57 protein-coding genes (2 of these 57 running past the window's edge) are annotated in these 55,143 nt (G+C 64.4%); 25 read left to right on the top strand and 32 right to left on the bottom strand.

The features are described 5' to 3' along the window. The 9 genes from IAE36_RS02150 to cbiE form a co-directional block, all read right to left on the bottom strand. Positions 1-855, bottom strand: the 5' end (the start) of a protein-coding gene (locus IAE36_RS02150) for a TonB-dependent copper receptor (protein ID WP_201210007.1). It extends 1,212 nt beyond the left edge of the window; only the first 855 of its 2,067 coding nucleotides appear in the window; the start codon lies at positions 853-855; the stop codon falls past the left edge of the window. 63 nt (positions 856-918) lie between these two features. Further along, positions 919-1,359, bottom strand: coding sequence for a DUF2946 domain-containing protein (locus IAE36_RS02145; RefSeq protein WP_201209999.1), 441 nt, complete (start codon positions 1,357-1,359; stop codon positions 919-921). A 22-nt stretch (positions 1,360-1,381) separates the two neighbouring features. Further along, positions 1,382-1,861: a copper chaperone PCu(A)C gene (locus IAE36_RS02140; protein ID WP_028632786.1), complete on the bottom strand. Its 480-nt coding sequence runs from the start codon at positions 1,859-1,861 to the stop codon at positions 1,382-1,384. 46 nt (positions 1,862-1,907) lie between these two features. After that, on the bottom strand, positions 1,908-2,297 hold the full coding sequence (locus IAE36_RS02135; protein ID WP_201209997.1) for a DUF2946 domain-containing protein: 390 nt from the start codon (positions 2,295-2,297) through the stop codon (positions 1,908-1,910). A 104-nt stretch (positions 2,298-2,401) separates the two neighbouring features. Beyond that, a complete protein-coding gene (locus IAE36_RS02130) occupies positions 2,402-3,256 on the bottom strand; it encodes an SPFH domain-containing protein (protein ID WP_201162019.1) in 855 nt (284 codons plus the stop codon). Between the two features lie 26 nt (positions 3,257-3,282). Further along, positions 3,283-3,720, bottom strand: coding sequence for an NfeD family protein (locus IAE36_RS02125; protein ID WP_028632783.1), 438 nt, complete (start codon positions 3,718-3,720; stop codon positions 3,283-3,285). Positions 3,721-3,896: 176 nt separating this feature from the next. Then, on the bottom strand, positions 3,897-4,619 hold the full coding sequence (locus tag IAE36_RS02120; RefSeq protein ID WP_201209995.1) for a cobalt-precorrin-6A reductase: 723 nt from the start codon (positions 4,617-4,619) through the stop codon (positions 3,897-3,899). Beyond that, positions 4,616-5,710 (bottom strand): cobalt-precorrin-5B (C(1))-methyltransferase, encoded by a 1,095-nt coding sequence (locus IAE36_RS02115; protein WP_201209993.1) that lies wholly within the window; start codon positions 5,708-5,710, stop codon positions 4,616-4,618. The genes IAE36_RS02120 and IAE36_RS02115 overlap by 4 nt, the downstream gene beginning before the upstream one ends. Next, positions 5,703-6,914 carry a precorrin-6y C5,15-methyltransferase (decarboxylating) subunit CbiE gene (gene cbiE, locus IAE36_RS02110; protein WP_201209991.1) on the bottom strand — a complete coding sequence of 404 codons (1,212 nt, stop codon included), beginning with the start codon at positions 6,912-6,914 and terminating at the stop codon, positions 5,703-5,705. Before cbiE ends, IAE36_RS02115 begins: the two co-directional genes overlap by 8 nt. Positions 6,915-7,090: 176 nt before the next feature. Here cbiE and cobG point away from each other — a divergent pair, with 176 nt between their 5' ends. The 7 genes from cobG to IAE36_RS02075 all read left to right on the top strand — a co-directional run bounded on the left by cobG (position 7,091) and on the right by IAE36_RS02075 (position 13,598). Further along, positions 7,091-8,422: a precorrin-3B synthase gene (gene cobG / locus IAE36_RS02105; protein WP_328822847.1), complete on the top strand. Its 1,332-nt coding sequence runs from the start codon at positions 7,091-7,093 to the stop codon at positions 8,420-8,422. After that, entirely contained in the window at positions 8,415-9,041 is a 627-nt protein-coding gene (locus tag IAE36_RS02100; protein ID WP_201209987.1) for a precorrin-8X methylmutase, read from the top strand. The genes cobG and IAE36_RS02100 overlap by 8 nt, the downstream gene beginning before the upstream one ends. After that, entirely contained in the window at positions 9,041-9,772 is a 732-nt protein-coding gene (locus IAE36_RS02095; RefSeq protein ID WP_028632777.1) for a precorrin-2 C(20)-methyltransferase, read from the top strand. The genes IAE36_RS02100 and IAE36_RS02095 overlap by 1 nt, the downstream gene beginning before the upstream one ends. A 2-nt stretch (positions 9,773-9,774) precedes the next feature. After that, positions 9,775-11,457: a precorrin-3B C(17)-methyltransferase gene (gene cobJ / locus IAE36_RS02090; protein ID WP_201209985.1), complete on the top strand. Its 1,683-nt coding sequence runs from the start codon at positions 9,775-9,777 to the stop codon at positions 11,455-11,457. A 93-nt stretch (positions 11,458-11,550) separates the two neighbouring features. Further along, on the top strand, positions 11,551-12,231 hold the full coding sequence (locus IAE36_RS02085; RefSeq protein WP_201162006.1) for a hypothetical protein: 681 nt from the start codon (positions 11,551-11,553) through the stop codon (positions 12,229-12,231). Between the two features lie 58 nt (positions 12,232-12,289). After that, positions 12,290-12,982: a hypothetical protein gene (locus IAE36_RS02080; RefSeq protein WP_201209984.1), complete on the top strand. Its 693-nt coding sequence runs from the start codon at positions 12,290-12,292 to the stop codon at positions 12,980-12,982. Continuing rightward, complete coding sequence (locus IAE36_RS02075) at positions 12,975-13,598, top strand: hypothetical protein (RefSeq protein WP_201209983.1); 624 nt, start codon at positions 12,975-12,977, stop codon at positions 13,596-13,598. The genes IAE36_RS02080 and IAE36_RS02075 overlap by 8 nt, the downstream gene beginning before the upstream one ends. Before the next feature lie 39 nt (positions 13,599-13,637). Here the strand turns inward: IAE36_RS02075 and IAE36_RS02070 are convergent, their stop codons facing one another. The 8 genes from IAE36_RS02070 to IAE36_RS02035 all read right to left on the bottom strand — a co-directional run bounded on the left by IAE36_RS02070 (position 13,638) and on the right by IAE36_RS02035 (position 24,127). Next, positions 13,638-16,409 carry a hybrid sensor histidine kinase/response regulator gene (locus IAE36_RS02070; RefSeq protein ID WP_201209982.1) on the bottom strand — a complete coding sequence of 924 codons (2,772 nt, stop codon included), beginning with the start codon at positions 16,407-16,409 and terminating at the stop codon, positions 13,638-13,640. Positions 16,410-16,558: 149 nt separating this feature from the next. Then, a complete protein-coding gene (gene purD / locus IAE36_RS02065; protein ID WP_201209981.1) occupies positions 16,559-17,851 on the bottom strand; it encodes a phosphoribosylamine--glycine ligase in 1,293 nt (430 codons plus the stop codon). Between the two features lie 171 nt (positions 17,852-18,022). Continuing rightward, a complete protein-coding gene (gene purH, locus IAE36_RS02060) occupies positions 18,023-19,630 on the bottom strand; it encodes a bifunctional phosphoribosylaminoimidazolecarboxamide formyltransferase/IMP cyclohydrolase (RefSeq protein ID WP_028632770.1) in 1,608 nt (535 codons plus the stop codon). 80 nt (positions 19,631-19,710) lie between these two features. After that, the gene (fis, locus tag IAE36_RS02055) at positions 19,711-20,031 is read right to left on the bottom strand and encodes a DNA-binding transcriptional regulator Fis (RefSeq protein WP_023534526.1); all 321 of its coding nucleotides are present in this window, start codon (positions 20,029-20,031) and stop codon (positions 19,711-19,713) included. Further along, the gene (gene dusB / locus IAE36_RS02050) at positions 20,028-21,041 is read right to left on the bottom strand and encodes a tRNA dihydrouridine synthase DusB (RefSeq protein ID WP_028632769.1); all 1,014 of its coding nucleotides are present in this window, start codon (positions 21,039-21,041) and stop codon (positions 20,028-20,030) included. Before dusB ends, fis begins: the two co-directional genes overlap by 4 nt. Before the next feature lie 226 nt (positions 21,042-21,267). After that, the gene (locus IAE36_RS02045; RefSeq protein ID WP_201209980.1) at positions 21,268-22,629 is read right to left on the bottom strand and encodes a DUF3426 domain-containing protein; all 1,362 of its coding nucleotides are present in this window, start codon (positions 22,627-22,629) and stop codon (positions 21,268-21,270) included. Positions 22,630-22,659: 30 nt separating this feature from the next. Then, entirely contained in the window at positions 22,660-23,550 is an 891-nt protein-coding gene (gene prmA / locus IAE36_RS02040) for a 50S ribosomal protein L11 methyltransferase (RefSeq protein WP_028632767.1), read from the bottom strand. Positions 23,551-23,671: 121 nt separating this feature from the next. Beyond that, entirely contained in the window at positions 23,672-24,127 is a 456-nt protein-coding gene (locus IAE36_RS02035) for a MaoC family dehydratase (RefSeq protein ID WP_201209979.1), read from the bottom strand. A gap of 136 nt (positions 24,128-24,263) precedes the next feature. On the opposite strand from IAE36_RS02035, the gene IAE36_RS02030 reads away from it, so the two are divergent. The 3 genes from IAE36_RS02030 to IAE36_RS02020 are packed head-to-tail and all read left to right on the top strand — an operon-like array spanning position 24,264 to position 25,939. Further along, positions 24,264-24,626 carry a CidA/LrgA family protein gene (locus tag IAE36_RS02030; protein WP_028632765.1) on the top strand — a complete coding sequence of 121 codons (363 nt, stop codon included), beginning with the start codon at positions 24,264-24,266 and terminating at the stop codon, positions 24,624-24,626. After that, complete coding sequence (locus IAE36_RS02025) at positions 24,623-25,339, top strand: LrgB family protein (RefSeq protein ID WP_028632764.1); 717 nt, start codon at positions 24,623-24,625, stop codon at positions 25,337-25,339. The genes IAE36_RS02030 and IAE36_RS02025 overlap by 4 nt, the downstream gene beginning before the upstream one ends. Positions 25,340-25,348: 9 nt before the next feature. Then, a complete protein-coding gene (locus IAE36_RS02020) occupies positions 25,349-25,939 on the top strand; it encodes an LON peptidase substrate-binding domain-containing protein (protein ID WP_201209971.1) in 591 nt (196 codons plus the stop codon). A gap of 9 nt (positions 25,940-25,948) precedes the next feature. On the opposite strand, the gene IAE36_RS02015 is transcribed toward IAE36_RS02020, so the two are convergent. Together IAE36_RS02015 and IAE36_RS02010 are read right to left on the bottom strand one after the other, a co-directional pair. Then, the gene (locus tag IAE36_RS02015) at positions 25,949-27,268 is read right to left on the bottom strand and encodes a bifunctional DedA family/phosphatase PAP2 family protein (RefSeq protein WP_201209969.1); all 1,320 of its coding nucleotides are present in this window, start codon (positions 27,266-27,268) and stop codon (positions 25,949-25,951) included. A gap of 3 nt (positions 27,269-27,271) precedes the next feature. After that, positions 27,272-27,940 (bottom strand): DNA-3-methyladenine glycosylase, encoded by a 669-nt coding sequence (locus IAE36_RS02010; RefSeq protein ID WP_201209967.1) that lies wholly within the window; start codon positions 27,938-27,940, stop codon positions 27,272-27,274. Positions 27,941-28,112: 172 nt separating this feature from the next. Between IAE36_RS02010 and IAE36_RS02005 the strand changes: the two genes are divergently transcribed. The 13 genes from IAE36_RS02005 (at position 28,113) to IAE36_RS01945 (ending at position 40,545) form a co-directional block, all read left to right on the top strand. Beyond that, positions 28,113-29,384, top strand: coding sequence for a glutamate-5-semialdehyde dehydrogenase (locus IAE36_RS02005; protein WP_201209965.1), 1,272 nt, complete (start codon positions 28,113-28,115; stop codon positions 29,382-29,384). Then, positions 29,353-30,045 carry a nicotinate-nucleotide adenylyltransferase gene (gene nadD / locus IAE36_RS02000; RefSeq protein WP_201209959.1) on the top strand — a complete coding sequence of 231 codons (693 nt, stop codon included), beginning with the start codon at positions 29,353-29,355 and terminating at the stop codon, positions 30,043-30,045. Before IAE36_RS02005 ends, nadD begins: the two co-directional genes overlap by 32 nt. Before the next feature lie 42 nt (positions 30,046-30,087). Then, positions 30,088-30,519 (top strand): ribosome silencing factor, encoded by a 432-nt coding sequence (gene rsfS / locus IAE36_RS01995; protein ID WP_201161978.1) that lies wholly within the window; start codon positions 30,088-30,090, stop codon positions 30,517-30,519. A 6-nt stretch (positions 30,520-30,525) separates the two neighbouring features. Further along, complete coding sequence (rlmH, locus tag IAE36_RS01990) at positions 30,526-30,993, top strand: 23S rRNA (pseudouridine(1915)-N(3))-methyltransferase RlmH (RefSeq protein ID WP_028632757.1); 468 nt, start codon at positions 30,526-30,528, stop codon at positions 30,991-30,993. 16 nt (positions 30,994-31,009) lie between these two features. Further along, complete coding sequence (gene mrdA, locus IAE36_RS01985; protein WP_028632756.1) at positions 31,010-32,899, top strand: penicillin-binding protein 2; 1,890 nt, start codon at positions 31,010-31,012, stop codon at positions 32,897-32,899. Positions 32,900-32,937: 38 nt separating this feature from the next. Next, complete coding sequence (gene rodA / locus IAE36_RS01980; protein ID WP_042139378.1) at positions 32,938-34,041, top strand: rod shape-determining protein RodA; 1,104 nt, start codon at positions 32,938-32,940, stop codon at positions 34,039-34,041. 17 nt (positions 34,042-34,058) lie between these two features. Next, on the top strand, positions 34,059-35,069 hold the full coding sequence (gene mltB, locus IAE36_RS01975; RefSeq protein WP_201209958.1) for a lytic murein transglycosylase B: 1,011 nt from the start codon (positions 34,059-34,061) through the stop codon (positions 35,067-35,069). Beyond that, positions 35,070-36,071, top strand: coding sequence for a septal ring lytic transglycosylase RlpA family protein (locus IAE36_RS01970; RefSeq protein ID WP_201209957.1), 1,002 nt, complete (start codon positions 35,070-35,072; stop codon positions 36,069-36,071). It begins immediately after the preceding gene. 254 nt (positions 36,072-36,325) lie between these two features. Beyond that, positions 36,326-37,486: a D-alanyl-D-alanine carboxypeptidase family protein gene (locus IAE36_RS01965; RefSeq protein ID WP_028632753.1), complete on the top strand. Its 1,161-nt coding sequence runs from the start codon at positions 36,326-36,328 to the stop codon at positions 37,484-37,486. Between the two features lie 72 nt (positions 37,487-37,558). Continuing rightward, positions 37,559-37,834 (top strand): DUF493 domain-containing protein, encoded by a 276-nt coding sequence (locus tag IAE36_RS01960; RefSeq protein WP_028632752.1) that lies wholly within the window; start codon positions 37,559-37,561, stop codon positions 37,832-37,834. After that, entirely contained in the window at positions 37,834-38,481 is a 648-nt protein-coding gene (gene lipB, locus IAE36_RS01955; RefSeq protein ID WP_028632751.1) for a lipoyl(octanoyl) transferase LipB, read from the top strand. Before IAE36_RS01960 ends, lipB begins: the two co-directional genes overlap by 1 nt. Positions 38,482-38,483: 2 nt before the next feature. Next, on the top strand, positions 38,484-39,500 hold the full coding sequence (gene lipA / locus IAE36_RS01950; RefSeq protein ID WP_028632750.1) for a lipoyl synthase: 1,017 nt from the start codon (positions 38,484-38,486) through the stop codon (positions 39,498-39,500). A gap of 106 nt (positions 39,501-39,606) precedes the next feature. Next, positions 39,607-40,545, top strand: coding sequence for a S66 peptidase family protein (locus IAE36_RS01945; protein ID WP_201210027.1), 939 nt, complete (start codon positions 39,607-39,609; stop codon positions 40,543-40,545). A 40-nt stretch (positions 40,546-40,585) separates the two neighbouring features. Here IAE36_RS01945 and IAE36_RS01940 read toward each other — a convergent pair whose 3' ends face one another. The 5 genes from IAE36_RS01940 to leuS all read right to left on the bottom strand — a co-directional run bounded on the left by IAE36_RS01940 (position 40,586) and on the right by leuS (position 46,602). Then, complete coding sequence (locus tag IAE36_RS01940) at positions 40,586-41,902, bottom strand: lytic murein transglycosylase (protein ID WP_060481686.1); 1,317 nt, start codon at positions 41,900-41,902, stop codon at positions 40,586-40,588. A gap of 60 nt (positions 41,903-41,962) precedes the next feature. Next, complete coding sequence (arfA, locus tag IAE36_RS01935; RefSeq protein ID WP_028632747.1) at positions 41,963-42,127, bottom strand: alternative ribosome rescue factor ArfA; 165 nt, start codon at positions 42,125-42,127, stop codon at positions 41,963-41,965. A 124-nt stretch (positions 42,128-42,251) separates the two neighbouring features. Continuing rightward, the gene (holA, locus tag IAE36_RS01930) at positions 42,252-43,289 is read right to left on the bottom strand and encodes a DNA polymerase III subunit delta (RefSeq protein WP_201209956.1); all 1,038 of its coding nucleotides are present in this window, start codon (positions 43,287-43,289) and stop codon (positions 42,252-42,254) included. A 39-nt stretch (positions 43,290-43,328) separates the two neighbouring features. Next, positions 43,329-43,934 carry an LPS-assembly lipoprotein LptE gene (locus IAE36_RS01925; RefSeq protein WP_028632745.1) on the bottom strand — a complete coding sequence of 202 codons (606 nt, stop codon included), beginning with the start codon at positions 43,932-43,934 and terminating at the stop codon, positions 43,329-43,331. A gap of 61 nt (positions 43,935-43,995) precedes the next feature. Then, positions 43,996-46,602 carry a leucine--tRNA ligase gene (leuS, locus tag IAE36_RS01920; protein ID WP_201209955.1) on the bottom strand — a complete coding sequence of 869 codons (2,607 nt, stop codon included), beginning with the start codon at positions 46,600-46,602 and terminating at the stop codon, positions 43,996-43,998. Between the two features lie 229 nt (positions 46,603-46,831). Between leuS and IAE36_RS01915 the strand changes: the two genes are divergently transcribed. Both IAE36_RS01915 and IAE36_RS01910 read left to right on the top strand, forming a co-directional pair. After that, positions 46,832-47,146 (top strand): hypothetical protein, encoded by a 315-nt coding sequence (locus tag IAE36_RS01915; protein ID WP_028632743.1) that lies wholly within the window; start codon positions 46,832-46,834, stop codon positions 47,144-47,146. 116 nt (positions 47,147-47,262) lie between these two features. Further along, positions 47,263-48,024, top strand: coding sequence for a YdcF family protein (locus IAE36_RS01910; RefSeq protein WP_201209947.1), 762 nt, complete (start codon positions 47,263-47,265; stop codon positions 48,022-48,024). Positions 48,025-48,123: 99 nt separating this feature from the next. On the opposite strand, the gene lnt is transcribed toward IAE36_RS01910, so the two are convergent. The 8 genes from lnt to IAE36_RS01870 form a co-directional block, all read right to left on the bottom strand. Next, the gene (gene lnt / locus IAE36_RS01905; protein ID WP_201209945.1) at positions 48,124-49,641 is read right to left on the bottom strand and encodes an apolipoprotein N-acyltransferase; all 1,518 of its coding nucleotides are present in this window, start codon (positions 49,639-49,641) and stop codon (positions 48,124-48,126) included. Positions 49,642-49,649: 8 nt separating this feature from the next. Then, the gene (locus IAE36_RS01900) at positions 49,650-50,489 is read right to left on the bottom strand and encodes an HlyC/CorC family transporter (RefSeq protein WP_028632740.1); all 840 of its coding nucleotides are present in this window, start codon (positions 50,487-50,489) and stop codon (positions 49,650-49,652) included. 25 nt (positions 50,490-50,514) lie between these two features. Beyond that, positions 50,515-50,988 (bottom strand): rRNA maturation RNase YbeY, encoded by a 474-nt coding sequence (gene ybeY / locus IAE36_RS01895; RefSeq protein WP_201209943.1) that lies wholly within the window; start codon positions 50,986-50,988, stop codon positions 50,515-50,517. Then, positions 50,981-51,979: a PhoH family protein gene (locus IAE36_RS01890; RefSeq protein WP_028632738.1), complete on the bottom strand. Its 999-nt coding sequence runs from the start codon at positions 51,977-51,979 to the stop codon at positions 50,981-50,983. The genes ybeY and IAE36_RS01890 overlap by 8 nt, the downstream gene beginning before the upstream one ends. A gap of 101 nt (positions 51,980-52,080) precedes the next feature. Then, complete coding sequence (locus IAE36_RS01885) at positions 52,081-52,626, bottom strand: tetratricopeptide repeat protein (protein ID WP_028632737.1); 546 nt, start codon at positions 52,624-52,626, stop codon at positions 52,081-52,083. Between the two features lie 189 nt (positions 52,627-52,815). Continuing rightward, positions 52,816-54,099 carry a glutamate-1-semialdehyde 2,1-aminomutase gene (gene hemL, locus IAE36_RS01880; RefSeq protein ID WP_201209941.1) on the bottom strand — a complete coding sequence of 428 codons (1,284 nt, stop codon included), beginning with the start codon at positions 54,097-54,099 and terminating at the stop codon, positions 52,816-52,818. Positions 54,100-54,115: 16 nt separating this feature from the next. After that, positions 54,116-54,739 carry a thiamine phosphate synthase gene (gene thiE, locus IAE36_RS01875; protein WP_201209940.1) on the bottom strand — a complete coding sequence of 208 codons (624 nt, stop codon included), beginning with the start codon at positions 54,737-54,739 and terminating at the stop codon, positions 54,116-54,118. Between the two features lie 13 nt (positions 54,740-54,752). Next, positions 54,753-55,143: the 3' portion of a hydroxymethylpyrimidine/phosphomethylpyrimidine kinase gene (locus IAE36_RS01870; RefSeq protein WP_201209938.1), read on the bottom strand. 407 nt of this gene lie beyond the right edge of the window; only the last 391 of its 798 coding nucleotides appear in the window; its start codon lies off the right edge, out of view; it ends in the stop codon at positions 54,753-54,755.

Genomic DNA, 55,143 nt, shown 5'->3' with positions numbered 1-55,143 from the left:
ACCCAGGTTGGACTTTTCGAAACGCAGGCCCAGGCTTTCGCGCTTGAACTGCGAGCCGTCCATGCCACGGCCGGCATAGCGGGCCTCGCCATCACCTTTGCCAGCGGTGAGTTCCAGCAGGGTGTCGGCGTCGGGCGTCCAGCCCAGGGCGACGTCGCCGTTCCATTTATCCCAGCGCGACGGCACGTGGTGGCCGTTGCCGTCCTTGTAGTCACCGGAGCGCGACTGGTTGCCCACAAAGCGGGCATAGGCCTGGCTGTTGCCGGCAGCGGCGTCCACCACCTTGTCGAAACGGCCATTGGAGCCGGTCAGCAAGCTGGCATTGACGCGGCTGCCCAGGGTGCCGAACTTTTCCGGCTCGCGTTCGAACAAAATGGTGCCTGCCGAGCCGCCCGGGCCCCAGATCACGCTTTGTGGGCCTTTAATCACGGTCAGGCGGTCATAGGTTTCCGGCGAGATATACGACGTAGGGGCGTCCATGCGGCTGGGGCAGGCGCCCAGCATCAGGCCGCCATTGGTGAGGATGTTCAGGCGTGAGCCGAACATGCCGCGCAATACCGGGTCGCCATTGGTGCCGCCGGCGCGTATGGCCGAGAAGCCCGGGATGGTCTTGAGGTAGTCGGCGCCGTCACTGGCGGGCACGGGCTGGCGCGGGTCCTTGGGGTTGGTGACCACGGTCAGGGGCGAACTGGGGGCCACGGCGGTGATCACCGTGGGGCTGAGCTCGGGGGCATCGATGGGGTGGCCTGCATGTGCGGGGTCGGCGGCCAGGGCCACGGGGGCCAGCAGCGAGCCGCAGAGCACGGCGATGGTGCCACGCAGGGACAGGGCAAAAACAGGGGTGCAGCCGTACATAATGATTCCAGTCGATCAGTCATAAGGGGGCGCGAAGCCTCGTGGCCTCGTACGCGAAGGGGGTCAGACGCTGATCGGGAATGGCGGGGCGCGGCTGCGCGCACCGGGGAATACAGCCTGCCGGGCATGGCCCTGGTGCGTGGTCGTCGGGGGGGGGGAGGTGGGCGTAATGCCCGCAACACTGAGCGGGCTGAGGGTTTGTGGCAGTGCAGGGCAATTGAAGAGCAGGCTGCAATAGCCGCACTTCTCCCACATCACATGCAGCTGGCCGTCACTGCCCTGGCCGTGGTGGCCGTCACCATGATCGTGGGCAGCCGGCATCGGCATGTCCATGGGCATGTTCATGCTCATGGGCATGCCCGCCGAGTGGTCCATCGGCATCGACTGCGATATCAGCGGGCCGATGAAGATCATCCACATGGCGAACAGGCTCAGCCATCCGCCACCGACGCGCCTGCTATCAGGGCGGGTGGTACGGCGTGGGCTGTTGCGCGGCAGGCTCATGGCCAGTGCCTGTCAGCAGGTATCAGTGCTTGTGGGCTTCAGGCTGGCCCGCAGGGGCTTGCTGCTGCACGGCCACATCCACGGTGACGTCACCGGCCTTTTCGAAGTGCAGGGTCAGCGGGAAGCGTTTTCCGTCGGTAAGCAGGCTGCGGTCCTTGGGGTTCATCAGCATCACGTGGTAGGCACTGGGCGCGAACACCAGGTCTTGCCCTGCAGGCACCACCACGCTGGGCACCTGTTGCATCTTCATGGCACCGCTGGCGCCCATGGCGTGCTCGTGCAGTTGCGTGTCATCGCTGATGGGGCTGTCGGCGCTTAGCAGGCGGTCGTCAGCCTTGCCATTGTTGTGCACCACGAAATACGCGGCGACATTGGGCGCATTGGGGGGAAGCTGCAGCGACCAGGGGTGGGCGATGTGCAGGTCGCCTACGCTGTATTCGTGAGCATTGGCGAAGGCGGCGGGCAGCAGCAGGGCGGCCGCGACAAGGGCGTGCTTGAGCATGGTGAATCTCCGAGATGATGATGTTCAGGCGCAACGCGTGAAGCAATCAGGCCAGCGGAGAGGCACGTGGGTTTAGCGCAGGCCAGAGCTGGCGTGGCGTGGGTGTGTATTGGGCAGGGGGTGACAGCGTTCCGGCCAAGCGTACTGGCGGGCTGTGCAGTTGCAAGGGCGGGGTGGGCAGGGCAAGCAAGGGGGCTGCACCCGAGCAGCACCAGCAGTTCATCAGGCTGGCACTGTCGTCGCTTTGCGGGCCAAGGTCGATCTTGGCCAGGGCCTGGACATCGACGTTGGCCTTGTTGGCCATGCTGGAACAGAATGCCCCCCACAGCAGCTGCTCTGCCGGGCCCTTGGGCGCAGCAGAAGACAGCGGCATGGCCAGCAGGTTGAACAGCACTGCAAGGCAGGCTATCCAGGCAATGTGCCGACGTGGGGGCATGGAGAGATCCGGTCAGGAATCGTGGTGGCTATTGTAAGCGCGAGTATAGGCAAAAATGCCGGGGTGCGGTGACGTGACGCAGGGGCTTGGCGCCCCCTGTCGCCTCACACCTTGTTGCGGCCCATCAGCCCGCGCACGGTTTCCTGCAGGTCTGCTGGCAGCACCACCACCTTGGCATTGTTGCTGCTGGCCAGATTTTCCATGGCACCGATGTAGCGCTCGCCCAGCAGGTACATGGCCGGTACGGTCTCGTTGCCCACCGCGTCCTTCACCATCGAGATGGACCGGGCAGAAGCGTCGGCCAGGCTGATTTGCGCCTCGGCGTCCAGCCTGGCGGCCTGCAGGCGTGCTTCTGCTTCCAGAATCGCCGCCTGCTTGGCGCCTTCGGCGCGGGTGACGTCGGCCTTGCGCTCACGCTCGGCAGCCGCCTGGCGCTCCATGGCCAGCTGCATGTTCTCGGAAGGTTTGATGTCCTGGATTTCTACCGAACGAACGGTCACGCCCCAGTCTTCGGTTTGCTCCGACATGGCTTCGCGTAGGCGCGCCTTGATCTGCTCACGGCTGGACAGCGCTTCGTCCAGGTCCATGGCGCCGACGATGGCCCGCAGCGAAGTCATGGTCAGGCTGGTGACGGCAAACGCGTAGTTCTGCACCCCATAGGACGCCTTTTGCGGGTCGACGACCTTGGCGAAGCACAGTGCGTTGGCGACGATCACGGCGTTGTCGCGGGTGATGATTTCCTGCTCTTGCACATCGAGGATGATGTCCTTGGTGGGCAGGCGGTAGGCAACCACGTCCATGTACGGGATAACCACATTCAGGCCGGGCTTGAGGGTGGTGTGGTAGCGGCCCAGCCGCTCGACCACCCATTCTTCGCCCTGAGGCACGATACGCACCCCCTTGAACACGGTGATGAGTACGAACAGGGCGATGGCGCCGACGACGATGAGACTGGTCATGGTGACAAATTCCTTTTTTTACGGATTCAGGCCCGGATGACCCGGGCGATGTTGCCCTCGATGGCGGTAAGGCGTACCCGTTCGCCGGCGGGGATGTCGCTGTCGGCGATGCAGACCCATTCCTCGTTGCCCAGGATGGGCTTCTGGAAGCGCACCCGGCCCTTGTGGAACTCGGACACGGCGGCTGTGAGCAGCCCGACCTCACCGATAACGCTGGCGGCTGTCCAGCGCACGTCCGGTTGCTTGCGCCGGAACACCTTGAACCACAGTGCAGTAGTGGCAGAGGACAGCACGACCCACAGCAGCCCCTGCATGTCCAGTTGAAGGTCGGGGAATGCCAGTGCGATCAGCGATACCAGCACGGCGCCGATGCCGAACCAGAGGATGAAGAACGTTGGCAGGACCAGCTCGAGCAATATCAGCGCGATGCCGAACACCAGCCAGATCCACCATTGCATTTCCATATGGGTAGCGCCTTCCAGAGGGGGTGCCCGAGTTTACGGCAGCACTGCCAATCCGGCCACGTCCAAACCGTCAGAAACATCGCCCACCCTTGTAGGAGCGAGCGCAGCTCGCGATGGGCTGCCCCGCAGCCCCAGCAATCCCCACGTCATCTAGAGAAGCGCCAAGTGGCCCCCAGTCACTCCACCCCCAACGCCGCCGCCAGCTCCGCCCCGCTATAAAACACCCGCTCCACCTCGGCCAGCACTGGCCGCTTCAGGATCAACACCGGCACACCCAGCGCCCGCGCTACCTCCAGCTTGGGCTCCGTGGCCAGGCTGCCGCTGTTCTTGCTGACCAGCACGTCGATACCCCGGCTGGTGAACAACGCCCGCTCATCCTCCAGCTGAAACGGCCCACGCGCACCTATCACTTCGCAGCGTGCGTTGCCAGGGCAGGCCTGCAGGGCGCGCAAGGTCCAGAACTGCGTCGGTGGAATCTCGTGCAGGTGTTGCAGGGGCTCACGGCCCAGGGTGAACAGGGGGCGGCTGAACGGCGTCAGCTGGGTGATCAACGCCGCCCAGCCGTCCACTTCGCGCCAGTCGTCCCCCGCCTGCGCCTGCCAGGCCGGGCGGCGCAGGGCCCAGCAGGGGACACCGGCCATGCGTGCCGCGCTGGCAGCATTGGCGCTGATCTGCGCCGCGTACGGGTGGGTGGCATCGACCAGCAGTGTAATACCGACTTCACGTAGGTAGCTGGCCAGCCCCGACGCACCGCCAAACCCACCCACCCGCACTTGGCAGTGCAGGTCGTCGGGCACACGGCCGATGCCGGCCAGGCTGTAGACGTGCTGCGGCCCCAGCAGCCGGGCGATGGCCAGGGCCTCGGTGATGCCGCCGAGCAACAGGATGCGCTGGCTCATTGCGCACCTGCCCGGCCGACGATGCCGCCCTGGCGATCAATGGCAACCACCTCTACCTGGACCTGGGCCGGTACCACGCTGCGGGCAAAAGCCAGCGCGTGGGCGCATACCGCATCGCCCAGTGGCACGCCTGCCGCATGGGCCATTGCCAGCGCCTGCTGGCTGGTGTTGGCGGCGATGATGGCGGCCTGCAGCTCAGGGGCGGCGCCCACTGCCGCTGCCCAGCCGGCCAACTGCGGCAGGTCGATGCTGGAATGGCGGCTGTGCAAGTCCATGTGCCCGGCGGCCAGCTTGCTGATCTTGCCGAACCCCCCGCACAGGGTCAGGCGTGGCACCGGTACCTTGCGCAGGTGCTTGAGCACCGCGCCAACGAAGTCGCCCATCTCGATCAGGGCGATTTCCGGCAGCCCGTACACCCGGCGCATGGTGTCCTCGCTGGCGTTGCCGGTGCACGCAGCAATATGGGTATAGCCGTTGGTGTGGGCCACATCGATACCTTGGTGAATGGAGGCGATGTACGCTGCGCACGAGAAGGGGCGCACGATGCCGCTGGTGCCCAGGATGGACAGGCCACCCAGAATGCCCAGGCGCGGGTTCATGGTTTTCAGGGCCAACTGCTCGCCCCCCTGCACGTTCACCGTCACCTCGAAACCGCCCGCATAGCCGCATTCGGCAGCCAGAGCGTGCAGGTGCTCGGTGATCATGCGCCGGGGCACCGGGTTGATGGCCGGCTCGCCCACCGCCAACACCAGGCCCGGGCGGGTGACGGTGCCTACACCGGTACCGGCGACGAAGCGTGTGCCCGGCTCGGTCAGCAACCGTACCTGGCTGTAGAGCAGGGCGCCGTGGGTCACGTCTGGGTCGTCGCCTGCGTCTTTGAGTGTGCCGGCCTCCGCGCTGCCGTCGGCCAGGCGGCAGAACTCCAGGCGCATCTGCACCACCTTGCCCTTGGGCAGGGTGATGCTGACCGCATCGCTGGCCACCCCGGTCAGCAGCAGACGCGCGGCCGCCAGGCTGGTGGCGGTGGCGCAGCTGCCGGTGGTGAGGCCGCTGCGCAGGGGCGCGGGCTGCTCGCGGGTCTCTTCACGCATCAACGGGTTTTACCGCTTCGAGCAGGGTGATGGGCAGCGCCTGGCGCCACGTGTCGAATGCCCCCAGCGGCTGCGCGTGGGCCACATGGATGCGGGTCAGCTCGCCACCGTGCTGTTCGCGAAAATGCGCAAGGGCCAGCTCGCTTTGCAACGTCACCGCATTGGCCACCAGCCGCCCCCCAGGGCGCAGGCTTGCCCAGCACTGGGCCAGCACCCCTTCACGGGTGACGCCGCCGCCAATGAAGATGGCATCAGGTTGCTCCAGCCCTTGCAACGCTGCTGGCGCCTTGCCGCGCACCAGTTGCAGGCCTGGCACACCCAACGCATCGCGGTTGTGCTCGATCAGGCCCTGGCGGCCTTCGTCAGCCTCGATGGCCAGGGCCCGGCAGGCCGGGTGCGCGCGCATCCATTCGATGCCGATCGAGCCGCAACCTGCGCCCACGTCCCACAGCAGCTCGCCGGGTTGCGGTGCCAGGCGGGCGAGGGTGATGGCCCGCACGTCGCGCTTGGTCAGTTGCCCGTCGTGGCGGTAGGCGGCATCGGGCAGCCCGGCCAGGCGGTGTAGCTGCGGGGTAGCGGGGCTGGCGATGCACTCGACAGCCACCAGGTTCAACGCGGCCGTCGCCGGGTGAGGCCAGCTTTGGGCGCTGCCTTCCAGCCTGCGCTCGGCGTCGCCGCCCAGGTGTTCGAACACCCGCAGCCGGCTGGGGCCGAAACCCCGCTCGCACAGCAGTGCGGCGATGGCGGCCGGGCTGTCGCCGTCGTTGCTCAAGACCAACAGCCGGTTGCCGCTGTGCAGATGGGCATTGAGCACAGCCAGCGGCCTTGCCACCAGCGATACCACCTGCACCTCCTGCAGCGGCCAACCCAGGCGGGCGGCGGCCAGGGCGCAGGAGGAGGGCATCGACAGCACGTGCATTTCGCCCGGCTGCACCTGGCGTGCCAGGCTGGCCCCCACGCCGTAGAACATCGGGTCGCCACTGGCCAGCACGCAGACCTGCTCGCCACGCAGGGCCAGCACCGGCGCCAGCGAGAACGGGCTTGGCCAGCCCAGCCGCTCGCCTGCCACACAGCGGGGCAGCAGGGCCAGCTGGCGGGGGCTGCCGAAGATGCGCGCGGCGCCCAGCAGGGCGCGCCGGGCCTGCTTGCCAAGGCCAGTGAAGCCGTCTTCGCCGATGCCTACTACTGTCAGCCAGGGTGCCATGTGTTTCATTCCGCCATTGTTGAGGCTGCTGCTCGCCCCTGTGAGCGCGGTTTTACCCGCGAAGGGGGCGGGGTTTTCCAACCCAGTGCCAAGGGTGCTCGACCACCGGCTTTTCATGCCGGCAGACAAAGCAGGCATAATACCGCGCCTTCTACACTCAAGCGCAGTTTCACGGATTGCCGGACACCCCTTTGATGCAGGCTCGAACCCCACACCCTTCGCCCCGCCCCTCGGCCTGCCCGGGGCTGTGGCGCATCGTCAGTGCGCTGGATGGCGGCATCTGCCGCGTCAAACTGCCTGGCGGGCTGCTGCTGGCCGACCAGGCCGAAGCCGTGGCCGCTGCGGCTGAACGCTTTGCGGGCGGGGTGATCGAGGCCACCAACCGGGGCAACCTGCAGATCCGTGGTGTAGGCAGCGATCACCAGGGCCTGGTGCAGGCCCTGCTCGCCGCGGGCCTGGGCCCGCGCGAGGCAGCCGGTGACGATGTGCGCAACCTGATGCTCAGCCCCTTGGCCGGCCATGACCCGGCCATGCTGCTTGATGCCAGGCCGCTGGCCGGGCAGATCCTCGACCTGCTCGAAGGTACCCCGCGTTATCACCAGTTATCGGCCAAATTTGCCGTGCAACTGGACGCGGGTGAGCGCCTGGCCATGCTGGAACACCCCCATGACCTGTGGCTGTCTGCCCTGCACGTGGAGGGGCAAACCTGGCTGGCGTTCGGCCTGGCGAGCTGCCCGGCTGATGGCCAGGTGCTTGGCGCGGTGCCGGTGGCGCATGGCCTGGCATTGGTGCGTGGGGTGCTGGAGCGCTTTCTGGACCTGGCGACACCGGCGCAGACGCGCATGCGCCACCTGCTGGGCGAGTACCCACCTGCGGCGTTCGTCGACGGGCTTGGCCTGCCCATCCGCCGCGATGCTGCCGTGCTCGGCTGGCGCCGCCAGCCCTGCCAGGTGTCGTGGCTGGGGCTGCTGCCCCAGGCGCACGGGCTGGCATTGGGTGTAGCCCCGCCCCAGGGCCGCCTGACGCCGGCCATGCTGCGTGCAGCGGCCCAGGTGGCGCGCCAGCAGGGTGATGGCAGCCTGCGCATGAGCCCCTGGCAAAGCCTGGTGCTGACCAACCTCGACGCCAACGCCCACGAGCAGGCCCGGGCCACCCTGGCAGCGGCCGGCCTGATGTGCGACGGCCAGCAACCGCTGGCGCGCATCAGTGCCTGTACCGGCGCCAGCGGCTGCGCCAAAGCCAAGGCCGAAACCAAGGCAGATGCCGTGGCCCTGGCTGCCTTGCTGGGCCCGGGCGCCCCGGGCAGCGTGCACCTCAGTGGCTGCGTGCGTTCCTGCGCGGTGGCCCACGTTGCCCCGGTCACCTTGCTGGCGCGTGCCCCTGGCCGCTACGACCTGTACCTGCGCAACCCCCGCCAACCGGGGTTTGGCGCCTTGCGCGCCACCGACATTACCTTGAATGAAGCAGGCGCCATGCTCGCCCTGCCGACGGAGCACCTTGATGATTGACTACATCCGCGATGGTCAGGAGATCTATCGCAATTCCTTCCGGATCATCCGTGAGGAAGCACGGCTGGAGCGGATCCCCGCAGACCTCGAAAAGCTCGCTGTACGGGTGATCCATGCCTGCGGCATGGTCGACGCCATCGACGGCCTGCAATTTTCCGAAGGCGCAGGCCAGGCGGGGCGCCAGGCGCTACTGGGCGGTGCACCGATCCTCTGCGATGCGCACATGGTGGCTGAAGGCATTACCCGGGCGCGCCTGCCAGCCAACAACCCGGTCATCTGCACCCTGCGCGACCCCAGCGTTCCAGCGCTGGCCAAGGAAGCCGGCAATACCCGTTCGGCCGTCGCCCTGGAACTGTGGCGGCCGCACCTGGAAGGCAGCGTGGTGGTGATTGGCAATGCCCCCACTGCGCTGTTCTATTTGCTGGAAATGCTCGACGCCGGCGCCCCGCGCCCGGCGCTGATCCTGGGCTTCCCGGTAGGCTTCGTGGGCGCCGCGGAATCCAAGGCGATGCTGGCCGCCGACAGCCGCGGTGTTCCCTTCGTGATCATGCGGGGCCGCCTGGGGGGCAGTGCGATGGCCGCTGCTGCCGTCAACGCCCTGGCCACGGAGGTGGAATGATGGCCCCGCGTGGAAGGCTGATCGGCCTGGGTGTAGGCCCTGGCGACCCCGAGCTGATCACCCTCAAGGCCCTGCGTTTGCTGCGTGAGTCCCCAGTGGTGGGTTATTTCGTGGCCAAGGGCAAGCGCGGCAACGCCTTCGGCATCATCGAAGCGCACCTGCAGGCCGAGCAGACGCTGCTGCCACTGGTTTACCCGGTGACGACCGAGGTGCTGCCTGCCCCCCTGTCCTACGAGCAGGTGATCAGCGACTTCTACGACGAGGCCAGCGTGCAGGTTGCCGAGCACCTGGATGCCGGGCGCGACGTGGCGGTCATCTGCGAGGGCGACCCGTTCTTCTACGGCTCCTACATGTACCTGCATGATCGCCTGGCCCAGCGCTATGAAGCCGAGGTGGTCCCGGGCGTGTGCTCCATGCTCGGTGGCGCGTCGGTGCTGGGCGCGCCGCTGGTGTATCGCAACCAGAGTTTGTCTGTGCTCTCTGGCGTGTTGCCGGCAGAAGAGCTCAAGCGCCGCCTGGCCGACGCCGACGCGGCGGTGATCATGAAGCTTGGCCGCAACTTCCCCAAGGTGCGTCAGGTACTTGCCGAGCTTGGCCTGGACCGCCGTGCGCTGTATGTGGAGCGGGCGACCATGGCCAACCAGAAGATCGTGCCGCTGGACGCGGTCGACCCGCAGTCGTCGCCGTACTTCTCGCTGATTATCGTGCCGGGTGAAAAATGGCAGGGGTGAACATGCACAGGGCGCCGGCCATTGTCATTCTGGGGCCGGGCAGCCTGGCCACGGCGCAGCGCATCCAGCAGCGCTACCCCCAGGCGCGTATCCACGGCCTGGCCGGTCGCGTGCAGGGCGCCGATGCGTACTACACCGCGTTCGGCGATACCTTGCGTGGCCTGTATGAAGACGGCACGCCCCTCATTGCCCTGTGCGCTGCGGGTATCGTGATTCGCAGCCTTGCCGGCGCGCTTGGCGACAAGGACGACGAGCCGCCGGTGCTGGCCGTCGCCGAAGACGGCAGCGCCGTGGTGCCGTTGCTCGGGGGCCTGGCCGGGGTAAACCGGATGGCCCGGGAAATCGCCGAACAGCTGGGTACCACACCGGCCATCACCACCAGCGGCGAGCTGCGCTTCGGTACCTGCCTGCTGAACCCGCCCGCGGGCTATGCACTGGCTGACCTGGAGCAGGGCAAGCGCTTTGTTTCCGACCTGCTGGCCGGCGAGCCCGTGCGCATAGCAGGCGAGGCGCCATGGCTGATGCAGGCGCAGTTACCGGCCAGCGACGCGGCCACCCGTACCATTCATGTGGGCTGCGAGGCACGCCCGGCCAGCCGTGATGAACTGCTTATCCACCCGCGCTCGGTGGTGGCAGGCGTTGCCGGTGGCCGCTTGGCCAACCTGCCTGAAGCGTTGCAGCAGGCGGGCATCGCGCCGCTTTCGCTGGCCTGTGTGCTGGCCGACGAGCAGGCCATGGCCGATGCCGATTTGCATCAAACCGCGCAGGCGCTTGGCGTGGCCCTGCGGTTCGCGCCAAGCCCAACAGGGCTGGCGAACATGGTTGCAGCTGCCGTACCCGGTGCCCGGCTGATCGAACAGCCGGGCGTGGTGATCGGTGTGGCCCCAGCGCCGGTCGATGTCGCCGGGGTGGGCCGCCGACGCGGCCGGCTGGCGGTGATCGGCCTGGGCCCCGGGGCAGCCGAGCTGATGGTGCCGGCAGTCAAGGCCGAGCTGGCACAGGCCGAGGATGTGCTGGGGTATGAGACCTACGTGCGCATGGCCGGCCCGTTTCGCGACGACCAGGTGGTGCACTGCACCGATAACCGTGAAGAAATGCAGCGTGCCCGCCATGCCTTCCGGCTGGCCGCCGAAGGCCGCTCGGTGGTGGTGGTATCGTCAGGCGACCCCGGCGTATTCGCCATGGCGGCTGCTGTGCTCGAAGCGCTGCACGCCTCCGACGACCCTGCGTGGCACCGGGTTGACTTGCAGATGCTGCCCGGCGTTTCGGCATGCCTTGCCACTGCCGCACAGGCTGGCGCGCCGCTGGGGCACGACTTCTGTGTGATGTCGCTGTCGGACAACCTCAAGCCGTGGTCGATCATCGAGAAACGCCTCGACCTGGCTGCCCAGGCGGACCTGGTGCTGGCGTTCTACAACCCCATTTCCAAAGCCCGCCCTCACCAGCTGGGCACAGCATTGGAAGTGGTGCGTCGCCATCGCGAAGGGCGCACGCCTGTAGTCCTTGGCCGTGATATCGGTAGGCCGGGGCAGACACTGCGGGTAGTCACCCTGGACGAACTGGTGCCCGAAATGGTCGATATGCGCACCATGGTACTGGTTGGCTCGTCGACCACCTGCGTATTCCCGAGGGCTTCGGGCGGGGTCTGGGCCTATACCCCGCGCTGGTACCCCGGCGCTGGCTAGCTGCTCTGGAAACCCTTCAGCGCGCCGCCTTGTCGGCGTGCTGGATAAGGTGATTACCCCTGCTCTCAGGGGTAATCACCAAGGAGTTTGCAGATGTCCGATGCAACACAAATCACAACCAACGATTCCGCCATCCTGGTCGAAGGCAACCTGCTGGCCTGCGGCGCAGGCATGTCCACGCAAAGCCGCCACGATGTGAAGAACGCCTTTCACTTCGCCACCCTGGTAGCTGATAAGGCCTTCGATGCGGAAAAACAGTCGCGCGAGTGGTACGACAAATTCGTCGATGTGATGCGCGACCTGGGCTTTACCATCCCCAAGCGCAGTTTCGAGCTGGAAACCTCGGCAGAGCTGTCGGTGACCGTGGGTGCAGTCGCCATCCGCGCCATCGGCGTGGCGGGCAATGCCATCCTCGGCGGCACCAAGCTCGGCGGCCTGGCCAAGCTGGCGTTCGACAAGCTCACCACCGTGCAGGATGACGCCAAGGTGGTCGACCATAAACGCCAGAACAAGGCCCGCGGCATGGTCGGCATGGCCGCCTGTATCGAAACCGCCAACAACGATGTGGTGATGGTGGTCAGTTGCGTCCAGGCCTCGGCACCCAAGCTGGACGATGACGTGCTGGGCATTCAGTGGAAGCTGGACAAGACCCATTACTACGCAGGCACCGCAGTGCTCACGCTGAACAACTTCGTCTACGACAAAGTGCGCGAAACCGTGGAAAACAAGCTCGGCGTGCGCAGCGTCGAGAACGTGCTGCAGTACGACATCTGATCGCCGGGCGGCGCTGTGACGGCGCCGCCTTTCCTGGGTTTACCGAAGAGACAACACCATGGATAAAGCAGACGAGCAGCTCATGCTGATCGGCGGCACGGCGCTGTTGTATGCACCGGCCGGGGCCGGGGTTGAGCGCCAGGCCGCCCTCGACTCGATACTGTACGCGCAGCTGGTTGCGAACAAGGAGGCAGGCTCGCGGTTTGCCGACCATGACGCCTGGTACGACGCCTACCGGTCGGCCCTGCGCCGGCTGGGCTGGATCAAGCTGGCCAGCACTTACGATCAGAGGCAGTTGGGGCAGCCGACCCGTAGCACGCGGCTGCAGCCCCTGGACGCCTGGCTCAAGGTGCGCTCGATTCAACAGCAAGCCGTATTGGCAGCCTTCGCTGCGGGTTTAGGCCAGTCAGCGGACGGGGTGGCGCATCTGAAGAAATTCAGCGTGCAGGACCAGGCCGGTGGTTCGCAAGTGGTCATTGAGCTCGGGCTGCTCAAACCAGGCCCGGTGCTGGACCTGTGCAGCATTACCCTGCACACCGAAACGCCGCTCTCGGGCCTGTCGCTGGCGCAGTTGCTGAGCGACCAGGTACTCAAGGGCGAGGCCGCGTTCAATGGCATTTCCCTGGCCCTGGACAACAAGCGTTTCCAGCACCAGCGCGAGGCGCTGCACGCCTTGATGCTAACCAAGGATGGCCAGGGTGAGTACCGATTCGACCCTCACGCACCGCAGACAGGAGCCAGCCATGAGTGAAGCTGCAGCTGCCGTGATTGGCGCGGGTGTCGTGTCTTTTCTGGATGGCGTGCCCGCCGCGCACAAGTACAAGGTGAAACTGGCATTGGCGCTGGCCGAGCGCGCAACCGAAGCTGCTCACCGGGAGGGCCTGGTGCAGGACTGGTTCGCCTATTACCGCAACCAACTGAAGTTCATGGGCTGGGATGCGCTGTCGCCCGAGCAGGTGCACTGGCCCGATCAACAGCGCACCAGGCAGGTGGACCAGGTGCTGGAAACCATTGCTGCAACCGCGGGTGAGCATTTCGCCACGGCCACGGGCATGGCCTTGCACAAGTTGGTGGCCAACCCCTCGGTGTTGCAGAAGCTGGAGCACTACGCACTGGAGCGTCAGCATTTCCAGCTGCTGCCGTGTGCGCCGGCCGGCGCCAACCGCGTTGATATGGTGGTTTACCACGAAACAGATGTGCGCTCGGCATTCAGCGCAGGGTTCATCAACCGCAAGCGCAGCCACAAGCACGTGCGGGCGGAACTGGTGCGTTTCAACCTGCTGGCGTTCGAGCACAGTTTTCTACCGAAAGTGCAGGACCGCGTTGTGCAGCTGAGCCTGCAGCGTGTGCTTGACTACGCCTTTTGATACCCGGGCCACCTGCGGGGCCGGGCATGGCCTCGCAGGTCAGCGCGGCGGTGCAGGGTCGGTTTCGGCATCCCGGTGTCTGGCCCAGTACTGCACCACTTCGCGCAGCTGTGAGAGCTCCACCGGCTTGGCCATGTGCCCGTCCATGCCCGCCAGTTTCGCGCGTTCCTTGTGCTCGGCGAGAATGTGCGCAGTCAGTGCCACCACCGGGGTGCGTGGGCGCTGGTGGTCGGCTTCCCACTCACGCAACAGCTGAGTGGCGGAAAAACCATCCAGCACCGGCATTTCGCAGTCCATCAGCACCAGGTCGTAGCGCTTGGCCTTCATCGCCTGCAGGGCCTCTTCGCCGTTGGCGGCGGTGTCTGGCTCCAGGTTCAACTTGCCAAGCATGCCGCGAATCACCTTGGTGGAAATGCTGTTGTCTTCGGCCACCAGTACCCGGAAATCACCGGGAAGCTCCAGCGCCTGGGGCTTGCCCAGCGCGGTGACGGACGACAGCTGGTCGCGGCCGCGCTGGGCTAGCTCTTCGGCCAGTGTCGTCTTGAGCGTGTAGCCGGCCACTGGCTTGGCGAGGATCCGCTTGACCCCGGCATTGCGCGCGATGATCTTGCTGGGCGCGTTGCTGATGCCGGTTAGCATGACCACCAGAATGTCGTGGTTCAGGCTGGGGTCTTCCTTGATCTTGGCCGCCAGCTGCATGCCGGTCATGCCCGGCATGTTCTGGTCCAGCAACACCGCGTCGAAGTAGTCGCGCAAGTGGGCCTTGGTGCGCAGCAGTGCCAGGGCCTCCTTGCCGGAAGGCACTGCGCTTACGTTCATGCCCCAGGCGCTGCATTGCTGCACCAGCACCTTGCGGCAGGTGTCGTTGTCGTCCACCACCAGCACCCGGGCATCGCGCAGCGGGCCGTCAAGGTCTGCCGGGGGCTGCTCCAGGGCGGAAGGGTCCAGCGGCAGGGTCAGCCACAGGGTGTTGCCGGTGCCGGTGCTGCTCTTGATGCCGAATTCACCCTGCATCAGCCCAATCAACTGCTTGGCGATCATCAGCCCAAGGTGGCCGCCCAGCTTGTTGCTGGACAGAAAATGATGGCTGTGCAACTTGGCCTGCAGCAGGGCTTCGCGCTCGGCAGCGGGCAGAGGCTCGCCGCTGTCCTGCACGGCGATGCGCAGGCGCGGTACTTCGCCGCGCTGGTCCAGGGCCACTACCAGCAGAATCTCGCCCTGGTCGGTGTTTTTGAGTGCGTTTTCCAGCAGGCTCGACAATGCCTGGCGCAGGCGCGTCGGGTCGCCACTGATCACCCGCGGGACCTGCGGCTGGGTGAAGCTGATCAGCTCGATATTCTGCTGCTCGGCCTTGGCCCGGAAGATATTCAGGCAGTCTTCGATCAGCGCGTTGAGGTCGAACTGCACATCATCCAGCTCGATCTGCCTGGATTCGAGCTTGGAGATGTCGAGGATCTCGTTGATCAGGGTGAGCAGTTCGTTACCGGCGCTGTGAATGGTCTGCACGTAGTCGCGCTGCTTCACCGACAGCGGCGTGCCCAGCAGCAGTTCGGTCATGCCCAGCACGCCGTTCATGGGGGTGCGGATCTCGTGGCTGATCTTGGCCAGGAATTCGGCCTTGGCATTGATTTCGGCATCGCTGGCGGCCAAGGCACGGCTGGCACTGAAGCGCTCTTCGTTCATGCGCCGCAGGCGGTCGCTGACGGCCAGGTTGAGCAGCAGCCCGCTGGCCACGGCCAGCCCCAGCAGAATGCACAGCAGCCAGGGTGTCGAGGTGCGCGTCAGCCCCAGCAGCGCAGGCAGCAGTACCAGGCCACCGACGTTGAACACGATCATGGCGACGCTGAACAGCCGGGCAGGCGCATAGCCCTTGTACCAGTAGTAGCTGCTGACCAGCAGCATGGTGACGCTGCCCAAAGCCATCAGGGCATATGTCATCAGGTTCAGCGGCAAGGTATCGACGAACAGCAGGATCAAGCCGCTGAGCGCCACAACCAGCATTTCGCCATTCAGCAGCTTGTTCAGGCGCGCCGAGTGGAAGGGGTAGAAGAACCGCTGAGTGAAATACAACCCCGCCAGGCCCGCCAGCACCAGCGTGAGGTAGGCCGCAGGGGTTTGTGCACTGTGCCACACGTGCCACCAGGGGCCGCTGAGGTTGAGCAGGATCAAACCGCTGAGCAGCATCAGGCTGTGGTAAAGCGCCAGCACCAGCGTGGTGCTCGAGCGGCTGTAGATGAAGCGGATGAGGTTGTGCAGGATCAGCATCACCAGCCCACCAAACAGCATGCCGAACAGCAGCGGCTGGTGCTGGCTGGCAGCCGCCTCGGCGGCGGGTTCCAGGCTGATGGCAGGGCGCAGCTGGTGTTCCGACACCAGCCGCAGGTAGATGTCCAGGGGTTGCGTGCTGTTGGGCAGGGGCAGTACGTGATCGCTGCCCCGCAGGGTGGGTTGTGCCGTACCCGCGTGGCGGCCGTGATGCAGCTGGCGCAACAGCTTGTCGCCCTGCAGGGCGTACAGGTCGAGGCCGGAAAGGTCCGGGGCGAATACCCGCAGCAGCTGTTCCTGAGTGCCGGGTTCCAGGCGGTAGTGCAACCACAGCGCCTGGTCGGCGGGGGCCGCATCCAGTTCGTCGAGCTCAAGGGGGCTGAACTGGTTGCGATAGCGTTCGGAGCGCACGTCGCTCAGTTGCAGGTTGGCATGTTCGTCGAGCAGCAGCGCCCACCCGCCATCATGCTCCGCCATGGCCGGTAGCACGCACAGCAGGGACAGCAAACTGATGAACAACGCTGAGGCAATCCGGAGCCGGCGCACTACGAAATCCCTTCTTAGCCGATGTGCGGGGTGATAACTATGCGCGGCGCGCCAAGCCGATGGCAAGGCCCGGCTGGGCCCTGCCGACGGGGCGGCTGCCGTACGCCCGGGCCTGGCACTGCCCGGGCGCAACGGCGCAGCGATGCGGTTTAGTGCTGCTCGCCACGCTCACGGGCAATGGCCCGATAACCGATGTCGGTACGGTAGAAGCTGCCGTCCCACTTCACCTGCTCAGCCAGGCGGTAGGCCTGCTGCTGGGCGGCCTGCACCGTGTCACCCATGGCGGTGGCGCACAGCACGCGGCCACCGGCAGTGACCACCTGGCCATCCTCGAGCGTGGTGCCTGCATGGAACACCTTGCCTTGCAGCTTGGCCGCTGCGTCCAGGCCGCTGATGGCCGCGCCTTTGGCGTAGTCGCCCGGGTAACCCCCGGCAGCCAGCACCACGCCCAGGCTCGGGCGCGGGTCCCACTGGGCCTCGACCTTGTCCAGCGCCTTGGCGAAGGCGGCTTCGATCAGCAACACCAGGCTCGATTCCAGGCGCAGCATGACGGGTTGGGTTTCTGGGTCGCCGAAGCGGCAGTTGAACTCGATGACCTTGGGGTTGCCCGCTTTGTCGATCATCAGGCCGGCATACAGGAAACCGGTATACACGTTGCCTTCTTCGGCCATGCCGCGCACGGTCGGCCAGATGACCTGGTCCATCACGCGCTGGTGCACGTCGGCGGTCACCACAGGGGCAGGGGAGTAGGCACCCATGCCGCCGGTGTTCGGGCCGGTGTCCTGGTCGCCGACACGTTTGTGGTCCTGGCTGGTGGCCATGGGCAGCACGTTGTGGCCGTCGACCATCACGATGAAGCTGGCTTCCTCACCGTCGAGGAACTCTTCGATCACCACGCGCGAACCGGCTTCGCCGAAGGCATTGCCTGCGAGCATGTCACGCACGGCCTCTTCGGCTTCCTGCAGGGTCATGGCGACGATCACGCCTTTGCCCGCTGCCAGGCCGTCGGCCTTGATCACGATCGGTGCGCCTTTTTTCTGGAGATAGGCCAGGGCCGGCTCGATCTCGGTGAAGTTCTGGTAGTCGGCGGTCGGGATCTTGTGGCGCGCCAGGAAGTCCTTGGTGAATGCCTTGGAGCCTTCCAGCTGGGCCGCGCCCTTGGTTGGGCCAAAGCAGTCCAGACCGCGGCTGCGGAACAGGTCCACCACGCCGATCACCAGAGGGGCTTCGGGGCCGACGATGGTCAGGTCGACATTCTTTTCTGCGAAGTCGGCCAGTTGCTCAAGGGCGCACACGTCGATGGCAACGTTTTCGCACTTGGCTTCAATGGCGGTGCCAGCGTTACCCGGGGCAACGAAGACCTTCTCGACGCGTGGGTCCTGGGCGACTTTCCAGGCCAGGGCGTGCTCACGGCCGCCGCTGCCAATGATCAAAACTTTCATTACAGGCTCCTTCGGAGAAGCTGCGAGCTGCAAGCGTCAAGCAAAAGCGGTGTGCGCTTATCCAAAATGCTTACAACTCGGGGATTCAAGGTGCTGTGGCTGCAAGCAGGAGCAACTGGGCCTGCTCTTGCTTGCAGCTTTCAGCTTTCAGCTTTCAGCTTGCCGCTGCAATCAGTGGCGGAAGTGGCGCATACCGGTGAACACCATGGCAATGCCGGCTTCATCAGCGGCAGCAATCACCTCGGCATCACGCATCGAGCCACCTGGCTGGATCACGGCGCTGATACCCACTTTAGCGGCATTGTCGATGCCATCACGGAACGGGAAGAACGCGTCCGATGCCATGACCGCGCCTTGCACTTGCAGGCCAGCATGCTCGGCCTTGATGGCAGCAATGCGAGCGGAGTTGACGCGGCTCATCTGGCCGGCACCCACGCCGATGGTCTGGCGCTGCTTGGCGTACACAATGGCGTTGGACTTGACGAACTTGGCCACTTTCCAGGCAAACACCAGGTCGTGGATTTCCTGTTCGGTCGGTGCGCGCTTGGTGACGATCTTCAGGTCATCGGCGCCGATCATGCCGATATCGCGGCTTTGTACCAGCAGGCCGCCGTTGACACGCTTGAAGTCCCAGCCGGCAGCACGCTCGGCTGGCCACTCGCCGCATTCCAGCAGGCGAACGTTCTGCTTGGCCGCCACCACGTCGCGGGCAGCCTGGGAGATTTTCGGTGCGATGATCACTTCGACGAACTGGCGCTCGACGATGGCCTTGGCGGTTTCGCCATCCAGCTCGCGGTTGAAGGCGATGATGCCGCCGAACGCCGACTCGGTGTCGGTGGCGTAGGCCAGCTCGTACGCCTGGCGGATGCCGCCTTCGTCTTCAGGCACCACGGCCACGCCGCACGGGTTGGCGTGCTTGACGATGACGCAGGCCGGTTTGACGAAGCTCTTCACGCATTCCAGCGCAGCGTCGGTGTCGGCCACGTTGTTGAACGACAGTTCCTTGCCCTGCAGCTGCACGGCGGTGGAGATGCTGGCTTCGCCTTTGTTGGCTTCTACGTAGAACGCCGCGCTCTGGTGCGGGTTCTCGCCGTAGCGCATTTCCTGGGCCTTGACGAACTGGCTGTTGAAGGTGCGCGGGAATTCGCTGCGCGCTTCGGTGCTCAGGGTGTCCTTGGCCTGGTCGATGGTGCCCATGTAGTTGGCGATCATGCCGTCGTAGGCGGCAGTGTGCTCGAAGGCCTTGAGCATCAGGTCGAAGCGCTGGGCGTAGGTCAGGCCACCCGCCTTTAGGCTGTCGAGAACGCTGGCGTAGTCGCCGGCATTGACCACGATGGCAACGTCCTTGTGGTTCTTGGCTGCCGAACGGACCATGGTCGGGCCGCCGATGTCGATGTTCTCGATGGCGGTCGGCAGGTCACAGCCAGGCTTGGCGATGGTGGCTTCGAACGGGTAGAGGTTGACGGCGACCAGGTCGATCGGCTTGATCCCGTGCTCGTTCATGATGGCGTCATCGGTGCCGCGACGGCCCAGGATGCCACCGTGAATTTTCGGGTGCAGGGTTTTCACCCGGCCATCCATCATTTCGGCGAAGCCGGTGTAGTCAGCCACTTCCACCGCGTTGACACCGTTGTCCTTGAGCAGCTTGTAGGTGCCGCCGGTGGACAGGATCTCGACACCGAGCTGTTGCAGCTCACGGGCGAATTCGAGGATACCGGTCTTGTCGGAGACGCTGATCAGGGCGCGGCGGACTGGCAGGCGGGTAGTCTGGTCGGTCATTTCGGGTTCCAAATAACGCGGTGGAGTCAGCAAAAAAGGCGTCTCTGTGAAGAGCCGCCTTTTCTGATTGGGATTCTGGCTTACAGCAAGTCGTACTGCTTGAGCTTCTTGCGCAGGGTGCCTCGGTTGAGCCCGAGCATCTCGCTGGCTTTGGTCTGGTTGCCCTTGACGTAGCTCATGACACTTTCGAGCAGGGGCGCCTCGACTTCGGAGAGCACCAGGTTGTACACGTCTGTGACGGTCGCGCCTTCCAGGTGGGCGAAGTAGTTGTGCAGCGCCTTCTCGACGCTGTCGCGAAGGGTCTGGCCCTCTTCGCTCGGCGTGTTCAGGTGCTGTTTCAGGTTGGCGTTGTCGCTCACGGGCGTTGTTCCACTCACAAAAGTCTCGGTCATCATCGTCATGCGGCCACCCCTTGTCCGTCCTCTGTCTCAAGGCTCTGTCGACGTTCGCTGAAATACGCGCGAACGTTGGCGCACTGCGCTTGTGTGTCTTCCAAAGCGTTGAACCGGGAGCGAAACTCCTTGCCGCCGGGTCGTGTTGCCAGGTACCAGCCTACGTGCTTGCGGGCGATACGCACGCCCATCACATCGCCATAGAAGGCATGCAGCGCAGCCAGGTGCTCCAGCAGGATGCGTTCCACTTCGTCCAGTTGCGGCGCTGGCAGGTGTTGCCCAGTGCGCAGGTAATGCTCGACCTCACGGAAGATCCAGGGCCGCCCCTGGGCAGCCCGGCCAATCAGCAAGCCGTCAACCCCCGTGGCGTCCAGCACTGCCCGGGCCTTTTCTGGCGAAGTGATATCGCCGTTGGCGAAGACCGGGATCGATACCGCCTGCTTGATGGCAGCGATGGTGTCGTATTCGGCTTCACCGGTGTACAGGTCGGCGCGTGTGCGGCCATGCACCGCAAGCGCCTGGATGCCAGCCTGTTCGGCAATTCTTGCCACGTTCAGGCCGTTCTTGTTCGCCCGGTCCCAACCGGTGCGGATCTTCAGGGTCACCGGAACATCCACCGCGGCGACTACCGCGTGCAGAATGTCGCTGACCAGTGCCTCATCTCTCAATAAAGCAGAGCCTGCAGCTTTGTTGCAGACTTTTTTCGCCGGGCAGCCCATGTTGATATCGATGATCTGCGCACCCGCCGCCACGTTGGCCTGGGCAGCTGCGGCCATCATCTGCGCATCCCCCCCGGCGATCTGCACCGAACGGGGCTCGGGATCGCCTTCATGGATGCGGCGCAGGCTCGACTTGCGGCTGTTCCACAAGGACATGTCGCTGGACACCATTTCTGACACCACCATACCTGCGCCCATGCGCTGGCAAAGTGTTCGGAAAGGCTGGTCCGTGACCCCGGCCATGGGCGCGAGGATCAGGTTGTTGCGCAGTGTGTATGGGCCGATGCGTACCGCCGACATAGGTGATCCCTGTTGTGGGGCCGAATCTTGGAGTTCGAAAAAGGGTTGGCATGATACCCGCTCTCGATGACTGGATAAAGATGGATTTGGATAAAATCTGAGCAGTTTTCGGCTTGCAGCCTTGAGCGGCAAGCTGCAAGCGGCAAGCTGCAAGCGGCAAGCTGCAAGACAGAAGCCCGAACCGCCGCTGCCTTTATCTTGCCGCTTGAAGCTTGCCGCTTGCAGCTTACTCTGGGGAACGGAAGCTGAGGCTGTAGTTGACGGCTTTCGGGCCTGGGTCGAGGATGTCCAGGGCGATGTGGATGGGGGTTTGGCTGGGCATTTCGCCGCGGCCCGCCAGTTCGCCAGACAGGTATTCACTGGGCTTGAAGCGCCGGCTGGCAATTAACTGGCCATTGAGGTCGGCGAAGCGCAGTTCCAGCAGCGGGAACGGCTGGGCGAAGGGGGCGCGGTTGTAGATGATTGCATCCACGATCAGGGCGCCCTTGAAGTCCGGGTGGCTGCGCACCACCAGGTTGCTGCTCTTGATGCGGGCGATATCGACCCGTGACGGCACCTGGCAGCCTACGGCAGGGCAGATGTTCTCGAACAGGGGGCGATACTGGTCCTGGCGGGCCAGCTCGTCGAAGTGGAACCACACGTACTGCAAGGCCAGCAGGCCTGCGGCCAGCAGCGTCAGTATTGTCCACAGAATACGCTTGCCCCAGTTGGGGGCGGGCTTTTCCCAGCCCAGCTGCAGCGGGTCGTCCACCACGTCCACCAACGGCTCCTTGCGCCGTGGGCGCTCGGGCTTGCCCGACAGGCCGGGCTCCAGGCGCTCGCCTGCCACGGTGGGTGGGGTGGCGTCATCGTCGTCGCGGGCGGAAATGTGCAGTGCCGGCGGTTCGTCATCCAGGGCGCTCAGGCCCTGGATAGGAACATCGTCAGGGTCAGTGCGCATTGGCGGGTCGCGGTGCGGTTCATCCTCGATCACGACCCCGCGCTGCAGGGTGGGCTCATCGTCGGCGTCGAGGTCCAGGCTGCCTGTAAAGGTGGGTTCGTTACGCTCACCGGGCACCAGGCCTGGGGGCGGTGGTTCGCTTAGCAGCGGGGCGGCTGCGGCCTGTTGCGGCTCCAGCGGTTCGTCGGTGGCGGTACCAAACAGATCGTCTGCAGGGTCTTGCGCATGGGGCTCGTCGCGCCGTGCCTGCAAACCGCCGTCAGCATTGGCCGGGCGCGATTGCGGTGACTGCCCGCGGCGCTCCAGGCGCTCCAGTTCCATGTCCAGGTCGAGTTCGTCCAGGGCCTGGGTGGTGCGGGCTAGGGCGGCTTCTGGCGTATCGGCCGGCTCGCCCGCGACGGGCTCTACGGGCGCGGCAGCCAGCACCGGTTGGCTGGCGGGCGCTGCTGCACCCTCGCTGTCGGCCGCGGGTGCCACCGGTGTGCTGCCTGCCTGGGCGCGGTTTTGCTCCAGCAGTTGCTTGGCAGCGTTGAACACCTGCAGGCATTGGCCGCAGCGCACCACGCCACGGGCCACGCTCAACTGGTGGTGAGTGACGCGAAAGCTGGTCTGGCAATGCGGGCACTGGGTGACGAAACTGTCGGTCATGCGGCAATCCGGAGGCTGTGCAGGGGATGGTTATGGGCGCGCTGGGCGGCGGCGACCACTGATACGCACCCAGCCGTCGCGAACGACGATGGGGTCGAGCTCGAAATCGGCAGCATAGGCGGCGGCCACTTCTTCGCCCTGTTCGGCGAGGATGCCCGATAATGCCAGCAGGCCGCCTGGGCGAACCAGCCCGGACAACTGCGGTGCGAGCGAAACCAGCGGCCCGGCCAGGATGTTGGCGACCAGTACGTCGGCCTGCATGGCCGGCATGTGCTCAGGCAGGTAGAGTGCCAGCTTGTCATCGGCGATGCCGTTGCGCTGGGCGTTGTCCCGCGAGGCTTCGATGGCCTGCACGTCGATGTCGGTACCCACGGCTTCACGGGCCCCCAGCAGCAAGGCTGCAATGGCCAAAATGCCCGAACCGCAGCCGAAGTCCAGTACCTGGGTGCCCTGCAGTTCCTGGCCATCCAGCCATTCCAGGCACAGCGCGGTGGTGGGGTGGGTGCCAGTGCCGAACGCCAGGCCCGGGTCGAGCAGCAGGTTGACGGCGTTTTTTTCCGGGGCGTCGTGCCAGCTGGGCACGATCCACAGGCGACGGCCGAAGCGCATCGGCTGGAAGTTGTCCATCCAGCTGCGCTCCCAGTCCTGGTCCTCGATCACCTCAGCCTGGTGTTGAGGCAGCTCGTCGTCGGTCAGCAGGCGCAGGTGGGCGAACACCTGCTCGGGCTGGGTATCGGCCTCGAACAGGGCCAGCAGGTGAGTGTGCGACCACAGTGGCGTGGTGTTGAGGTCTGGCTCGAAGATCGGCTGATCTTCGGCGTCCATGAAGGTCACCGAAACTGCGCCCACTTCCAGCAGCGCATCTTCGTAGGTTTCGGCTTGTTCCGGGCTGATGGCCAGGCGTACTTGCAGCCAGGGCATGGCGGGCACCTTTGCTAAATCGACAGGGGCAGCCTGGGCTGCACAAAGGCTGGCAGTTTACGCGAGTGCAGAGGGTTTGTAGAGAAGCCTGGGATAGCCCCTGGGATAGCCCCCGTGGTGCCTAGACGAAACACAGCGAGAGCGACTCCGCGATATAGGCAGGCTTTTCTTCACCCTCTATTTCCAGGGTGGCAATTGCCTTGAGCAACCACTGCCCCGGTTTCTTCTCCGTCACCCCGGCCAGGTCCACCTTCAACCGCACCTGGCTGTCGACCTTTACCGGCTGCATGAAGCGCACGCTGTCCAGCCCGTAGTTCACCACCATCTTCAGGCCTTGCGGCAGCACCAGGATGTCCTCGATCAGCGTGGGTATCAGGGACAAGGTGAGGAAGCCATGGGCGATGGTGCCGCCGAAAGGCGTTTGAGCGGCCTTCTGCGGGTCGACGTGAATGAACTGGAAGTCCCCGGTCGCTTCGGCGAACAGGTTGATACGCTGCTGGTCAATTTGCAGCCAGGCCGAATGGCCCAGTGGCTTGCCAACGTACTGCGACAGCGCTGTTACCGGTACCTGGGGCATCGCAATGTCTCCACCGTTGTAGTTGGTACGAAAGTGCTAGATCAGCACGCGCCCTGCGTTCAGTCAAGTTACGCAGGGTTCGATGACTACTGCAGGTGCATGCTTATAATGGGCCGCATGCCATAAGGAGATGCTTATGCTGTTGCGTGGTTTGACCTGGCTGGTGCTGTTCCAGCTGTTGGGTACGGCGCTCAATCACCTGCTGCTGCCGTTCTTGCCGGGGCCGATCCTGGGGCTGTTGCTGTTGCTGTGCTTCCTGATGGTGCGTGGCGAGGTGGGCGAGCCCCTGAACCTGGCGGCTGGTAGCCTGCTGCGGTACCTGCCGCTGCTGCTGGTGCCGCCTGCGGTAGGGGTGATGGTGTATGCCCGTGACATCGCCGATGACTTCTGGGCGATTGTGGGCGCGCTGTTGATTTCGTGCCTGCTCACCCTGGTGTTCGTCGGCGTGTTGATGCAGAAGCTCATCCATCGCCAGGCCAGGCGCGAGGAGCAGCCATGATGCTCGACTGGCAGGGCGCACTCGACGCCGTGGTGCATCATCCACTGTTCGGTATCGGCATTACCCTGGGTGCGTATCAACTGGTGCTGGCAGGGTACGAGAAGACGCGCTGGATCTTCCTGCAACCGGTGCTGGTGTCGATGGCCCTGGTAATCGGCGTGCTGCTTGTCTGTGGTATCGACTACCGCGAGTACCGCAAGAGCACCGAAATCATGAATATCCTGCTGGGCCCGGCTACGGTCGCCCTGGCGGTACCGCTGTTCCTGAACCTGCGGCGCATTCGTCAGCTGTTCTGGCCAACCTTTACTACGCTGGTACTCGGGGGGCTGTTCGCCACGCTTTGCTGCCTGCTGCTGGGCTGGTGGTTTGGTGCCGAACACATGATCCTGATGACCATGGCGCCCAAGTCGGTCACCTCGCCCATCGCCATGCTGGTGGCCGAACAGATTGGCGGCGTGGCGGCGCTGGCGGCGGTGTTCGTGCTGATCACCGGGGTGCTCGGGGCCATATTTGGCCCGGCCTTGCTGAGCCGCTGCGGTGTGCACAGCCCGGAAGCCCGTGGCATGTCGCTGGGGGTGACCGCCCACGCGGTCGGCACGTCGGTGGCTTTGCAGGAAAGTGACGAATGCGGCGCCTTTGCCGCGCTGGCGATGAGCCTGATGGGCGTGGCGACTGCGGTGTTCCTGCCGCTGGCTGTCAGCCTGGTGGCGTGAGGACTTGAAATGACGTTACCGCTGTTTCCCCTCGATACCGTGCTGTTCCCGGGCTGCTTCCTGGACCTGCAGATATTCGAGGCCCGGTACCTGGACATGATCGGGCGCTGCATGAAGCAGGGCGAGGGCTTCGGTGTAGTGTGCATCGTCGAAGGTGAGCAGGTGGGCAAGGCACCGCCGGTGGTCGCCTCCATTGGTTGCGAAGCGTTGATCCGCGACTTCGCCCAGCAGGACAATGGCTTGCTCGGTATCCGGGTGGAAGGTGTGCGGCGTTTCACCCTGGATGCCACCGAGGTGCAGAAGGACCAGTTGCTGGTGGGGCAGGTGCAGTGGCTGTCGGAGGCGCCAGACAGCCCCTTGCAAGACGCGGACGACGACTTGCTGGCGTTGTTGGTGGCGCTGGGTGAACACCCCATGGTCGAAGCGCTGGACATGCCGCGCCCGGTAGACGGGCGGCAGGCGCTGGCCAACCAGCTGGCTTACCTGCTGCCGTTCATGGAAGAAGACAAGCTGGACTTGCTCAGCCTCGATTCGCCCCAGCAGCGGCTGGGCGAAATCCAGAAGCTGTTGGAGCGGATACAGGGCGAGCTGTTCGTCTAGGCTGCCGCCTCACGAATACTGATAGCGCAGCAGGGCATGGGGAAACGAATGGGTGGCAAAGTAGGCGAACAGGGCCAGGCATGCTGGCAGTATCAGCCACCATACCTTTTGCGGCAGTGGCGCCAAAGGCTGGCGATACTGCACCAGTGTCAGGCTTAGCGCACACACGCAGCAGGCCAACAAGGCCCCGGCCAGAATGTCGGTGGGCCAGTGTGCACCCAGGTACACCCGCGACAGCGCGATCGACAAGGCAGGGATGCAGCCGATCACCACCCAGGTGAGGCGCATTCTCGGCGGCTGGCCGCGCCCGGCAAGCACTGCCATTACCAGAAAGAACGCGAACGAAGCAGAGCTGTGCCCGCTGGGCATGCTGTAGCTGGTCAGTGGGTCGGTCAGTACCTCCGGGCGGGCACGGGCAAACAGCCACTTCAGCGTACCGTTGGCGATGGCGGTGCCCATGAGCGCGCCGCCGGCGAAGAAGGCATGGCGCCACTGCCGGGCCAGCAACAGCAGACCGGTCAGCAACCCGCCCAGAAACAGCTGGGTACGGAAGTCCCCCAGTCGGGTCACCAGTACCACGGCGCCGTCATAGGCCTGGCTGCGGTGTTCCTGCACCAGCGTCATCACGCCCTGGTCGAACGCGTGCAGGTAAGGCCACCCCAGGAACACGCCGGTCAAGGCCAGCAGGCTGAGCCCGGCAATTACCCGGGTGCCGTGGCGGTGGTCACGGATGCTGGTGCTCAGGCTCACCCCGATAATCACCGCCAGGGTGCCGGCGACGATGCCGGCTTGCAGCCAGAACCCCTCGGGCAACGGCAGGCGCATGGCTGCACCCGTGGCCCAGCCGGGCAGCAGATAGGCTACCGACCAGCCGGCGGCCGCCAGCAGGCTGACAGCAGCGAAGCGCAGCAGCGGCATGTCGAACATGCCGGCCACCATCGGCAGCATAGGCCGCAGCGGGCCGATGAAGCGGCCTACCAGCAGGCTGGCGATGCCGTAGCGCTGGAAGTAGGCTTCTGCGCCGCCGATCCACTCGGGGTGGTGGCGCAGCAAGGGTAGGCGCCGAATGTTCTGGTGAAAGTACTTGCCCACTGTGTACGACAGTGCATCGCCGAGAAGGCCGCCGAGAAAACCCAGCAGCAGTGTTTCACCCAGGCTCAGGGCGCCATTACCGGCCAGCACTGCCACTGCAAACAGCAACACGGTACCCGGCACGATGATGCCGGCGATGGCCAGGCATTCGATGCAGGCCACCACGAAAATCGCCAGGCCAAGCCATTGGGGGTTGGCACCCAGCCAGCCGGTGAGGCTGTCGAGCCATTGGTCCATGGTTCAGCTCCCTTGTTGCAGAGTAAAGAAGTCGCGGCCTTCGACTTGGCCGCGGCGTAACGGGTTCCGTGTGCAGAAGCGGGCGTACTCGGCGTCGACAAAGCGGTAGGGCAGGTGTTCGTCGCGGCCATGAGGGATGCCCAGGCGGGCGGCCTGGATCACCCGGGGTACTGGGCTGGCGCAGTCTTCCACATAGAGCCGCTGGGGGTCGAACCGCTGTGCGTCCCAGTGCGGCACTTTCAGGCCCAGTGCCTTGCACAGCAAGGTCTGGCCGGCGCACAGGCGCTCGGGCGGGCGCAGGTTGCCGCTGGCATCGGGGTTGTTGAGTTGCATCTGCGCCAGGCTGTCGGGGCCGGACAGGGCGTCCTGCCAGGGGTAGGCAGACTTGATCAGTACGGCGTTGCCGGGGCCCTGCGCACTGAAGTTGAGCGAGTCGCCGCCACGGGCGTAGTACATGTAGATGTGGCCGCCTTCGAGAAACAGCGCCTTGCGCTTTTCGGTATAGCCCAGCGAGGCGTGGCTGCCTTTGTCGGTGAGGTAGTAGGCCTCGGTTTCGATGATGCGGGCGGCCAGCCACAGGTTGCTTTGGCGGTGGCGGATGACCTTGCCCAGGAGGGCCTTGGCCAAGGCCTGGGCATCCTGGTCGAAGAAGCTGTCGGGCAGTGCTGGCATGCGGGCGGTTCGCGGGTGGGAAGGCGCAATGATAGCAATGAAATGCTTAATCGAGGCTGAACGCTGCAATCCAGACCCACCCTTATTTCGACCATCCGCCACCCGCCGCTGGGCGTACACCTGCATGACAGTTATAATCAGCCGATTTCCCCTTCGCCAAGACACCGAACCCATGACTGAGTCCGTTCTTGACTACATGACCCGCCTTGGTCGCGCCGCACGCGAAGCGTCCCGGGTGATCGGCCGTGCCACCACCGCGCAGAAAAACCGCGCGCTGCAAGCGGCTGCCGACGCTCTGGACGCCGGTCGTGCCGAACTCACGGCTGCCAATGAGCAGGACCTCGCCCAAGGCCGCGCCAATGGCCTGGAGCCGGCGCTGCTCGATCGCCTGGCGCTCACCCCTGCGCGCATCGATGGCATGATCACTGGCCTGCGTCAGGTGGCCGGCCTGCCCGACCCGGTCGGTGCCATCCGAGACATGAGCTACCGCCCGTCCGGTATTCAGGTAGGCAAGATGCGCGTCCCGCTGGGGGTGATCGGGATCATCTACGAATCGCGGCCGAACGTGACCATCGATGCGGCCAGCCTGTGCCTCAAGTCGGGTAACGCCACCATCCTGCGCGGCGGCTCCGAGGCCATTCATTCCAACCGCGCCATTGCTGCGTGCATTCAGCGCGGCCTGGCGGCTGCGGGGTTGCCAGCTGCCGTGGTGCAGGTGGTGGAAACCACCGATCGCGAAGCGGTGGGCGCGCTGATCAGCATGCCCGAGTTCGTCGATGTCATCGTGCCCCGTGGTGGGCGCGGGCTGATCGAGCGTATCAGCCGCGATGCCCGTGTGCCGGTCATCAAGCACCTGGACGGTATCTGCCATATCTACGTCAGCCAGCATGCCGACCTGGAGAAAGCCTGGCCTGTGGCGTTCAATGCCAAGACCTACCGTTATGGCATCTGCGGTGCCATGGAAACCCTGCTGGTCGACCAGCAGGTGGCGGCTCGCTTCCTGCCGGAAATGGCCCGCCGCTTCCAGGACAAGGGCGTGCAGTTGCGCGGTTGCGAGCGCACGTGCGCATTGATTGACGCACAGGCCGCCACCGAGCAGGACTGGCACACCGAATACCTCGACGCGTTGCTCTCCATTCGTGTGGTCGACGGCCTGGACCAGGCCATCGAACATATCAACCACTACGGTTCGCACCACACCGACTCGATCCTCACCGAGCATCAAGGTGAAGCGCGCAGGTTCATGGCAGAAGTCGACTCGGCGTCGGTCATGCTCAATACCCCTACCTGCTTCGCTGACGGTTTCGAATACGGCCTGGGTGCTGAAATCGGCATTTCCACCGACAAGCTGCACGCGCGCGGCCCGGTTGGCCTGGAAGGCCTGACGTGCGAGAAGTACGTGGTCATCGGTGATGGCCAATTGCGTGGCCAGGAGTCCTGCTGAGTTGAGCAAGGCCCAGGCTACCCGGCGCGTCGGCATTCTTGGCGGCACCTTCGACCCCGTGCACATCGGCCACCTGCGCAGTGCGCTGGAAGTGGCCGAGTTCATGGGGCTGGATGAGCTGCGCCTGCTGCCCAACGCCCGGCCGCCGCACCGCGATACCCCGCAGGTGACCGCGCACCATCGCCTGGCCATGGTGCAATGTGCTGTACAAGGTGTGCCAGGGCTGAGTGTGGATGCGCGTGAACTGGCACGAGACAAGCCGTCGTACACCATCGACACCCTGGAGTCGGTGCGGGCGGAACTGGCCGCTGACGACCAGCTGTTCCTGTTGCTGGGCTGGGATGCCTTTTGCGGGCTGCCTGGCTGGCACCGTTGGGACGAATTGCTGCAACACTGTCACATCCTGGTGCTGCAGCGCCCGGATGCCGACGTAGAACCCCCTGACGAGTTGCGCAACCTGCTGGCTGCGCGCTCCGAGAGCGATCCCACCGCCATGTCCGGCCCGGCGGGAAATATTTCGTTCGTCTGGCAGACGCCGCTTGCGGTGTCGGCTACACAGATCCGACAGCTGCTGGCCAGCGGCAGATCGGTGAGGTTCCTGGTGCCGGACGCCGTACTGGCCTACATCGAGGCGCACGAGCTGTATCGTGCACCCAACTGACGGCGCCCCTGGCGCCTCATTCAAAGAGTTGAACGAGTTTATATGAGCAAGCAGAAAACCAACGGCATCGCTGGCGAAGAACTGGTCAAACTGACCATCAGCGCACTGGAAGACGTCAAGGCACAAGATATCCAGGTCATCGACGTGCGTGAAAAGCACAGCCTGACCGACTACATGATCATCGCCACCGGTACCTCCAACCGCCAGATCAACGCGATGCTGGAAAAGGTCCGTGAAGCGGTCAAGAAAGAAGGCGCCCAGCCACTGGGTGAAGAAGGCAAGGGCGACAGCGATTGGGTGCTCCTGGACCTGAATGATGTCATCGTGCACATGATGACCGCCGCTGCCCGCCAGTTCTACGACCTGGAGCGCCTGTGGGTGGGTGCCGAGCAAAGCCGCGCCGCCGATGCCAAGCATCACAGCCCGGAAAACACCAGTGACTACTTCACCGACAAGCTCAAAGACCGCGAGTAAGGCGCCATGCGTCTGCGCCTGATCGCGGTCGGCTCGCGCATGCCGAAGTGGGTGGAGGAAGGCTGGCACGAATATGCCAAGCGCCTGCCTGCAGAGTTGTCGCTGGAGCTGGTGGAAATTCCGCTGAACACCCGCGGCAAGAATGCCGACGTCGCCCGCCTGATTCGTCAGGAGGGCGAGGCCATGCTCGGCAAGGTGCAGCAGGGCGAGCGCATCGTTACGCTCGAGGTGCATGGCAAGCCCTGGAGCACCGAGCAGTTGGCAGGCGAGCTGGACCGCTGGCGGCTCGATGCACGCACGGTCAACCTGATGGTCGGTGGCCCGGAAGGCCTGGCGCCGGAGGTGTGCGCACGGGCCGAGCAACGCTGGTCATTGTCGCCACTGACATTGCCGCACCCGTTGGTAAGGATACTCATCGGCGAGCAGATCTACCGCGCCTGGACGGTATTGTCCGGGCACCCTTACCACAAATGAACCTGTAAGCAGCCCGATGTCGCAGCCGATCCGCCTCAAGGACCACGAGAAAGACGCCCGTCTTGTGCGCAACCGCGTCGTGGTCGGCGCCGTGGCGGTCATGCTGCTGGTGTGCGTGCTGATTGCGCGGCTGTATTACCTGCAGATCATCCAGTACGACTACCATTCGACGCTGTCGGAGAACAACCGGGTGCATGTGCAGCCGATCCCGCCCACCCGCGGGCTGATCTTCGACCGCAACGGGGTGGTCGTCGCCGACAACCGTCCCAGCTTCAGTTTGTCCATGACCCGCGAACGTGCCGGCAACTGGCAGGAGGTGCTGGACAGCATCGTGGAGGTGCTGGAACTCACCCCCGACGACCGTGCCCTGTTCGAGAAGCGCATGCGCCAGGGCCGTCGGCCGTTCGAGCCGGTGCCCATCCTGTTCGAGTTGAATGAAGAGCAGATCGCCCGGGTGGCCGTGAACCAGTTTCGCCTGCCTGGGGTGGAGGTGGTTGCCCAACTGGTGCGGCATTACCCACAGGGTGCGCACTTCGCCCACTCGGTAGGCTACGTGGGGCGCATCAACGAGAAAGAGCTGAAAACCCTCGACCCGGTGAACTACAGCGGTACCCATCACATCGGCAAGACCGGTGTCGAGCGCTTCTACGAAGATGCGTTGCACGGCCAGGTGGGCTATGAAGAGGTCGAAACCAACGCCCGCGGCCGTGTACTGCGGGTACTCAAGCGCACCGACCCCAAGCCGGGCAAGGACATTGTGCTGAGCCTGGACATCAAGCTGCAGGAAGCCGCCGAGGCTGCCCTGGCGGGCCGACGTGGCGCCGTGGTGGCGCTGGACCCGCGCACGGGCGAGGTGCTGGCCATGGTCAGCCAGCCGAGCTTCGACCCCAACCTGTTCGTCACCGGCATCAGCTTCAAGGCCTATGCCGAGCTGCGCGATTCGATCGACCGGCCGCTGTTCAACCGCATTCTGCGTGGCCTGTACCCGCCGGGGTCGACCATCAAGCCAGCCGTGGCCATTGCCGGCCTGGACAGCGGCGTGGTCAACGCCAGCAGCCGGGTGTTCGACCCGGGGTACTACCAACTGCCCAATTACGACCACAAATACCGTAACTGGAACCGCACCGGCGACGGCTGGGTAGACCTGGACACCGCGATCATGCGTTCCAACGACACCTACTTCTACGACCTTGCGCACAAGATGGGCATCGACAGGCTGTCGAGCTACATGGGCAAGTTCGGCATCGGCCAGCGGGTGTCGCTGGACATGTTCGAGGAGTCTGCCGGGTTGATGCCGTCCCGCGAATGGAAACGCGCCACCCGCAGGCAGGCGTGGTTCCCGGGTGAAACCCTCATTCTGGGCATTGGCCAGGGCTACATGCAGGCAACGCCTTTGCAGCTGGCCCAGGCCACGGCGCTGATCGCCAACAAGGGGGTATGGAACCGCCCGCACCTGGCCAAGACCATCGAAGGCCAGCCACCGGTGGACGAAAACCCCATGGACAACATCGTGCTGCGCGACAAGGCCGACTGGGGCAGGGTTACCCATGGCATGGAGCAGGTGATGCATGGTGCCCGCGGTACGGCGCGCAAGGCAGCCCTCGGCGCCCAGTACCGCATCGCCGGCAAGAGCGGTACCGCCCAGGTAGTGGCCATCAAGCAGGGCGAGAAGTACGACCGCAACAAGCTTCAGGAGCGCCACCGCGACCACGCGCTGTTCGTCGCCTTTGCGCCGGCTGACGACCCGAAGATCGTGGTGTCGGTCATGGTCGAGAACGGCGAGTCGGGGTCGGGTGTGGCGGCGCCGGTGGTACGCCAGATCATGGATGCCTGGTTGCTCGATGAAAATGGGCGGCTCAAGCCTGAGCTCGCACCTGCCACCGTTACCCAGGAATCGCCCCTGTGATGAACAATTTCGACCGCATGCTCTCCAGCGAGGATGTGATGCGTCGCCGCGCCAGCTTCCTGCAGCGCATCCACGTTGACGGCCCTCTGCTGATCATTCTGCTCACCCTGGCGGCGGGCAGCCTGTTCGTGCTGTATTCGGCCAGTGGCAAGAACTGGGACCTGCTGCTCAAGCAGGCCACCTCGTTCGGCATCGGGCTGGTGTCCATGTTCGTCATCGCCCAACTGGAGCCGCGTTTCATGGCCCGTTGGGTGCCGTTGGCCTACCTCACGGGGGTGTTGCTGCTGGTGGTGGTGGACGTCATGGGCCATAACGCCATGGGTGCGACCCGCTGGATCAACATTCCGGGGGTCATACGCTTCCAGCCCTCGGAATTCATGAAGATCATCATGCCGGCGACCATCGCCTGGTACCTGTCCAAGCGCACGCTGCCGCCGCATTTGAAGCACGTGGCCATTAGCCTGGTGCTGATCGGCGTGCCGTTCATCCTGATCGTGCGCCAGCCAGACCTGGGCACCGCGCTGCTGATTCTGGCATCCGGGGCTTTCGTGCTGTTCATGGGTGGCCTGCGCTGGCGCTGGATTCTCAGCGTGCTGGCCGCCACGGTGCCGGTGGCCGTGGCGATGTGGTTCTTCGTGATGCACGACTACCAGAAACAGCGCGTGCTGACCTTCCTGGACCCGGAAAGCGACCCCCTGGGTACCGGCTGGAACATCATCCAGTCCAAGGCGGCGATCGGTTCGGGCGGGGTATTTGGCAAAGGCTGGCTGCTGGGTACCCAGTCGCACCTGGACTTCCTGCCCGAAAGCCACACCGACTTCATCATCGCCGTGCTTGGCGAGGAATTCGGCCTGGTGGGTATTTGCCTGCTGTTGATCGTGTACCTGCTGCTGATCGGCCGCGGCCTGATGATCACCGCCCAGGCCCAGACCCTGTTCGGCAAGCTGCTGGCCGGCAGCCTGACCATGACTTTCTTTGTATACGTATTCGTCAATATCGGCATGGTGAGCGGCCTTCTGCCGGTAGTAGGTGTACCGCTGCCCTTCATCAGCTATGGCGGAACTTCATTGGTGACGCTGCTGTCAGCGTTTGGCGTTTTGATGTCGATCCATACGCACCGCAAATGGATCGCACAGGTTTGAAAAAGGTGAAGAATTTGATGCAAGCAGTGCGTAACTGGGCTGCCCGTTGTGCGCCGTGGTTTGGTGCGGTGGGCCTGTTCGGCGCTGTACAGCTGGCCCATGCCGGCGACTATGAGCATTCGCCCCAGGTGGCCGAGCTGGTCGCCGAGATGAGCCGCGACTATGGCTTTGCCCCCGAGCAACTGATGGGCGTGTTCCGTGAAGTGCAGCGCAAGCAGTCGATTCTTGACGCCATTTCGCGGCCGGCCGAACGGGTCAAGCCGTGGAAGGAGTACCGGCCGATGTTCCTCACCGATGCCCGCATCGCGCGGGGCGTGGACTTCTGGCGGCAGCACGAGGCGGTGCTGGCGCGGGCCGAGCAGGAATATGGCGTGCCGGCGCAGTACATCGTCGCCATCATCGGCGTGGAAACCTTCTTTGGCCGCAACACCGGCAACTACCGGGTGATCGATGCCCTGTCGACCCTGGGCTTCGATTACCCGCCACGGGCGGAGTTCTTCCGCAAGGAATTGCGCGAGTTCTTGCTGCTGGCCCGCGATGAGCAGCTGGACCCGCTTACGCTGAAGGGCTCGTATGCCGGCGCCATGGGGCTGCCGCAGTTCATGCCGAGCAGCTTTCGCAACTACGCGGTGGACTTCGATGGCGACGGCCACATCAATATCTGGACCAACCCGGACGATGCGATTGGCAGCGTTGCCAGCTACTTCAAGCGCCATGGCTGGGTTGCCGGCCAAGGCGTAGTCAGCCGTGCCACGGTGCAGGGTGAACGCGCCGACCAGGGCCTGACCACCGGCATCGATCCGGCGAGCACGGTGGGGCAGTTGCGTGCCCTTGGCTGGTCGGTTCATGATGCGCTGCGTGACGATCTGCCAGTAACCGCCTTCCGCCTGGAGGGTGAAAACGGCCCTGAGTACTGGCTGGGCCTGAAGAACTTTTATGCGATCACTCGCTACAACCGCAGCGTGATGTATGCCATGGCGGTGCATCAGCTTTCGGAACAGCTGGTCCAAGCACGGGGCGTCAAGTAAATGCGCGCAATCATCTCTGCCACTTCTTTCAAGCTGTTCACCTGCCTGGCCGTCGGCCTGGTGCTGGCCAGCTGTTCCTCCAGCCGCCCGGCACCGCAAAGCAGCGGTGGTAATGTGGTGCGCAGCCAGCCTGGCCTGGACATCAACCGGGCACACAAAGACGGCGCGCCCTGGTGGGATGTGGATGTCAACAAGATCCCGGACGCCACCCCCACCGTGCACACCGGCAACTACAAGGCCAACCCGTACACCGTGCTGGGCAAGACCTACTACCCGATGCAGGATGCGCGCAACTACCGCGCCGAGGGTACTGCGTCGTGGTACGGCACCAAGTTCCATGGCCAGAACACCGCCAACGGTGAGCTGTATGACCTGTACGGCATGAGCGCCGCGCACAAGACGTTGCCGCTGCCTGCCTATGTGCGGGTCACCAACCTGGCCAACGGCCGCAGCGTCGTCCTGCGGGTAAATGACCGTGGCCCGTTCTACTCGGACCGCATCATCGACTTGTCGTATGCGGCTGCGAAGAAGCTTGGCTACGCCGAAACCGGCACTGCACACGTGCGTGTGGAGGGCATCGACCCTCAGCAGTGGTGGGCCCAGCGCGGCCAGACGCCGCCGCTGGTGCTCAAGGAGCCGCAGGTGGCCCAGACCCAGGCGATACCGGCCAACACCGGCCGCGTAGAGCAGTGGACCCCGCCGCCGCAACAGCACGCGGCGCCTGTGGTGCCGGTGCAGGTGGGTGGCAACAACGTGCCGGGTGGCAACGCCGGCAGCTTCCTGCAGGTGGGGGCCTTCGCCAACCCGGACGCCGCCGAGCTGTTGCGCTCCAAGCTCAGCAGCATGGTCAGCGCGCCCGTGTTCATCAGCTCGATCGTACGCAACCAGCAGACCCTGCACCGCGTGCGCCTGGGGCCGATCAACAGCCAGGGTGAAATCCAGCAGGCGCAGAACAGCATCCGCCTGGCGAACTTGGGCCAGGCCAAGCTGGTCACAGACTGACCGGCGGGCGGCAGGCGGCACGCCGCCAGCTGCAAGCCGCAAGGAAAAGCCAATCTGCCTTTTCTTGCAGCTTGAAGCTTGCAGCTTGCCGCTTTTGTCATGAACTGCCGGTGCCGGCCATGTACAATGCCGGTTTTGCCCGCAGCGGCATGATGCCGCATCAGGCCGACGGCCATACAAGCAGAATGACGGGTGCTGGGCGCATGCGCTTGCCCAGGAAACATCTCAGACCATTAGCGATTTTCGAGAGACGGATGAATATCACCAACCTTGCCAAACGACTTTGCCTGCCCGTACTGCTGATGATCACGCCGGCCGCCTTCGCGGCCGAGCAGATGACCCCGGCACCGCCCCAGTTGGCAGCCAAGTCCTATGTACTCATGGACGCGTCCAGCGGCAACGTGCTGGTCGAGAACAACGGTGACGAGCGCCTGCCGCCAGCCAGCCTGACCAAGCTGATGACCGCCTACATCGCCACACTGGACATCCGTCGTGGCCAAATTGGTGAAAACGACCCCGTTACCGTCAGCGAGAACGCCTGGCGTACCGGTGGTTCGCGCATGTTCATCAAGGTGGGCAGCCAGGTCACCGTCAGCGACCTGCTGCACGGCATCATCATCCAGTCGGGCAACGACGCGTCTGTGGCCCTGTCCGAGCACATCGCCGGCAGCGAAGACGCCTTCGCCGACATGATGAACAAGACGGCTGCCGACCTGGGCATGACCAACAGCCACTTCATGAACCCGACCGGCCTGCCGAACCCAGAGCACTATTCCTCTGCCCACGACATGGCGACCCTGGCCCGTGCGATCATCAACGTCGACCCGGCCCACTACGCCATCTACTCGCAAAAAGAGTTCTTCTGGAACAACATCAAGCAGCCTAACCGCAACCTGCTGCTGTGGCGCGACAAGACGGTCGACGGCCTGAAAACCGGCCACACCGAGGAAGCCGGCTACTGCATGGTGGCCTCCGCCGTACGTGACGGCCAGCGCCTGATTGCCGTGGTGTTCGGTACCAACAGCGAGCAGTCCCGCGCTGCTGAAACCCAGAAGCTGCTGACCTACGGCTTCCGCTTCTTCGAAACCCAGACCTTCTACCAGAAGGGTACTGAGCTGGCCAAGGCCCCGGTGTGGAAGGGCGCTACCAGCGAAGTGAAGGCCGGCCTGGCAGAAGACCTGACCATGACCATGCCTAAAGGCCAGCTCAAGCGCCTGCAGGCTTCGATGACCATGAACCCGCAGCTGACTGCCCCCATCGCCAAAGGCGACGTGATCGGTAAGGTCGAAGTCAAACTGGACGACAAAGTGGTTCACAGCGCCGACCTGATCGCCCTCGATGGCGTCGAGGAAGGTGGTATCTTCCGCCGTATGTGGGATAGCATCCGCCTATTCTTCTTCGGGTTGTTCAACTGATACGTGACCTGCACGCCCCCGCGCAGCCGCGGGGGCGTTGTTGTTGCCACGGCTTGTGAGGCCGTTTCCGCCATGAGCGAACCAGACGTCAAATCCCATAAAATCGAATTCCCGTGCGCCGATTACCCGATCAAGGTCATTGGCGACACCGTTGTCGGCTTCAAGGACACCGTGATCGAAATCCTCAGCAAGTACGCCAAGGTCGATCTGTCCACGTTGGCCGAGCGGCAAAGCAAGGAAGGCAAGTACACCACCGTGCAGTTGCACATCGTGGCGGAAAGCGAAAACCAGCTGCACGATATCAACAGCGCCTTGCGCGCAACCGGCATCGTGAAAATGGTACTGTGATGCCCGGCTGTCTCGGTTTTCGCGAGCTTGGCCTGCAGCCCTATGAACCGGTGCTGGAGGCCATGCGGCGCTTTACCGAGCAGCGCGGCCCGGATACTCAGGACGAAGTCTGGCTGGTCGAGCACCCAGCGGTGTTCACCCAGGGCCAGGCTGGCAAGGCCGAGCACCTGCTGGTGCCGGGCGACATCCCGGTGGTGCAGACCGACCGCGGTGGCCAGGTGACCTACCATGGCCCCGGGCAACTGGTGGCCTACCTGCTGCTGGATGTGCGTCGGCTTGGGTTTGGTGTGCGCGACCTGGTAAGCCGCATCGAGCGCACCTTGATCGACCTGCTGGGCAGTTACGCCGTGCAGGCTGCGGCCAAGCCCGATGCGCCGGGTGTCTACGTCGATGGAGCCAAGATTGCCTCCCTCGGCCTGCGCATTCGCAACGGCCGTTCGTTTCACGGCCTTGCCCTGAACGTGGACATGGACCTTGCGCCATTCCGCCGAATCAACCCCTGCGGTTATGCGGGGCTGGCCATGACCCAGCTGCGTGACCTGGCAGGCCCGATCGAACTCGACGAGGTCAGGACGAGGCTGCGCGGACAGCTGGTCAAGCACCTCGACTACGCTGAGCAGACGACCCTCACGGGCGGAATCGACTGAATATGACTATTGTGCAAGAAGCCGTGCCGAACCTGATCCCTACCCAGGACGTCACCCCGCGCCCGGCGCCAAAGAAGGTGGAAGCCGGGGTCAAGCTGCGTGGTGCCGAAAAAGTAGCCCGCATTCCGGTGAAGATCATCCCCACCGACGAGTTGCCGAAGAAGCCCGACTGGATTCGTGTGCGCATCCCGGTATCGCCCGAGGTGGACCGTATCAAGCAGCTGCTGCGCAAGCACAAGCTGCACAGCGTCTGCGAAGAGGCCTCTTGCCCTAACCTGGGCGAGTGCTTCTCGGGCGGCACCGCCACCTTCATGATCATGGGCGACATCTGCACCCGTCGCTGCCCGTTCTGCGACGTGGGGCATGGTCGGCCTAAGCCACTGGATGTGGACGAGCCGAAGAACCTGGCCGTTGCCATCGCCGACCTGCGCCTCAAGTACGTGGTCATCACCTCCGTAGACCGTGATGACCTGCGTGACGGTGGTGCCCAGCACTTTGCCGACTGCATCCGCGAAATTCGTGCCCTGTCGCCGGGTGTGCAGCTGGAAACCCTGGTGCCGGACTACCGCGGCCGCATGGACGTTGCGCTGGAAATCACCGCGCAAGAGCCGCCAGACGTGTTCAACCATAACCTTGAAACCGTACCGCGCCTGTACAAGGCCGCGCGCCCCGGTTCGGACTACGACTGGTCCCTGGACCTGCTGCAGAAATTCAAGCAGTTGGTGCCCCATGTACCGACCAAGTCGGGCCTGATGCTGGGCCTGGGTGAAACCGACGAAGAAGTCATCGAGGTGATGCACCGCATGCGCGAGCATGATATCGACATGCTCACCCTGGGCCAGTACCTGCAACCGTCCCGCAGCCACTTGCCGGTGCAGCGTTTCGTGCACCCGGATACCTTTGCCTGGTTCGCCGAGGAAGGCTACAAGATGGGCTTCAAGAACGTTGCGTCCGGGCCACTGGTGCGCTCGTCCTACCATGCCGACCAGCAGGCGCACGAAGCCAAGATCAAGCTCTGAGTTATAGCGTGTGCAAAAATGCCGATGCGCCCTGGGGTAGCATCGGCATTTTTTTTGCGGCTCACAGGCCTTAAGCTGTCGGGCATACGCTATTCGGAGTTGCATGATGAACTGTGTTGAAGCCCTTGCCATTGCGTTGCCCGGGCCGGTCCGCCCGGGTAGCTGTTTTGCGGTGGTTGCCCCTGCGGGCCCGGCACGCCTGGACACGCAGAAGGCGATGCAGTGGTTTGCCGATCGCGGTTACCGCTGCCGTGTTTTCCCGGGCGCCACCCAGGCCGAGGGGTACCTGGCGGGCGCGGACAGCCAGCGGTTGCACGACCTGCAGGGTGCGTTTGCCGACCCTGAGGTCGATGCCATTTTGTGCATGCGCGGGGGCTACGGCAGCATGCGCCTGCTCGATCAGCTCGATTTCGAGCAGGTGCGGCGTAACCCTAAACCGTTGATCGGTTACAGCGACATCACGGCACTGCACACCGCTTTCTACCGGCACACGGGGTTGATTACCTTCCACGGTGGCATGCTCAATGCCGACTTGCTGGGTGGCAAGCGGGCACTTACCGAGGCGTCGCTGTTGGCACAATTGAGCGGGCTGGTGAGGGCAGGGGGGCCAATCGTGCACCCGGCTGACTTCGCGCTGACGACCGTGCTGCCAGGCGCTGCCAGCGGGCCGCTGCTGGGTGGCAACCTGTCGATGCTGGGCGCGACGATGGGCACGCTGGCGGAGCTGGACACCCAGGGCTGCATCCTGTTCATCGAGGACGTCAATGAGCCGCTGTACCGGGTTGATCGCCTGCTGACCCAGTTGCGTCTGGCGGGCAAGCTGCAGGGGGTGAAAGGGGTGTTGGTGGGTGACTTTGCTGGCATCACCACGGCGGCGTTGACGCCGTTGCTGCGTGATACATTTGCGCCGTTGGGTGTGCCGGTGCTGGCGGGGTGGCGCAGCGGCCACTGCGACCCCAACGTGTGCCTGCCGCTTGGCGCACGGGTGACCCTGGACAGCGATGCGCAGGCGCTGGTGCTGGAGCAGAACCTGTTCGAGGTGTGAACGTGCCGGGGCTGCAGGGTAGCCCTGCAGCCCGTTAGCGTTACTGCTGGCGCAAGCTTTCGAGCAGCTTCTGAGTCGGGTAGCCGTCTGCCGGCCACCCCAGCCCTTGCTGGGCGGTGCGTATTGCCTTGCGGGTATTGGCGCCGATGATGCCATCCGCGTTCCCCGCCTCATGCCCTCTGGCATTGAGCAGGTTTTGCAGTTCCACACGCTCGCTGCGGCTCAGGGGCAGGTCCTCTTTCGGCCAGCTACCGGCAATGAAACCCCAGCCGGTGAAGCGGTCACCCAACAGGCTCACTGCCAGCGCGTAAGCCGAAGAATTGTTGTACTTGAGAATGGCGCGGAAGTTGTCCAGCACCAGAAACGCGGGGCCTTTGGCACCCGCGGGCAGCAGCAGGGCTGCCGACAGCTGGTTGCTGCCGGCCGGCAATTGCGTGCCTGCGGGCAGTTTCACGCCCATCTCCAGCCATTCGGCTACGGGCTTGCGCTGGGTGCCATCTGCCTGCCAGTAGTCGAAGCCGGCCGGCACCTGCACTTCGAAGCCCCATGGCTGACCGCGCTTCCAGCCCGAGCTTTGCAGGTAGTGGGCCGTGGAGGCCAGCGCATCGGGTGTGCTGTTCCAGATGTCACGGCGGCCATCACCGTCGAAGTCCACGGCGTGGGTGTTGTAGGTGGTGGGGATGAACTGGGTCTGGCCCATGGCGCCGGCCCAGGAGCCACGCATGGCCTCTGGCTGGATATCGCCGTGCTGGATGATCTGCAGCGCGGCAATCAGCTGGTCCTGGGCGAACTGCGGGCGGCGGCCTTCGTACGCCAAGGTGGCCAGTGAGCGGATGACGGACTTGTTGCCCTGGAACTGGCCGAAATTGCTCTCCATGCCCCAGACCGCCACCAGCACCTGGCGGTCCACGCCATAACGCTGCTCGATGCGGGTCAGCAGCTCGGCGTTCTGCTCCAACAGCTTTTTGCCGTTGCGCACACGCAGCGGGGACAGCGCGCCCTCGAGGTACTCCCACACTGGCCGGCTGAACTCGGGCTGGCTGCGATCGGCCTTGATCACGTCCATGTCGGGCGTGACGCCAACGAAGGCGCGGTCGAACGTGGACGGGGCGATACCCGCTTGCAGGGCCTGTTGGCGGAAGCCTGCCTGCCATTGGGCGAAGGTTTGCAGGGGTTGGATATCGGTGCTGGTGTCAGGTGCAGCGCCAGGCACGTTCACCACAGGTGCCGGTTGCGCAGGTGCAAGCGGCAGTGCGTCGGCTGCCGTGGGCTTTTCGGCACACGCGACCAGCAGGATGAAGCTGGACGCCGCGATCAGCTGGCGGGTATCCCAACGAGGAAGAGGACGGAGGAGCATGCACAGATCCAGAATTACAGGTCAGGTGAAGACCATATCATGCCTGCAGCCCGGATGCTTTCATGCAGCCAAAAAGTAGGAAGCCTCCCAATCTCTCGATTGGAAGGCTTCGCGGCGGTAGCTGCCTTTGCCTTTTTCCGGTTGTTCCTGGCGGCAGCGGAACAGCGGTTGGGCGACGATGGACTTGGCCTTGTTGGGGCCGTGTTTTTTCGGCTTTTTGCTCATGGCGGAGCTCCCGGTGTGGGTGGGTTCGCGGCGCACTGTAGGGGTTGCAGCCGGGTGAGGCTAATTGATTGTGTTTATGGTCGGGCTTCAACCCGGGTGACCTGTTGCAAGGTGGCCTTCGCGCCTACAGGGGCGGCAGGGCGAGGCGTTGGCCAGCCATCAGCAGGCACAGCCGTGCCAGGCCGGGCCAGGGCGAGCCTTGGGCTTGCCCTTTGATCTGCGCATCAATGCGCTGGGCGTCCTGCAGCAATTGTGACCAGCGTTGCGCGGTCAGCCGTTGCAGGGCCTTGCTAACCAGCGGGCGGCGTTTGTCCCATACGGGCGGGCGCGCCTGGCTGAACGCTTTGTCCAGTGGCACACCCTGGCTGTATTGCTGGGCCAAGCCGGCCAGCAAGCGCAGCTCTCGCGCCAGGGCCCACAGAATTACCGGTGGCTCCACGCCTTCCCCGCGCAGCCCTTCGAGCATGCGCAATGCATGGGCCGCTTCGCCGTTGAGAATGGCATCGACCAGGCCAAACACATCGAAGCGAGCGCTGTCGGCGACCGCGCCCTGGACGGTTTCAACCGTGATCTGGCTACCATCGGCCAGCAGCTTGAGCTTTTCGATTTCCTGGGCAGCAGCCAACAGGTTGCCTTCGACGCGGGCAGCAATGAGGTCCACCGCGTCACGCTGTGCGCTCAAGCCAGCCTGCTGCAGGCGCTGGTTGATCCACTGCGGCAACTGGTGCACGTCCACCGGCCAGATCTGGATGAACTGGCAGTGAGGGCCCTCGACCAGCGCCTTGCCCCACTTGGTCTTTTGCGCGCTGCCGTCCAGCTTGGGCAAGCTGATCAGTAGCAGGGTGTCTTCAGCAGGGTTGTTGCAGTACTCGATCAGCGCAGCGGCACCTTTGTCACCCGGCTTGCCCGAAGGCAGACGCAGCTCCAGCAGGCGGCGTTGGGCAAACAGCGATAGGCTGGCCCCAGCCTGCAGCAGTGTGCCCCAATCGAAATTGGCATCGGCGCTGAACACCTGGCGCTCATCGAAGCCCTGCTGGCGGGCAGCATTGCGCACGGCATCGGCGGCCTCCTGGCACAGCAGCGGGTCGTCGCCGCTGACCACGTAGACCGGGGCCAGAGTGCCTTGCAGGTGTTTGTTGAGCTGGGCGGGGGCGAGCTTCATGGGCGATGAGCAGGGCGCCCGAAGGCGCCCTGCACGGGCTTAGTTGCCCGGCACTTCCAGTGGCGACTGCTGCGGCGTCTCAGCCTGCTGGCGACGAGCTGCCTCCAGTGCTTCAGCTTCCGCCTTGGCGCGCGCGTCTGCCTTGCGCTGAAGCTCGTCCAGCTGCGACGGGGTCAGGTTCTGCAGGCGCACCATCAGGGCGTTTACCAGGTCCCGGCGCATTTCGTCGCGGGCGCGCTTGGCGTCCTGCTCGGAGCCGGTGATGTTGGAGGCGTCACGCACATAGACTTTGCGCACTTGCACCTTGTCGCTCAGCAGTTCCAGGTTGTTCAGGCCCTGGATGCTGTAGTCCAGCTCGGTGGTCAGCTCGAATTCAGCAGTGCGGTTGCCGCTGTTGTAGGTGACCGAGCGCTCGCGCTCCTGTTCGTTGGTCAGGGCCAGGCGGTACGGTGCGCCCGCGTGAACGTTCACGCCACTGCTTTCCAGCACCTGGCGTACCTGTACCACGGTCGGGCCATACGCGTTGCGCGCGCTGACGTCCATTTCCTTGATGTTCAGTTCGTTGGAACCGGTGCCGCGCAGCTGGAAACCGCAGGCACTGAGCATGACCGCCAGGCCGACTACCAGCAGATTGCGTTTGATCATGTTGATGCTCCCTCGTGAGCCTGTTCCATCGGCCCGCAGTGGTTGCGGGCCGACGTTGCCATCAGTTGGCGACAATATTGACCAGTTTGCCCGGTACCACGATGACCTTGCGGATGGTCAGGCCATCGATGAAGCGCAGGACATTCTCGTTGCTGCGGGCGGCGGCTTCGACTTCCTCGCGGCTGGCGGCGGCGGGCATTTCGACCTGGCCACGCAGCTTGCCGTTGACCTGCACCACCAGGGTGATGCTGTCCTGCACCAGGGCAGCTTCGTCCACGGCGGGCCAGCCTGCGTCGATTACCGCCTGCTGGTGGCCCAGTTGCTGCCACAGCTCATGCGAGATGTGCGGGGTGATCGGTGCCAGCAGCAGGGTTACCGCTTCCAGGCCTTCGTGCAGCAAGGCACGGTCCTGTTCGGTGGCCTGCGGGGCTTTTTCCAGCACGTTCATCACGGTCATCACCTGGGCGATGGCAGTGTTGAACTTGTGGTACTGGCCCACGTCGGTGCTGGCCTGCTTGATGGCGGCATGGATGGCGCGGCGGATGACCTTCTGCGCGTCGTCCAAGGCGGCGACGTCCAGCTTGCCCGGCAGGCCCTGGGCGACATGGGCCTGGGCCAGGCGCCAGACACGGCGCAGGAAGCGGCTGGCGCCCTCGACGCCGGAGTCGGACCACTCCAGGCTGGCATCAGGCGGCGAGGCGAACATCATGAACAGGCGGCAGGTGTCGGCGCCGTATTGGTCGATCATCGACTGCGGGTCAACGCCGTTGTTCTTCGACTTCGACATTTTCTCGGTGCCGCCGATTTCAACCGGCAGGCCGTCGGTTTTCAGGCGTGCGCCAATGATCTTGGCCTTGGCATCGCGCTCGATTTCGACGTCGGCCGGGTTGAACCAGTCCTTGCCGCCGTTGCTGGCCACACGGTAGTAGGTTTCGGCCACCACCATGCCCTGGGTCAGCAGGTTCTTGAACGGCTCATTGGAGGTGACCAGGCCTTCGTCGCGCATCAGCTTGTGGAAGAAGCGTGCGTAAAGCAGGTGCAGGATGGCGTGTTCGATACCACCGATGTACTGGTCGACCGGCAACCAGTGGTTGGCGGCTTTCGGGTCTACCATGCCGCCTTCGTAGTTGGGCGAGGCGTAGCGGGCGAAATACCAGGACGACTCGACGAAGGTGTCCATGGTGTCGGTTTCGCGCTTGGCCTCGGCGCCGCATTTAGGGCAGGTGCACGCGTAGAACTCAGGCATGCGCGCCAGCGGCGAGCCGGCGCCGTCGGGTACCACGTTTTCTGGCAGGGTGACCGGCAACTGGTCTTCCGGCACTGGAACGTCGCCACAGGACGGGCAGTGGATGATCGGGATAGGGCAGCCCCAGTAGCGCTGGCGGCTGATACCCCAGTCGCGCAGCCGGAACTGGGTGCGTGACTTGCCCAGGTCCTTGCGCAGCAAGGCGGCTTCGATAGCATCGAAGGCACCGGCGAAGTCCAGGCCATCGAATTCGCCGGAGTTGATCAGTTGGCCATGTTCGCCGTAGGCAGGCTGCCATTCGGTGCCCACTTCATCGCCTGCGCTGGTGCGCACCACAGCCTTGACCGGCATGTTGTACTTGTGGGCAAACTCGAAGTCGCGCTCGTCGTGGGCCGGTACTGCCATGACGGCGCCGTCGCCGTAATGCATCAGCACGTAGTTGGCGACCCAGACCGGCAGCTTCTCGCCGGTGAGCGGGTGCTCCACCAGCAGGGAAGTGGCCATGCCTTTCTTTTCCTGGGTGGCCATGTCGGCCTCGGCAACGCTGCCGCCCTTGCATTCGTCGATGAACGCCTGCAGCGCCGGGTTGCCTTGCGCGGCCTGGGTGGCCAGCGGGTGCTCGGCGGCAACGGCAACGTAGGTGGCGCCCATGAGGGTGTCAGGGCGCGTGGTGAAGACCTTGAGCGCCCCTGCATGGCCAATGCTGGCCTGGTCGTACGGGAACTGCACTTCCATGCCGCGGGACTTGCCGATCCAGTTGCGCTGCATGGTCTTGACCTGCTCGGGCCAGCCCGGCAGTTCGTCGAGGCTTTCCAGCAGCTCGTCGGCGTAGTCGGTGATACGGAAGTAATACATCGGGATTTCGCGCTTTTCGATCAGCGCGCCCGAGCGCCAGCCACGGCCGTCGATGACCTGCTCGTTGGCCAGTACGGTCTGGTCAGCCGGGTCCCAGTTAACGGTGCCGTTCTTGCGGTAGATGATGCCTTTTTCGAACAGGCGGGTGAACAGCCACTGCTCCCAACGGTAGTAGTCAGGCTTGCAGGTGGTGACTTCACGGGCCCAGTCGATGGCCAGACCCAGGCTCTTGAGCTGGGTCTTCATGTAGTCGATGTTTTCGTAGGTCCACTTGGCCGGGGCGACGTTGTTTTTCATCGCCGCGTTTTCAGCAGGCATGCCGAAAGCGTCCCAGCCCATCGGTTGCAGGACGTTCTTGCCCAGCATGCGCTGGTAGCGCGCGATCACGTCACCGATGGTGTAGTTGCGCACGTGGCCCATGTGTAGCTTGCCGCTCGGGTACGGGAACATCGATAGGCAGTAGTAGGTATCTTTGCCTGGCTGTTCGGTAACAGCGAACGATTGTTGCTCGTCCCAGAACGTCTGGGCGGCGGCTTCTATGTCACGGGGCGTGTATTGTTCGTGCATGGCTACTTTTGGCTGAGAGAGAAAAGACCTTGTTGCAGGCAGCGAAACCTAGCTGCATCCGGCACTCCGGTGTCGCCTGGAGTGAACGCCGTAGCATACAGCAGCGCTGCGTATCGTGGGAAACCTTCGTTGCGAATGCCCGCTGGTCGCGGCGCCCGGCTGCTTTTGGCATCGACGCTAAGCTCAGTGGTGGGGGGAGATATGGTCTTATCTTCAATGAGGTGAACGGATGGGAGAGTCGCAGCTACCTGCAATCAAACCAGAACTTTACGAACGGCTGATCGACCGCCTTGGGCTGGCCCTGGAGACGGCCAGGGCGTCGGTGCAGTTGCGTGACGAGATGCCTGCGGAACTGGAATTGCGTGGTTTGAGCCACGCCGAGTTCGAGGTGATCAGGGCTTACCTGGAATCGTTCCGGGCGCGCCCCGAGGGCTGTGCCGGCAGTTACCCACAAGCGGAGCCGGCATCGGCCAGGATCATCTGGCTCAAGGACAGAAAACGCCCCGCGCATGCGCCGCGTTCAAGAGCAACGTCTCATCGCTGACCAGGCCATCGTCGGGCCTGGGTCCATTTTCTGAGCGTACTCCATCGGTGCCGGTCTGCTCTTGTTGGCCGGCGCCGATGCTTTTAGGCTGCACGCCTGCCCAGGAGGTGTAGCTGATGCCCATCCGATACTTCATCAAACAATGGCTGCTGCCACCTGGCCTGTTGCTGCTGTTACTGGGTGCCGCCTGGTGGCTGCGGCGAACACGGCCCAGGCTTGCTGCGCTGTGCTTCGCCTTGGGGCTTGGCGGCCTTTGGCTGTTGAGCCTGCCGTTGACGGTGCAGCAAGCGGCGCGGTTGCTGGAAACCGAGCCGGCGCTGGAGCCTGGCGAGTGGGCGAACCTCAGCCGCCGGGCCGATGCCATCGTGGTGCTGGGGGCTGGCCGTGAGCGCGGCGACCCTGCCTGGGCCGGGGCTGACCAGCCGACGCCGACTGCGCTGGAGCGCCTGCGTTTTGCGGCGCGCCTGGCCAAGGCTTCGGGGCTGCCGGTACTGACCAGCGGTGGCCTGCATTACGGCACGCCGCCAAGCGAAGCCGGGTTGATGGCTGATAGCCTGGCCGAAGATTTCGGGGTTCAGGTGAAGTGGCGTGAAGAAGCCAGCCGTACCACCTGGGAGAATGCCCAGCTGACCGCAGCGCTGTTGCAGCCGCTTGGCGTGCGCCGGGTGGTGGTGGTGACGCAAGCCTGGCACATGCAGCGCTCGCGCTGGAGCTTCGAACAGGCGGGGTTCACGGTGGTGCCAGCTCCGGTGGGGTTCCTGGGGCGCGACCCTGCCCGCCCCTTCGCTGGCTTGCTGCCCGAGAGCCGATCGGTGTGGCAGAGCGGGCAGCTACTCAATGAAATGGCAGGCTTGGTAGGCTACCGCTTGTTTTATTGAACCGCCCGCGCCCGCGTGGGGGGCGAGCAGAGCCTGAGGTACCCAGCGCCGCTCGCGCGGCGCATCGCGAGCTGCGCTCGCTCCTACATTGGTGCAGGTTTAGACAGCCCTGGCAACCCGCCCGGCCAGCAGCGCCCAGCCCAGCAGCAGGCCGCACACGATCGCCAACGGCCACGAGCGCCACTGCAGATACGGCGTGAGCTGCTGCATCGGCACCACTTCGCCATACATCACCGCCTGCTGGAACTGAGGCACCTGGGCTGTGATGCGGCCATAAGGGTTGATCAGGGCCGTGACGCCGTTGTTGGTGGCACGGATCATCCAGCGCCCCGCTTCGAGTGCACGCATCTGCGCCATCTGCAGGTGTTGCAGCGGGCCGATGGAGGTGCCGAACCAGGTGTCGTTGCTGATGGTCAGCAGCAGGTCGCTGCGCGCGGCAAGGCCTGCGGCGAACTCCGGGTAGACCACTTCGTAGCAGATGTACGGTGCAATCTGGTAACCCTTGGCCTGCAGCAAAGCCTGGTCTTCCGGCCCGCGAGCGAAGTCGGACATGGGCAGGTTGAAGAACTCGATCAGCCCACGCAGCATGTCCTGCAGCGGCACGTATTCACCAAATGGCACCAGCTTCTGCTTGAGGTACGTACCGTCACCCTCGCCAGCAACCGTGATGCCATTGAAGTAGCGGCGCTGGCGGTGCACCACCTCGCGCACCGGCACCCCGGTGATCAGCGCCGAATGACGTTCGGCGGCAAAGCGGCCCATCATGTCGATGTAGCCCTGGGCCTGGTCCTTGAGTACCGGCACTGCGGTTTCCGGCCATATCAGCAGGTCCACTGGCCGGGAGCTGAAACTCAGGTCACGGTACAGCGCCAGTTGCGCATCGATGTGTGCGGGGTCCCATTTGACGTCTTGCTCGACGTTGCCCTGGATGGCAGCCACCTTCAGCGGGTCGCCTGCCGGGGTAGTCCAGGCGTGGCCTTTGAGCGCCAGGCCAAGGCCCCAGGGGCTGAGCAGCAGCACGCACGCTATAGCCAGGAATGCCGGGCGCGCACGCAGGCGGTGCAAGTTGCACAACAGCGCAGCTGTCAAAGCCAGGGTGAACGAGACCAGCCACACGCCGCCGAGCGGTGCCAGGCCTGCGAGTGGGCCGTCCAGCTGGCTGTAACCCGCGTACAGCCACGGGAAGCCAGTGAGAAACCAGCCACGGAAGGCCTCTTGCAGCAGCCACAATGCCGCGAAGCACAGGGCATCGGCCAACGGTGCCTCGTTGCGCCGCAGCCACCGGGCCCACAACCAGGTGGGCAAGGCGAAAAACCAGGCCAGGGCGGCAAAGAATGCCAGCAGCAACGCGATCGCCAGTACCGGCGAAGCGCCGCCGTAGGTGGTCATGCTAACGTAGATCCACCAGGTGCCGGCCCCGTAAAGGCCAAAGCCGAACCACCAGCCGCGCCACAGGGCCTGGCGCGGGCTGAGCTCGCGCAGGCCCAGGTAGAGCACCGCTATGGACAGCAGCGCCAGCGGCCAGATATCGAAGGGCGCCAGCGCCAGCAGGGTGGAAGCACCGGCCGCCAGGGCCAGCAGGTTACCGGGCCAGCCGGGGCGGGTGATCCAGTGCATGTTTGTCCTTAACGGTTGATCGGGGTCAGGCGTAGCAGGTGTATGCGCCGGCTGTCGGCATTCAGGACACGGAACTTGTACGAGCCGATTTCGGTGGTCTCGTTACGTTTGGGCAGGTGCCCGAACGCACTCATGACCAGGCCGCCGACCGTATCGAACTCGTCATCGGAGAAGCCGCTGTCGAAGAATTCGTTGAAGTTCTCGATGGGCGTCAGCGCCTTGACCAGGAAGTCGCCACTGGGCAGCGGCTTGATGTAGCTGTCTTCCTCGACGTCGTGCTCGTCTTCGATATCGCCGACGATCTGTTCCAGCACGTCCTCGATGGTAACCAGGCCGGCCACGCCACCGTACTCGTCGATGACGATGGCCATGTGGTTGTGGTTGGCGCGGAATTCACGCAGCAGCACGTTCAGGCGCTTGGACTCCGGCACGAAGGTGGCGGGGCGCAGCAGGTCCTTGATGTTGAAGCTGTCGCCATTCTCTTTGAGAATGAGCGGGAGCAGGTCTTTGGCGAGCAGCACGCCCAGCACATCGTCGTGGCTTTCGCCGATGACCGGGTAGCGCGAGTGCGCCGCATCGATCACCGCCGGCAGGAATTCGCGCGGCGACTGGCCCGCCCGGATGCTGTTCATCTGCGAGCGCGGCACCATGATGTCGCGTACCTGCAGGTCGGCCACCTGGATGGCGCCCTCGACGATAGTCAGCGCTTCGCTGTCCAGCAGTTTGTTCTGGTGGGCTTCGCGCAGCAGCTCGAGGAGCTCCTGGCGGTTTTTCGGCTCATGGGCAAAAGCCTGGGTCAGTTTGCCCAGCCAGGACTTTTGCCCGTTGCTCGATCGATCTTCGCTCATGGCGGTTCTCGTGATCCTTGGTGTATCAGTGTGTGGTTGAGTCGGTTTCATCGTCGGCGTACGGATCGGGGTGACCCAGTTGCGCCAGCAAATCCCGTTCCAGGCCTTCCATTTCTTCGGCCTCGTCATCGTCGATGTGGTCGTAGCCGAGCAGGTGCAGGCAGCCGTGGATGACCAGGTGCGCCCAGTGGGCCTCCAGCGGCTTGCCTTGTTCAGCAGCCTCACGTTCGACCACGGGCACGCAAATGACCAGGTCGCCCAGCAGCGGGATATCGAGCAGGTCATCGGGCACGTCTGCAGGGAACGACAGCACGTTGGTGGCGTAGTCTTTGTGCCGGTACGTGTGATTGAGTTCCCGGCCTTCGGCTTCGTCGACCAGACGAATGGTCATCTCGGAATCGGCCTGGCGCTGACGCAAGGCAAGTTCGCACCAGCGGCGGAACGCCACGTCATCCGGGGCGGCCGCGTCGGTCGCCCGTTGCATGTCCAGTTCAAGCATCTTTGCCAGGCGCCTCGGGCTTGGCCTGGCGGGCATCGAAGCGGTCGTAGGCTTCGACGATGCGCTGTACCAGTGGATGACGGACCACATCCTTGGGCTGGAAGTGGGTAAAGCTGATACCCGGTACGTCCCTGAGCACCTCGATCACGTGGGCCAGGCCCGACTTGGTGCCACGCGGCAGGTCGACCTGGGTGATGTCACCGGTAATCACGGCGGTTGAACCGAAGCCGATGCGGGTAAGGAACATTTTCATCTGTTCGAGCGTGGTGTTCTGGCTTTCGTCGAGGATGATGAAGCTGTTGTTCAAGGTGCGCCCGCGCATGTAGGCCAGCGGAGCGATCTCGATCACCTGGCGTTCGATCAGCTTGGCCACATGCTCGAAACCCAGCATCTCATACAGTGCGTCGTAGAGCGGTCGCAGGTACGGGTCGATCTTCTGCGCCAGGTCACCCGGCAGGAAACCGAGCTTCTCGCCGGCCTCAACCGCCGGGCGTACCAGCAGGATGCGCCGCACCTGTTCACGCTCCAGGGCGTCGACAGCGCAGGCAACGGCCAGGTAAGTCTTGCCGGTGCCCGCCGGGCCGATGCCGAAGTTGATGTCGTTGGCCAGAATTTCCTTCACGTAGCGCTGCTGGTTGACGCCACGTGGGCGGATATTGCCCTTGCGTGTGCGCAGCGAAACGCTGACCTCGTTGACCGCCGGGTTGTCGATGTTCTCGACGGCCGACTCCTGCAGGTACAGGTGCACGGTCTCCGGTGACAGCTCGGTGGCCTTGGTTTCACGGTAAAGACGGCGCAGCAGCTGCTCGGCAGCGCTGGTGGTCTTGGGGTCGCCGATCAGTTCGAACTGATTGCCGCGGTTGCGGATCTCGATGGCCAGGCGTTGTTCGATCAGGCGCAGATGCTCGTCGAACTGGCCACACAAGTTGGCGAAACGGGGGGCCTCGAAGGGCTCGAGGATGAAACGATGGGGTTCTATGGGTGCGTTCAAGGTCTTTTTTTAGCCGCTCGACGGCAATGGGTGTGAGCCCAAGAATAACCCTTGAATGGCAGTGGCGAAAGCCCCGATCGGCGCTGCCGGCTATGCAGCACTCAGGGCAATGGCGAGAACGGAGAGCGGCCGTCGGCGTTCTGCAGTTCCAGCAAATACTTGCGGAAGATCTGGCCGAGTACCTGAGTGGCGTGTTCCAGCTCGTCGCGGGGCATCTGCTCGGTGACCTCGTCGGCCATGTCCAGGGCATCTTCAGCGCCGTTGACCGCCGCCATCTTCAGCAGGATGTAGGCCTGCACGTTGTTGGCCTTGACCCCTTCACCACGGAAAAACATGGCACCCAGGCGGTACTGGGCTTCGGCATGACCTTGCAGCGACGCTTTCTGGAACCAGTCCAGTGCCTTGTTCAGGTCTTTGGGGGCCTGGGTGTAGTAATGCTCGCCCAGTTCGAACTGCGCCTGGGCATCCCCTGCGGTCGCGGTCTGCTCACAAGCCTTGAGTGCATTTGCCAGGTCTTCAGGCTGCACATTCAACGTGCAGCGCCCCGTTGCCGGGATAAGCAACGAGTTACCGCCCTCCGCCAGGGCCAGCAGGGGCTGAAGAAGCAGCAGGCAGCCCAGGGTGAGGGCGCGGCCGGTGCGGTTCATGGGGATCGACTTACCTCTGCAAAGCTGCGGCCAATGTCTCTGGTGGCACATTATGGGATAAGCAGCGCCAACCTTACAAAGTTTTACTGGAATTTATCTCGGGTTGGGGAAGTCGGCTGATTGTGCGCGGTGTTGATTGCCGGTAATGGCCCCCTCCAGCACCTGTGCGGGGCCATTACCGGCGCTGCATCACTTCAGCGCGGCAAAGGCCTTCTCAGCCGCATCCAGGGTGATTTGCAGCTCCTTGTCGCCATGGGCGATGGAGGTGAAGCCTGCCTCGAACGCGCTCGGGGCCAGGTACACGCCGCCGTCGAGCATCAGGTGGAAGAAGCGCTTGAAGCGCTCTGCATCGCTGGCCATCACGTCTTCGAACGTGACGATGTCGTCGGCGCCGCTGAAGTACAGGCCGAACATGGCACCCGCCTGGGTGGTGACGAACGGCACACCTGCGGCATCGGCGCGTTGCTGCAGGCCGTCCAGCATGCGGGTGGTGTAGTCGGTCAGCTCGGCGTGGAAGCCCGGGCGGCTGATGAGGTTGAGGGTGGTCAGGCCGGCGGCCATCGCCAGCGGGTTGCCCGACAGCGTGCCTGCCTGGTAAACCGGGCCGAGGGGGGCGATGCAGCCCATGATTTCGCGTTTGCCGCCAAAGCAGCCGACGGGCATGCCGCCGCCGACGATCTTGCCGAAGGTGGACAGGTCGGGGGTGATGCCGTAGTGGCCCTGGGCGCCGCCCAGCGAGACACGAAAGCCCGTCATCACTTCGTCGAAGATCAGCACCACACCGTGCTTGTCGCACTGCTCACGCAGGCCTTCGAGGAAGCCCGGGGCCGGCGGTACACAGTTCATGTTGCCGGCAACCGGCTCGACGATGATGCAGGCGACGGTCTGGCCTACTTCGGCGAGGGTTTTTTCGACCGCAGCGATATCGTTGAACGGCAGGGTCAGGGTGTGCTTGGCGAAATCGGCCGGCACGCCTGCTGAGCTTGGCACGCCCTGGGTGAGCAGGCCGGAACCGGCCTTGACCAGCAGGCTGTCGGAGTGGCCGTGGTAGCAGCCTTCGAACTTGATGATGGCATCGCGACCGGTGTAGCCACGGGTCAGGCGGATGGCGCTCATGGTCGCTTCGGTGCCCGAGCTGACCATGCGTACCATTTCCATGGACGGTACCAGGGCGCAGACCAGGTCGGCCATTTCGGTTTCCATGGCGGTAGGGGCGCCGTAGGACAAGCCATGTTCCAGCTGGCGGCGTACGGCATTCAGCACCTCAGGGTGGCCGTGGCCAAGAATCATCGGGCCCCAGGAACCTACATAGTCGACATAGCGCTTGTCATCCTCGTCTACGACGTAGGCACCTTCGGCGTGCTTGAAGAACAGCGGCGTGCCGCCAACGCTTTTGAAGGCGCGCACGGGCGAGTTGACGCCCCCGGGGATGTGCTTCTGGGCTAGGGCGAACAGGGCTTCGGAACGGGACATGGAAGGCTCTCTCGAATCAGGATGCGAACAAGGCATTGAAGGCGCGGGCGCGGCGGGTGACTTCCTGCGCGCTATCGGCGCCGAACAGGCCGTGGATCACCGCCAGCAGGTCGGCGCCATGGGCAACCAGCGGGGCGGCATTGTCGAGGGTGATGCCGCCGATCACCGTGATCGGCAGCTTCACCTGGGGGCGCGCCTGTTCCAGCAGGCTGAGGCTGGCAGCGGGTGCACCCGGTTTGGTGGTGGAGTTGAAGAAGCGGCCAAAGGCGACATAGCTGGCCCCTTCGCTGGCCGCCTGGGCAGCGAGGTCCAGGCTGGCATGGCAGGTAGAACCGATGATTGCCTGGCGGCCCAGCAAGGCGCGGGCCGGCGTCAGGGGGCCATCGGTCTGGCCCAGGTGCACACCCACACCCAGGCGTGCAGCCAGTTCGGCATCGTCATTGATGATCAGTTGCGTGCCGTAACGCTCGCACAGGTTTTTCAGGGCCTCGGCCTCCCGCAGGCGGCGTGCGTCGTCGTCGCCCTTGTCACGGTACTGCAGCAGGCACACACCGCCTTCGAGGGCTGCTTGCACATGGCTCAGAAAACGCCCGGCGAGCAGCTGGCTGTCGGTGATGGCGTACAGGCCCCGTAGTTTCATCGAACACCTCGTGTCAGGAGCAGAAGTCCAGCGGCAGGCGGCGCGGCACGTACTGGCCCTTGCCCAGCTGTTCTGCATCGCGCAGCGTGCGCCAGGTGTAGTCCAGGGCGCTGCGTACAGCGCTGTCCAGCTGTTCGCCCAAGGCCAGGCGACCGGCCAGGGCACTGGCCAGGGTGCAGCCCGAACCATGGTAGCTGCCCGGCAGACGCTGGCACGTCCAGGTGTGGTGCTGGCCGTCACGGCTGTACAGGCGGTTGTGGATTTCGGCTTCGTCGCCGTGGCCGCCGGTAATCAGCACGTGCTTGCAGAACTGCAGCAGTTTGTCTGCGCACTCATCGGCGCTGCCCTCGGGCAGTTCGGCAAGAATACGCGCCTCTGGCAGGTTGGGCGTGGCGATGGTTGCC

The sequence above is a fragment of the Pseudomonas sp. S36 genome (assembly GCF_016647875.1).
Taxonomy (GTDB): Bacteria; Pseudomonadota; Gammaproteobacteria; order Pseudomonadales; family Pseudomonadaceae; genus Aquipseudomonas; species Aquipseudomonas parafulva.
Note: the sequence above shows the minus strand (reverse complement) of the source record. Positions and strands in the feature narration are given on the sequence as shown.

Bases quoted from the DNA above. Each gene is read 5' to 3' on its own strand.
- IAE36_RS02145 (WP_201209999.1), bottom strand. From the start codon at position 1,359: ATGAGCCTGCCGCGCAACAGCCCACGCCGTACCACCCGCCCTGATAGC.
- IAE36_RS02140 (WP_028632786.1), bottom strand. From the start codon at position 1,861: ATGCTCAAGCACGCCCTTGTCGCGGCCGCCCTGCTGCTGCCCGCCGCC.
- IAE36_RS02135 (WP_201209997.1), bottom strand. From the start codon at position 2,297: ATGCCCCCACGTCGGCACATTGCCTGGATAGCCTGCCTTGCAGTGCTG.
- IAE36_RS02130 (WP_201162019.1), bottom strand. From the start codon at position 3,256: ATGACCAGTCTCATCGTCGTCGGCGCCATCGCCCTGTTCGTACTCATC.
- IAE36_RS02125 (WP_028632783.1), bottom strand. From the start codon at position 3,720: ATGGAAATGCAATGGTGGATCTGGCTGGTGTTCGGCATCGCGCTGATA.
- IAE36_RS02120 (WP_201209995.1), bottom strand. From the start codon at position 4,619: ATGAGCCAGCGCATCCTGTTGCTCGGCGGCATCACCGAGGCCCTGGCC.
- IAE36_RS02115 (WP_201209993.1), bottom strand. From the start codon at position 5,710: ATGCGTGAAGAGACCCGCGAGCAGCCCGCGCCCCTGCGCAGCGGCCTC.
- cbiE (WP_201209991.1), bottom strand. From the start codon at position 6,914: ATGGCACCCTGGCTGACAGTAGTAGGCATCGGCGAAGACGGCTTCACT.
- IAE36_RS02100 (WP_201209987.1), top strand. From the start codon at position 8,415: ATGATTGACTACATCCGCGATGGTCAGGAGATCTATCGCAATTCCTTC.
- IAE36_RS02095 (WP_028632777.1), top strand. From the start codon at position 9,041: ATGGCCCCGCGTGGAAGGCTGATCGGCCTGGGTGTAGGCCCTGGCGAC.
- cobJ (WP_201209985.1), top strand. From the start codon at position 9,775: ATGCACAGGGCGCCGGCCATTGTCATTCTGGGGCCGGGCAGCCTGGCC.
- IAE36_RS02085 (WP_201162006.1), top strand. From the start codon at position 11,551: ATGTCCGATGCAACACAAATCACAACCAACGATTCCGCCATCCTGGTC.
- IAE36_RS02080 (WP_201209984.1), top strand. From the start codon at position 12,290: ATGGATAAAGCAGACGAGCAGCTCATGCTGATCGGCGGCACGGCGCTG.
- IAE36_RS02075 (WP_201209983.1), top strand. From the start codon at position 12,975: ATGAGTGAAGCTGCAGCTGCCGTGATTGGCGCGGGTGTCGTGTCTTTT.
- purD (WP_201209981.1), bottom strand. From the start codon at position 17,851: ATGAAAGTTTTGATCATTGGCAGCGGCGGCCGTGAGCACGCCCTGGCC.
- purH (WP_028632770.1), bottom strand. From the start codon at position 19,630: ATGACCGACCAGACTACCCGCCTGCCAGTCCGCCGCGCCCTGATCAGC.
- fis (WP_023534526.1), bottom strand. From the start codon at position 20,031: ATGACGATGATGACCGAGACTTTTGTGAGTGGAACAACGCCCGTGAGC.
- dusB (WP_028632769.1), bottom strand. From the start codon at position 21,041: ATGTCGGCGGTACGCATCGGCCCATACACACTGCGCAACAACCTGATC.
- IAE36_RS02045 (WP_201209980.1), bottom strand. From the start codon at position 22,629: ATGACCGACAGTTTCGTCACCCAGTGCCCGCATTGCCAGACCAGCTTT.
- prmA (WP_028632767.1), bottom strand. From the start codon at position 23,550: ATGCCCTGGCTGCAAGTACGCCTGGCCATCAGCCCGGAACAAGCCGAA.
- IAE36_RS02035 (WP_201209979.1), bottom strand. From the start codon at position 24,127: ATGCCCCAGGTACCGGTAACAGCGCTGTCGCAGTACGTTGGCAAGCCA.
- IAE36_RS02030 (WP_028632765.1), top strand. From the start codon at position 24,264: ATGCTGTTGCGTGGTTTGACCTGGCTGGTGCTGTTCCAGCTGTTGGGT.
- IAE36_RS02025 (WP_028632764.1), top strand. From the start codon at position 24,623: ATGATGCTCGACTGGCAGGGCGCACTCGACGCCGTGGTGCATCATCCA.
- IAE36_RS02020 (WP_201209971.1), top strand. From the start codon at position 25,349: ATGACGTTACCGCTGTTTCCCCTCGATACCGTGCTGTTCCCGGGCTGC.
- IAE36_RS02015 (WP_201209969.1), bottom strand. From the start codon at position 27,268: ATGGACCAATGGCTCGACAGCCTCACCGGCTGGCTGGGTGCCAACCCC.
- IAE36_RS02010 (WP_201209967.1), bottom strand. From the start codon at position 27,940: ATGCCAGCACTGCCCGACAGCTTCTTCGACCAGGATGCCCAGGCCTTG.
- IAE36_RS02005 (WP_201209965.1), top strand. From the start codon at position 28,113: ATGACTGAGTCCGTTCTTGACTACATGACCCGCCTTGGTCGCGCCGCA.
- nadD (WP_201209959.1), top strand. From the start codon at position 29,353: ATGGCCAATTGCGTGGCCAGGAGTCCTGCTGAGTTGAGCAAGGCCCAG.
- rsfS (WP_201161978.1), top strand. From the start codon at position 30,088: ATGAGCAAGCAGAAAACCAACGGCATCGCTGGCGAAGAACTGGTCAAA.
- rlmH (WP_028632757.1), top strand. From the start codon at position 30,526: ATGCGTCTGCGCCTGATCGCGGTCGGCTCGCGCATGCCGAAGTGGGTG.
- mrdA (WP_028632756.1), top strand. From the start codon at position 31,010: ATGTCGCAGCCGATCCGCCTCAAGGACCACGAGAAAGACGCCCGTCTT.
- rodA (WP_042139378.1), top strand. From the start codon at position 32,938: ATGCGTCGCCGCGCCAGCTTCCTGCAGCGCATCCACGTTGACGGCCCT.
- mltB (WP_201209958.1), top strand. From the start codon at position 34,059: ATGCAAGCAGTGCGTAACTGGGCTGCCCGTTGTGCGCCGTGGTTTGGT.
- IAE36_RS01970 (WP_201209957.1), top strand. From the start codon at position 35,070: ATGCGCGCAATCATCTCTGCCACTTCTTTCAAGCTGTTCACCTGCCTG.
- IAE36_RS01965 (WP_028632753.1), top strand. From the start codon at position 36,326: ATGAATATCACCAACCTTGCCAAACGACTTTGCCTGCCCGTACTGCTG.
- IAE36_RS01960 (WP_028632752.1), top strand. From the start codon at position 37,559: ATGAGCGAACCAGACGTCAAATCCCATAAAATCGAATTCCCGTGCGCC.
- lipB (WP_028632751.1), top strand. From the start codon at position 37,834: ATGCCCGGCTGTCTCGGTTTTCGCGAGCTTGGCCTGCAGCCCTATGAA.
- lipA (WP_028632750.1), top strand. From the start codon at position 38,484: ATGACTATTGTGCAAGAAGCCGTGCCGAACCTGATCCCTACCCAGGAC.
- IAE36_RS01945 (WP_201210027.1), top strand. From the start codon at position 39,607: ATGAACTGTGTTGAAGCCCTTGCCATTGCGTTGCCCGGGCCGGTCCGC.
- IAE36_RS01940 (WP_060481686.1), bottom strand. From the start codon at position 41,902: ATGCTCCTCCGTCCTCTTCCTCGTTGGGATACCCGCCAGCTGATCGCG.
- arfA (WP_028632747.1), bottom strand. From the start codon at position 42,127: ATGAGCAAAAAGCCGAAAAAACACGGCCCCAACAAGGCCAAGTCCATC.
- holA (WP_201209956.1), bottom strand. From the start codon at position 43,289: ATGAAGCTCGCCCCCGCCCAGCTCAACAAACACCTGCAAGGCACTCTG.
- IAE36_RS01925 (WP_028632745.1), bottom strand. From the start codon at position 43,934: ATGATCAAACGCAATCTGCTGGTAGTCGGCCTGGCGGTCATGCTCAGT.
- leuS (WP_201209955.1), bottom strand. From the start codon at position 46,602: ATGCACGAACAATACACGCCCCGTGACATAGAAGCCGCCGCCCAGACG.
- IAE36_RS01915 (WP_028632743.1), top strand. From the start codon at position 46,832: ATGGGAGAGTCGCAGCTACCTGCAATCAAACCAGAACTTTACGAACGG.
- IAE36_RS01910 (WP_201209947.1), top strand. From the start codon at position 47,263: ATGCCCATCCGATACTTCATCAAACAATGGCTGCTGCCACCTGGCCTG.
- lnt (WP_201209945.1), bottom strand. From the start codon at position 49,641: ATGCACTGGATCACCCGCCCCGGCTGGCCCGGTAACCTGCTGGCCCTG.
- IAE36_RS01900 (WP_028632740.1), bottom strand. From the start codon at position 50,489: ATGAGCGAAGATCGATCGAGCAACGGGCAAAAGTCCTGGCTGGGCAAA.
- ybeY (WP_201209943.1), bottom strand. From the start codon at position 50,988: ATGCTTGAACTGGACATGCAACGGGCGACCGACGCGGCCGCCCCGGAT.
- IAE36_RS01885 (WP_028632737.1), bottom strand. From the start codon at position 52,626: ATGAACCGCACCGGCCGCGCCCTCACCCTGGGCTGCCTGCTGCTTCTT.
- hemL (WP_201209941.1), bottom strand. From the start codon at position 54,099: ATGTCCCGTTCCGAAGCCCTGTTCGCCCTAGCCCAGAAGCACATCCCC.
- thiE (WP_201209940.1), bottom strand. From the start codon at position 54,739: ATGAAACTACGGGGCCTGTACGCCATCACCGACAGCCAGCTGCTCGCC.